Annotated in this window: 53 protein-coding genes (1 of these 53 cut by a window edge); 17 read left to right on the forward strand and 36 right to left on the reverse strand. The window is 71.4% G+C overall.

Features of this window, described 5'->3' with window-relative positions:
* The first annotated feature begins 53 nt into the window (after positions 1-53).
* Positions 54-590, forward strand: coding sequence for an NUDIX hydrolase (locus FS769_RS01200; protein WP_144828318.1), 537 nt, complete (start codon positions 54-56; stop codon positions 588-590).
* Positions 591-624: 34 nt separating this feature from the next.
* Here the strand turns inward: FS769_RS01200 and FS769_RS01205 are convergent, their stop codons facing one another.
* From FS769_RS01205 to FS769_RS01215, 3 genes are read right to left on the reverse strand one after another with little or no spacing between them, the layout of a single operon-like run.
* Positions 625-1,380: an SDR family oxidoreductase gene (locus tag FS769_RS01205; RefSeq protein WP_144828321.1), complete on the reverse strand. Its 756-nt coding sequence runs from the start codon at positions 1,378-1,380 to the stop codon at positions 625-627.
* A 1-nt stretch (position 1,381) separates the two neighbouring features.
* Positions 1,382-1,882, reverse strand: a complete 501-nt coding sequence (locus FS769_RS01210) for a dihydrofolate reductase (protein ID WP_144828324.1) — start codon at positions 1,880-1,882, stop codon at positions 1,382-1,384.
* Positions 1,879-2,688: a thymidylate synthase gene (locus FS769_RS01215; protein WP_144828327.1), complete on the reverse strand. Its 810-nt coding sequence runs from the start codon at positions 2,686-2,688 to the stop codon at positions 1,879-1,881. Before FS769_RS01215 ends, FS769_RS01210 begins: the two co-directional genes overlap by 4 nt.
* A 188-nt stretch (positions 2,689-2,876) precedes the next feature.
* Between FS769_RS01215 and FS769_RS01220 the strand changes: the two genes are divergently transcribed.
* The 4 genes from FS769_RS01220 to FS769_RS01235 all read left to right on the forward strand — a co-directional run bounded on the left by FS769_RS01220 (position 2,877) and on the right by FS769_RS01235 (position 5,328).
* Positions 2,877-3,314 carry a thioredoxin family protein gene (locus FS769_RS01220; RefSeq protein WP_144828330.1) on the forward strand — a complete coding sequence of 146 codons (438 nt, stop codon included), beginning with the start codon at positions 2,877-2,879 and terminating at the stop codon, positions 3,312-3,314.
* Entirely contained in the window at positions 3,307-3,879 is a 573-nt protein-coding gene (locus FS769_RS01225; RefSeq protein WP_144828333.1) for a DUF4395 domain-containing protein, read from the forward strand. Before FS769_RS01220 ends, FS769_RS01225 begins: the two co-directional genes overlap by 8 nt.
* A 110-nt stretch (positions 3,880-3,989) precedes the next feature.
* On the forward strand, positions 3,990-4,415 hold the full coding sequence (locus FS769_RS01230) for an OsmC family peroxiredoxin (protein WP_144828335.1): 426 nt from the start codon (positions 3,990-3,992) through the stop codon (positions 4,413-4,415).
* Positions 4,408-5,328, forward strand: a complete 921-nt coding sequence (locus FS769_RS01235) for a TIGR01777 family oxidoreductase (RefSeq protein WP_144828338.1) — start codon at positions 4,408-4,410, stop codon at positions 5,326-5,328. The genes FS769_RS01230 and FS769_RS01235 overlap by 8 nt, the downstream gene beginning before the upstream one ends.
* Before the next feature lie 196 nt (positions 5,329-5,524).
* Here FS769_RS01235 and FS769_RS01240 read toward each other — a convergent pair whose 3' ends face one another.
* The 5 genes from FS769_RS01240 to FS769_RS01260 form a co-directional block, all read right to left on the reverse strand.
* Complete coding sequence (locus tag FS769_RS01240; protein WP_144828340.1) at positions 5,525-5,977, reverse strand: hypothetical protein; 453 nt, start codon at positions 5,975-5,977, stop codon at positions 5,525-5,527.
* Positions 5,974-6,786, reverse strand: coding sequence for a 4-hydroxy-tetrahydrodipicolinate reductase (gene dapB, locus FS769_RS01245; RefSeq protein WP_144828343.1), 813 nt, complete (start codon positions 6,784-6,786; stop codon positions 5,974-5,976). The genes FS769_RS01240 and dapB overlap by 4 nt, the downstream gene beginning before the upstream one ends.
* Positions 6,787-6,844: 58 nt before the next feature.
* On the reverse strand, positions 6,845-7,447 hold the full coding sequence (locus FS769_RS01250; protein WP_144828344.1) for a histidine phosphatase family protein: 603 nt from the start codon (positions 7,445-7,447) through the stop codon (positions 6,845-6,847).
* Between the two features lie 77 nt (positions 7,448-7,524).
* Entirely contained in the window at positions 7,525-8,550 is a 1,026-nt protein-coding gene (locus tag FS769_RS01255) for an aldo/keto reductase (protein ID WP_144828347.1), read from the reverse strand.
* A 241-nt stretch (positions 8,551-8,791) separates the two neighbouring features.
* On the reverse strand, positions 8,792-11,089 hold the full coding sequence (locus tag FS769_RS01260; RefSeq protein ID WP_144828350.1) for a polyribonucleotide nucleotidyltransferase: 2,298 nt from the start codon (positions 11,087-11,089) through the stop codon (positions 8,792-8,794).
* 307 nt (positions 11,090-11,396) lie between these two features.
* Here FS769_RS01260 and FS769_RS17010 point away from each other — a divergent pair, with 307 nt between their 5' ends.
* Complete coding sequence (locus tag FS769_RS17010) at positions 11,397-12,824, forward strand: hypothetical protein (RefSeq protein WP_260979665.1); 1,428 nt, start codon at positions 11,397-11,399, stop codon at positions 12,822-12,824.
* Between the two features lie 41 nt (positions 12,825-12,865).
* Here the strand turns inward: FS769_RS17010 and FS769_RS01270 are convergent, their stop codons facing one another.
* Positions 12,866-14,833 (reverse strand): GDSL-type esterase/lipase family protein, encoded by a 1,968-nt coding sequence (locus FS769_RS01270; protein ID WP_144828353.1) that lies wholly within the window; start codon positions 14,831-14,833, stop codon positions 12,866-12,868.
* Positions 14,834-14,967: 134 nt separating this feature from the next.
* Between FS769_RS01270 and FS769_RS01275 the strand changes: the two genes are divergently transcribed.
* Positions 14,968-15,579: a DedA family protein gene (locus FS769_RS01275; RefSeq protein WP_144828356.1), complete on the forward strand. Its 612-nt coding sequence runs from the start codon at positions 14,968-14,970 to the stop codon at positions 15,577-15,579.
* A gap of 35 nt (positions 15,580-15,614) precedes the next feature.
* On the opposite strand, the gene FS769_RS01280 is transcribed toward FS769_RS01275, so the two are convergent.
* Entirely contained in the window at positions 15,615-16,376 is a 762-nt protein-coding gene (locus FS769_RS01280; RefSeq protein WP_144828358.1) for a fructosamine kinase family protein, read from the reverse strand.
* Between the two features lie 46 nt (positions 16,377-16,422).
* Between FS769_RS01280 and FS769_RS01285 the strand changes: the two genes are divergently transcribed.
* Complete coding sequence (locus tag FS769_RS01285) at positions 16,423-17,205, forward strand: DNA/RNA non-specific endonuclease (protein WP_260979666.1); 783 nt, start codon at positions 16,423-16,425, stop codon at positions 17,203-17,205.
* 467 nt (positions 17,206-17,672) lie between these two features.
* Here FS769_RS01285 and FS769_RS01290 read toward each other — a convergent pair whose 3' ends face one another.
* From FS769_RS01290 to FS769_RS01300, 3 genes are all read right to left on the reverse strand, one after another.
* Positions 17,673-18,275 (reverse strand): bifunctional 2-polyprenyl-6-hydroxyphenol methylase/3-demethylubiquinol 3-O-methyltransferase UbiG, encoded by a 603-nt coding sequence (locus FS769_RS01290; RefSeq protein ID WP_186325374.1) that lies wholly within the window; start codon positions 18,273-18,275, stop codon positions 17,673-17,675.
* Between the two features lie 395 nt (positions 18,276-18,670).
* A complete protein-coding gene (locus tag FS769_RS01295) occupies positions 18,671-19,315 on the reverse strand; it encodes an FMN reductase (protein WP_144828367.1) in 645 nt (214 codons plus the stop codon).
* A 1-nt stretch (position 19,316) separates the two neighbouring features.
* Positions 19,317-20,549, reverse strand: a complete 1,233-nt coding sequence (locus FS769_RS01300; RefSeq protein ID WP_144828370.1) for an LLM class flavin-dependent oxidoreductase — start codon at positions 20,547-20,549, stop codon at positions 19,317-19,319.
* Positions 20,550-20,685: 136 nt separating this feature from the next.
* Here FS769_RS01300 and FS769_RS01305 point away from each other — a divergent pair, with 136 nt between their 5' ends.
* Positions 20,686-21,777: an acyltransferase family protein gene (locus FS769_RS01305; protein WP_144828373.1), complete on the forward strand. Its 1,092-nt coding sequence runs from the start codon at positions 20,686-20,688 to the stop codon at positions 21,775-21,777.
* 554 nt (positions 21,778-22,331) lie between these two features.
* Here the strand turns inward: FS769_RS01305 and efeB are convergent.
* Genes efeB through efeU form a run of 3 tightly spaced genes read right to left on the reverse strand, consistent with a single transcriptional unit; the run spans position 22,332 to position 25,935 of the window.
* Entirely contained in the window at positions 22,332-23,627 is a 1,296-nt protein-coding gene (gene efeB, locus FS769_RS01310) for an iron uptake transporter deferrochelatase/peroxidase subunit (RefSeq protein WP_144831728.1), read from the reverse strand.
* A 2-nt stretch (positions 23,628-23,629) separates the two neighbouring features.
* A complete protein-coding gene (efeO, locus tag FS769_RS01315; protein WP_144828375.1) occupies positions 23,630-24,859 on the reverse strand; it encodes an iron uptake system protein EfeO in 1,230 nt (409 codons plus the stop codon).
* 59 nt (positions 24,860-24,918) lie between these two features.
* Complete coding sequence (efeU, locus tag FS769_RS01320) at positions 24,919-25,935, reverse strand: iron uptake transporter permease EfeU (RefSeq protein WP_144828378.1); 1,017 nt, start codon at positions 25,933-25,935, stop codon at positions 24,919-24,921.
* Positions 25,936-26,125: 190 nt separating this feature from the next.
* On the opposite strand from efeU, the gene FS769_RS01325 reads away from it, so the two are divergent.
* Positions 26,126-27,142, forward strand: coding sequence for an isopenicillin N synthase family oxygenase (locus FS769_RS01325; RefSeq protein WP_144828381.1), 1,017 nt, complete (start codon positions 26,126-26,128; stop codon positions 27,140-27,142).
* Between the two features lie 324 nt (positions 27,143-27,466).
* Here the strand turns inward: FS769_RS01325 and rpsO are convergent, their stop codons facing one another.
* A complete protein-coding gene (gene rpsO / locus FS769_RS01330) occupies positions 27,467-27,736 on the reverse strand; it encodes a 30S ribosomal protein S15 (RefSeq protein WP_013583433.1) in 270 nt (89 codons plus the stop codon).
* Between the two features lie 238 nt (positions 27,737-27,974).
* On the opposite strand from rpsO, the gene FS769_RS01335 reads away from it, so the two are divergent.
* The 3 genes from FS769_RS01335 to FS769_RS01345 all read left to right on the forward strand — a co-directional run bounded on the left by FS769_RS01335 (position 27,975) and on the right by FS769_RS01345 (position 30,513).
* Complete coding sequence (locus FS769_RS01335) at positions 27,975-28,196, forward strand: DUF167 domain-containing protein (RefSeq protein WP_144828384.1); 222 nt, start codon at positions 27,975-27,977, stop codon at positions 28,194-28,196.
* Entirely contained in the window at positions 28,193-29,497 is a 1,305-nt protein-coding gene (locus FS769_RS01340) for an MFS transporter (RefSeq protein ID WP_144828387.1), read from the forward strand. The genes FS769_RS01335 and FS769_RS01340 overlap by 4 nt, the downstream gene beginning before the upstream one ends.
* A 98-nt stretch (positions 29,498-29,595) precedes the next feature.
* Positions 29,596-30,513 carry a DMT family transporter gene (locus FS769_RS01345; protein ID WP_144828389.1) on the forward strand — a complete coding sequence of 306 codons (918 nt, stop codon included), beginning with the start codon at positions 29,596-29,598 and terminating at the stop codon, positions 30,511-30,513.
* 102 nt (positions 30,514-30,615) lie between these two features.
* On the opposite strand, the gene FS769_RS01350 is transcribed toward FS769_RS01345, so the two are convergent.
* From FS769_RS01350 to FS769_RS01360, 3 genes are all read right to left on the reverse strand, one after another.
* Positions 30,616-31,176: a YceI family protein gene (locus tag FS769_RS01350; protein ID WP_144828392.1), complete on the reverse strand. Its 561-nt coding sequence runs from the start codon at positions 31,174-31,176 to the stop codon at positions 30,616-30,618.
* A gap of 150 nt (positions 31,177-31,326) precedes the next feature.
* Positions 31,327-31,692 (reverse strand): FKBP-type peptidyl-prolyl cis-trans isomerase, encoded by a 366-nt coding sequence (locus FS769_RS01355; protein WP_013583439.1) that lies wholly within the window; start codon positions 31,690-31,692, stop codon positions 31,327-31,329.
* A 177-nt stretch (positions 31,693-31,869) separates the two neighbouring features.
* Positions 31,870-33,030, reverse strand: coding sequence for a PrsW family intramembrane metalloprotease (locus tag FS769_RS01360; RefSeq protein ID WP_144828395.1), 1,161 nt, complete (start codon positions 33,028-33,030; stop codon positions 31,870-31,872).
* A gap of 83 nt (positions 33,031-33,113) precedes the next feature.
* On the opposite strand from FS769_RS01360, the gene FS769_RS01365 reads away from it, so the two are divergent.
* Positions 33,114-33,980 carry a fumarylacetoacetate hydrolase family protein gene (locus FS769_RS01365; protein ID WP_144828397.1) on the forward strand — a complete coding sequence of 289 codons (867 nt, stop codon included), beginning with the start codon at positions 33,114-33,116 and terminating at the stop codon, positions 33,978-33,980.
* Between the two features lie 112 nt (positions 33,981-34,092).
* Here the strand turns inward: FS769_RS01365 and FS769_RS01370 are convergent, their stop codons facing one another.
* From FS769_RS01370 to FS769_RS01385, 4 genes are all read right to left on the reverse strand, one after another.
* Complete coding sequence (locus FS769_RS01370; RefSeq protein WP_144828400.1) at positions 34,093-35,559, reverse strand: aspartate ammonia-lyase; 1,467 nt, start codon at positions 35,557-35,559, stop codon at positions 34,093-34,095.
* A 125-nt stretch (positions 35,560-35,684) separates the two neighbouring features.
* Positions 35,685-36,584, reverse strand: a complete 900-nt coding sequence (locus tag FS769_RS01375) for a phosphodiesterase (protein ID WP_144828403.1) — start codon at positions 36,582-36,584, stop codon at positions 35,685-35,687.
* Between the two features lie 51 nt (positions 36,585-36,635).
* Positions 36,636-36,965, reverse strand: a complete 330-nt coding sequence (locus FS769_RS01380) for a peptidase (protein WP_144828406.1) — start codon at positions 36,963-36,965, stop codon at positions 36,636-36,638.
* Positions 36,965-38,182 (reverse strand): inorganic phosphate transporter, encoded by a 1,218-nt coding sequence (locus FS769_RS01385; RefSeq protein ID WP_144828408.1) that lies wholly within the window; start codon positions 38,180-38,182, stop codon positions 36,965-36,967. The genes FS769_RS01380 and FS769_RS01385 overlap by 1 nt, the downstream gene beginning before the upstream one ends.
* 271 nt (positions 38,183-38,453) lie before the next feature.
* Between FS769_RS01385 and FS769_RS01390 the strand changes: the two genes are divergently transcribed.
* Positions 38,454-40,568 carry a S9 family peptidase gene (locus FS769_RS01390; protein WP_144828411.1) on the forward strand — a complete coding sequence of 705 codons (2,115 nt, stop codon included), beginning with the start codon at positions 38,454-38,456 and terminating at the stop codon, positions 40,566-40,568.
* 195 nt (positions 40,569-40,763) lie between these two features.
* Here FS769_RS01390 and FS769_RS01395 read toward each other — a convergent pair whose 3' ends face one another.
* From FS769_RS01395 to FS769_RS01415, 5 genes are all read right to left on the reverse strand, one after another.
* Positions 40,764-41,213, reverse strand: a complete 450-nt coding sequence (locus FS769_RS01395; RefSeq protein WP_144828414.1) for a hypothetical protein — start codon at positions 41,211-41,213, stop codon at positions 40,764-40,766.
* Between the two features lie 989 nt (positions 41,214-42,202).
* Positions 42,203-43,231, reverse strand: a complete 1,029-nt coding sequence (locus tag FS769_RS01400) for a 6-phosphofructokinase (RefSeq protein ID WP_144828417.1) — start codon at positions 43,229-43,231, stop codon at positions 42,203-42,205.
* Between the two features lie 370 nt (positions 43,232-43,601).
* Entirely contained in the window at positions 43,602-45,761 is a 2,160-nt protein-coding gene (locus FS769_RS01405) for a DEAD/DEAH box helicase (RefSeq protein WP_144828420.1), read from the reverse strand.
* Between the two features lie 198 nt (positions 45,762-45,959).
* Entirely contained in the window at positions 45,960-46,604 is a 645-nt protein-coding gene (locus FS769_RS16710; protein WP_186325377.1) for a hypothetical protein, read from the reverse strand.
* A gap of 55 nt (positions 46,605-46,659) precedes the next feature.
* On the reverse strand, positions 46,660-49,098 hold the full coding sequence (locus FS769_RS01415; protein WP_144828422.1) for a cation-translocating P-type ATPase: 2,439 nt from the start codon (positions 49,096-49,098) through the stop codon (positions 46,660-46,662).
* Between the two features lie 139 nt (positions 49,099-49,237).
* On the opposite strand from FS769_RS01415, the gene FS769_RS01420 reads away from it, so the two are divergent.
* Entirely contained in the window at positions 49,238-50,605 is a 1,368-nt protein-coding gene (locus FS769_RS01420) for an MFS transporter (protein WP_144828425.1), read from the forward strand.
* 262 nt (positions 50,606-50,867) lie between these two features.
* On the opposite strand, the gene FS769_RS01425 is transcribed toward FS769_RS01420, so the two are convergent.
* Genes FS769_RS01425 through FS769_RS01445 form a run of 5 tightly spaced genes read right to left on the reverse strand, consistent with a single transcriptional unit; the run spans position 50,868 to position 54,037 of the window.
* On the reverse strand, positions 50,868-51,812 hold the full coding sequence (locus tag FS769_RS01425) for a bifunctional riboflavin kinase/FAD synthetase (protein WP_144828428.1): 945 nt from the start codon (positions 51,810-51,812) through the stop codon (positions 50,868-50,870).
* Positions 51,809-52,228 (reverse strand): hypothetical protein, encoded by a 420-nt coding sequence (locus FS769_RS01430; protein ID WP_144828431.1) that lies wholly within the window; start codon positions 52,226-52,228, stop codon positions 51,809-51,811. The genes FS769_RS01425 and FS769_RS01430 overlap by 4 nt, the downstream gene beginning before the upstream one ends.
* 47 nt (positions 52,229-52,275) lie before the next feature.
* Positions 52,276-52,644, reverse strand: coding sequence for a hypothetical protein (locus FS769_RS01435; protein WP_144828434.1), 369 nt, complete (start codon positions 52,642-52,644; stop codon positions 52,276-52,278).
* Positions 52,641-53,534, reverse strand: a complete 894-nt coding sequence (truB, locus tag FS769_RS01440) for a tRNA pseudouridine(55) synthase TruB (RefSeq protein ID WP_144828435.1) — start codon at positions 53,532-53,534, stop codon at positions 52,641-52,643. The genes FS769_RS01435 and truB overlap by 4 nt, the downstream gene beginning before the upstream one ends.
* A complete protein-coding gene (locus FS769_RS01445) occupies positions 53,534-54,037 on the reverse strand; it encodes a hypothetical protein (protein WP_144828438.1) in 504 nt (167 codons plus the stop codon). Before FS769_RS01445 ends, truB begins: the two co-directional genes overlap by 1 nt.
* Before the next feature lie 153 nt (positions 54,038-54,190).
* On the opposite strand from FS769_RS01445, the gene FS769_RS01450 reads away from it, so the two are divergent.
* Positions 54,191-55,069 carry an A/G-specific adenine glycosylase gene (locus FS769_RS01450; protein ID WP_144828441.1) on the forward strand — a complete coding sequence of 293 codons (879 nt, stop codon included), beginning with the start codon at positions 54,191-54,193 and terminating at the stop codon, positions 55,067-55,069.
* Positions 55,070-55,561: 492 nt separating this feature from the next.
* Here the strand turns inward: FS769_RS01450 and rbfA are convergent, their stop codons facing one another.
* Entirely contained in the window at positions 55,562-56,059 is a 498-nt protein-coding gene (rbfA, locus tag FS769_RS01455) for a 30S ribosome-binding factor RbfA (protein WP_144828444.1), read from the reverse strand.
* Between the two features lie 220 nt (positions 56,060-56,279).
* A protein-coding gene (infB, locus tag FS769_RS01460) for a translation initiation factor IF-2 (protein WP_186325379.1) crosses the window boundary here: on the reverse strand, positions 56,280-56,918 show its 3' end. It continues 2,175 nt past the right edge of the window; only the last 639 of its 2,814 coding nucleotides appear in the window; the start codon falls outside the window, past its right edge; the stop codon is at positions 56,280-56,282.

A 56,918-nucleotide genomic window follows, 5' to 3' on the forward strand; every position in this document is an offset into this window, starting at 1 on the left:
TCCACAGCGTCGGTGAACAATCCGTGACGCGGGCCGCGTCCTAGGGTGGCGTCATGGCCTGGACCACCCGCGCGTCGCGCACCGTCTACGAGAACCGCTGGATCCACGTGCGCGAAGACGAGGTGACCGGCCCGCACGGCGACGGCATCTACGGCGTGGTGCGGATGCAGCATCCGGCGGTCTTCGTCGTGGCCCTCGACGAGGAGGATCGCGTCTGCCTCGTCGAGCTCGAGCGGTACACGACGGGGCGCTCGCTCGAGGTCCCCGCGGGCGGTTCCGACGGTGAGGACCCGCTGGTGGCCGCGAAGCGCGAGCTGCTCGAAGAGACCGGGGTCACGGCATCCGAATGGATTTCCCTCGGCCGGATGAACGCCCTCAACGGCATCGCCGACGCCCCCGAGCACGTCTTCCTCGCGAGAGGACTGAAGACGATGGATGCCACGCAGTCGCAGTCCGAGGAGGGCATCGACGCGGTCCGCTGGGTGCCGTTCGCCGAGGCGCTCGCCCTCGTGGCCGACGGCACGATCGCCGACGGCGAGACGATCGGCGCGCTCGCCCTGGCCGGAATCCGGCTCGGCCGCTTCCGCTGAGCCGCTCCGGGCCGGGCTCGACGCGACGGCCGCGTCAGCGCCCGCGCGACGCCGCGGCGACCACCACCGCGTCGGGCAGCAGTCGCGATGCGGCGACGAGCACCTTGTAACGCCACGACGGGACCGAGACCGACCGACCGTGGGCCGCGTCGCGCAGCCCCTCGCGCACGACGGTGGCGGCGTCGAGCCACATGCCGTTCGGCACGCCCTCCTGCCCCGGCGGCAGCCCGAGGCGGGCGTGGAAGTCGGTGTGGACGAACCCGGGGCACACCGCGGTGACGGTGACACCGCGCGGCGCGTAGACGACGTTCGCCCACCTGCTGAACGAGATGAGCCAGCTCTTGACCGCACCGTAGGTGCCGCGCGGCACGAACCCGGCCACTGACGCGACGTTGACGACGCGCCCGCTCCCCCGCTCGAGCATCGCGGGCAGGGCGGCGTGCATGAGCCTCATCGCCGCCTCGACGTGCAGACGCAGGTGCTGCACCTCGTCGTCGACGGGGTTCTTCTCGAAGGCCAGGTCGAGGCCGAAGCCCGCGTTGTTGACGAGCACGTCGATCCCTCCGGCCGCCAGGCGCTGCTCGACGGTCGCGAGCGCGTCGGCGTCGAGCAGGTCGGCGGCGAGCACCTCGACGTCGACGCCGTGCGCCGCCCGGATCCCCGCGGCGACCTCGTCGAGCGCGACGCGATCGCGCGCCACGAGCACGAGCCCCGCTCCCCGCGCGGCGAGTTGGCGGGCGAACTCGGCGCCGAGGCCCGAGCTCGCTCCCGTGATGAGCGCGGTGGCCATGTCACTCCCCCGGTCGGCGGTACGTCTCGAAGCGATACCGGATGCCGCTGCGCGAGGTGTGCCAGCCCTCTTCGGGGTCGGCCGCGACCCGGCTCCACCCCTCGGTCGAGGGGGCGCGCGTGTCGCCGTCGACGGCGAGGTCGAGGCGGGTGACCTCGAGCAGGTCGGCGCGACCGATCGCGGCGGCGTAGAGCATACCTCCGCCGATCACCCAGACCTCATCGCCCGTGGTGAGGGCGAGGGCCTCGTCGAGCGACCCGGCGCGTTCGGCGCCCTCTTCCGCCCACTCCGCGGAGCGCGTCACCACGATGTTGCGCCGACCGGGCAGGGGGCGGAATCGCGGCGGGAGCGACTCCCAGGTGCGACGCCCCATGACGACCTCGGCCGATCCGGTGACCTCGCGGAAGTGGGCCATGTCTTCGGGCACGTGCCACGGCATCGCGCCGTCTGCACCGATCACGCCGTCGTGGGCTTCCGCCCAGACGAGGCCGACGGTGGTCATACCGCGACGGCTCCGCGAATCGCCGGGTGGTGCTGGTAGTCCTCGACGACGATGTCGTCGTAGGTGTAGTCGAAGATCGACGCGGGCGTGCGGGCGAAGCGCAGCGTCGGGTACGGGTAGGGGTCGCGCGTGAGCTGCTCGGCGACCTGCTCGCGGTGGTTGTCGTAGACGTGGCAGTCGCCGCCGGTCCAGACGAACTCGCCGGGCTCGAGCCCGGTCTGCTGCGCCACCATGAGGGTCAGCAGGGCGTACGAGGCGATGTTGAACGGCACGCCGAGGAACATGTCGGCGCTGCGCTGGTAGAGCTGGCACGACAGCTTGCCGTCGGCGACGTAGAACTGGAACAGCGCGTGGCAGGGTGCCAGCGCCATGTCGGGGATGTCGGCCGGGTTCCACGCCGACACGATGAGCCGACGCGAGTCGGGATCGCGACGGATCTGCTCGACGACCTGCGAGATCTGGTCGATCGTGCCGCCGTCGGAGGTGGGCCACGAGCGCCACTGCACGCCGTATACGGGGCCGAGTTCGCCGTCGGCATCCGCCCACTCGTCCCAGATGGTGACGCCGTTGTCCTTCAGCCACGACACGTTCGACTCACCGCGCAGGAACCACAGCAGTTCGTAGACGATCGACTTCAGGTGCACGCGCTTGGTGGTGATGAGGGGGAACCCCTCGGCGAGATCGAAGCGGATCTGTCGACCGAACACGCTCGTCGTGCCGGTTCCGGTGCGATCGGACTTGTGCACGCCGGTGGCGAGCACGTCGCGGAGCAGGTCTTCGTAGGGCGTCGGGATCTCGGCGGTCACGGCCCTCACGATACCCGGGCGGAGCGTGAAGACGGGGCCCACGGCTCGATCCGTGGAGAGTGCGCCGCGGGTCGCCGCTGGGGAGGACGGGCGCGGCTGCGGCCCTCGGCCGAGAGGACGCCGAGCAACGCCGTCATGGAGGGACTCATCGGCCCCTCCCCCGCCGACGCGCATTAGCGTTGTCGCTCGTGGAACCGATCGTCGCCCTCCTCCTGCTCGTCGCGCTCGTCGCCGTGACGACGGTCGTCGGTCTGGTCGTGCGCCGTCGTCAGGGCCGCGCCCGCGCCGTCGACTCCGTCGAGATCGTCGACCCGCAGCGACTGGGCGTCGACGCGCTCGGGGGCGAGGCCACCCTGCTGCAGTTCAGCACCGAGATGTGCTCGCGCTGCCCCGGGGTGCACCGGATACTGTCCGACGTCGCCGGCACCCGCGATGGCGTCCGCCACCTCGACGTCGACCTCACCCATCGGCCCGACATCGCCCAGCACTTCCGCGTGCTGCAGACGCCCACGACCCTCGTGCTCGACCGCCGCGGAATCGTGCGCACGCGCTTCGGCGGCGTTCCCGCCCGCGACGTCGTCGAACGCGAACTCGACACCCTGCAGAAGGAGTCCACCCGTGCCTGACGTGTCGCGCATCGACGCCCGCGGCCCCCGCTTCGCGGCATCCATCACCGCCGTCCTCCTACTCGTGGCCACCGCCCTCGCCCTCCTCGGAGTCTCGACCCAGCGCGGCGCCATCGGGTGGTTCGCCTACCAGCCACTCGCGCAGGAGCGATTCGCGCCCGAGAGCTGGATCGTGCAGCAGGTCTCTCCGCTCGACCGCGCCGCCGACCCCGGCTTCCTGCTCATGCTCGTGATCGCCGCGCTGTTCGTGTGGGGCGTCGCCTCTCCCCGCACCGCGCCGTGGGGCGTGCTGTACCGCCGCGTGGTGCAGCCCCGGCTGGCCCCTCCCACCGAGTTCGAAGACCCGCGCCCGCCGCGCTTCGCCCAGGGCGTCGGCCTGTTCGTCACCGCGGTGGGACTGCTTTTGCACCTCGCCGGGGTCCCCTGGGCGCTGCCGATCGCCACGGCGATGGCCTTCGCCGCAGCGTTCCTGAACGCGGTGTTCGGATTGTGCCTCGGATGCCAGTTGTACCTCGTGCTGCAGCGAGCGGGCCTCGTCGGTCGGCGCGGTCCGGCCGCCGCCTGACCGGCGAGCTTACGAAGGGGCTGTCAAGTCCCGCCGGGTGTCGGATGCCCTCGTTAGGCTGGCCGCGTCGCGGTCGCCCCTGACCGTCGCGGACACTATCGGAGGTTCCCATGGCCGTCACGAGCGAAGCCACCACCGCCTGGAAGGGCAGCCTGTTCGAGGGATCGGGTGAGGTCACCTTCACCTCGTCGGGCATCGGCACGTTCGACGTGAACTGGAAGGCCCGCAGCGAAGGGTCGAGCTCGGTCACGACGCCCGAAGAGCTCCTCGCTGGCGCGCACTCGTCGTGCTTCAGCATGGCTCTCTCCAACGCCCTCGCCGACAACGGCACCCCGCCCGAGTCGGTCGACGCCACCGCGTCGGTGACCTTCAAGCCCGGCACCGGCATCACCGGCAGCCACCTGAACGTCAACGCCGTCGTGCCCGGACTCGACGACGAGACCTTCCAGAAGATCGCCGCCGATGCCAAGGCCAACTGCCCCGTCTCGCAGGCGCTGACAGGCATCGAGATCACCCTCGAGGCCACGCTTGCCTGAGACTCCCGCCCGACGCGTCGTCCTCGCCGGCGCGTCGGGCCTCATCGGCTCGGCCCTCGCCGACTCGCTGCGCGCGGACGGCGTCGAGGTCACCTCTCTCGTGCGTCACACCCCCACCGGGTCGCATGAAGTGCAGTGGATGAAAGACGCGGCGCCTCTCGACCCGGAGGTCTTGGCGGGGGCGGATGCCGTGGTGTGCCTCAACGGCGCATCGATCGGGCGCTTCCCGTGGACGCCGTCGTACAAGAGCACGCTGCTGTGGTCGCGCATCACGCCGACCCGCACGCTCGCCGCCGCCGTCCGGGCGCTCGGCGCCGACGCCCCCGCGCTGATCAACGCCAGCGCGACGGGCTACTACGGATCCCAGCCCGGCGCGGTGCTCACCGAGACCTCGAAGCGCGGCTCGGGCCTGCTCGCCGACATCTGCGTCGACTGGGAGGCCGCCGCCCGCGAGGCCGGCGACCACGCCCGCGTGGCCATGCTGCGCACGGCCCCGGTCGTCCACGAGCAGGGAGTGCTCAAGCCCCTGCTGCTGCTCACCAAGCTCGGTGTCTCCGGTCCCATCGGTCGCGGCACGCAGGTGTGGCCGTGGATCTCGCTCGACGACGAGGTGCGCGCCATCCGCCACGTCATCGATTCCGACATCGTCGGTCCCGTGAACCTCACCGGACCGACGCGGGCGACGGCGAACGACCTGGGCTTCGCGCTCGCCCGACGCATGAACAGGCCCTACGCCCTGCGTGCCCCGGTCTTCGCGGTCAAGCTCGCGCTCGGAAAAGACGCCACCGAGGCCCTTCTCACCTCCGACGCCGACGTCAAGCCGTCGGTCCTCGAGGAGAGCGGCTTCACCTTCACCCACCGCACCGTCGAAGAGGCCGTGGCCTCGGCGGTTCCGGCGCACGACGCCGCGTGACGGCGGCGAGGGCGGCCCGAATCGGGTCGCCCTCGCTGCAGCGGGGCTGACCTCCGCGTCGGGGCCGACCTCGAGCTCCGTCTCGCCGACGGCTGCCCGGCGCGACGAGACCCGGAGATCTCCGCACTCCGCACGCGCGTGCTGCACGGCACGTCCACCGCGCTGAGCCCCGGCGCGGCCAGGGCGTCGTGTCGCGTCAGGCCGCGCGGCGCTCGGCGGTCTCGAGCCGCACCGCGGTGCGCACGGCCTCGCGCGCGCGCCGGCGGTCGCCCGCCGCGTCGTACGCCAGGGCCAGTCGATAACGGGCACGCCAGTCGTCGGGGTGCGCCTCCACGTCGGCCCGGTACCGCGGGAAGAGGGCGTCGCCGTCGGCACGCTCGATCCGACCGCTCGGACGCACGGGCAGGTCTTCGTCGGGAAGCCCTCCCTCGGCGTCGAGCCGTTCGCCCAGCTGCTGCGCCCGCACGCCGAACCAGAGCTCGCGGCCGATCGCCCAGAGCGCCAGCAAGGGCAGCACGAGAAGCGCCACGCCCATGACCACGCCGATGGTCTGCCCGCTGCCGAGCAGCACGACGGCGCGCTGTCCGGCGAGCACGATGTACATCAGCAGCAGCACCGTCATCACGGCGACGGCGACGCGGACCTTCATGCGCTCGTGACGCTCGCGACCTGACCCGACACGTCGCCGTCGGCGACGGGCGCCTCCGCCTTCGCGGGGCGGGTGCGCACGCCGATGTCGATGAAGCTGTCCAAGCCGACGACGACGCCGCGCGCCTCACGTGCCGCCGCCAGGGCGATGCGGATGCCGGGGGCGTACGCCGCCTTCGGGTCGATGGTGTCGTGGACGATCGTGAGCGACTCCCCCGCTCCCGAGAGCACGGTCTCCTGCCGGGCGACGACGCCCGGCCGCCGCAGCGAGTGGATGGGCACCGAGGCCACGCGCTGCCCGCGGGCGCGCTGGTCGACGTGAGGAGACTCCACCGGGCCGACCTCGGCGCGGGCGGCGGAGATGAGCTCCGCGGTGCGCACGGCGGTCCCGCTGGGCGAATCCACCTTCGTCTCGCGGTGCGCCTCGATGATCTCGATCGAGGGGAAGAAGGGCGCCGCGGCGGCCGCGAGAGCGGTGCCGATCACCGAGCCGAGGGAGAAGTTGGGGATGAAGACGACCCCCGTGCCGCTGGCCTCCACGAGCGGACGCACGAGGGCGATGCGCTCGTTCGACCACCCCGAGGTGCCCACCAGCACGTTGATCTTGCGCTCGACGGCCGCGCGCACGATGTCGATCGACACGGCGGGCGTCGAGGCGTCCACGACGAGGTCGGCCCCGTCGAGCTCGCTCATCGCCGACTTCGAGGTGAGGACCGCGACGACCTCGTACCCTTCTTCGGCATCGACCACCTCGCGGATCACCCCGCCGAGCTTGCCGGTCCCGCCCACGATGGCCACGCGTGTCGTCATGCCTCCAGCCTAGGCGCGGTGGGGCACGCGGACTCCGCCCGATCGGCGGACGCGCCGCTCAGACCGGCAGCGGGTCGGGAAGCCCCGTGCGCAGCTCGACCGGCAGGTGGGCCAGGTCGTTGTGCGACAGCAGCGTCCAGGGGCGGCCCTTCTTCTGCGCGATGACGGTGAGGCCGCAGTAGGCCTGGTTGATCGTCATCCACCGCCAGTCGGGGGCCTGCAGCACCTCCCGGACGAACCACGAGATGACGAAGTTGTGCGTGATGACCAGCTCGTGCACCTCGCCGGCCTTGCGCGCGAGGAACTCCGCCGTGGCGTCGGCCATCTGCGCGCGTCCGGCCTCGATCTCGGCATCCGTCACCGAACCGAAGAAGGGCTCGTAGGCCGCGGGCGTCTCGGGCGTCATGCCCGTCGGGATGCAGTCGAACAGCAGGGCCGACGACTCCGGCGCCACCGACGGCAGGCGTTCGGCGACGGCCCGCGCGGTCTGCGCGGCGCGTTCGAGGGGCGAGTGCCAGACGGCGTCGAGGGGAAGACCCGACAGGCGGTCGGCCAGCAGAGCGGCCTGTCGCTGGCCCCGCGGAGAGAGGGGGCCGTCGGTGAGTCCGTGCTCTGCGTCTTGGTGCTCGCCATGGCGCACCAGGTAGATGTAGTGCGTCACGTCAGCTCACTTCGTCGTCGATCTGCCGTCCCCCGGCCGGTCCGTCCAGCCTACGTCACACCCCGACGAGGGGGCGGTCACTCGGCGGCGCGGGCGATATCCGACAGCTGAGCGCGGCTCAGGCGCACCCCGACGGCGCGCATGCACTCGACCACGTGCCGCGGTGCGAAGGCGTTGACGATCGGGGCGGTGACGACCTTCTGCGCGAGCAGCCAGGCGACCGCCACGGCGGCATCCGGGATTCCGAGCTCGCTGCCCACCGCGTCGAGGGCGCGCAGCACGCGCGAGCCCCGACGGTTCAGGTGCGCGGCGACCTGCGTTCCGCGCACCGATTGCGTCGACTGACCGCGGGTGCGCGTCTCGCCGGCGAGGAACCCGTGCGCGAGGGGGTGGGACGGCGTCACCGCCATGTTCTGGGCCTGGGCGATCAGCCGCACGTCGCCGTCGAACTCCGCGCGCCGCAGCACGTTGTACGGCACGTCGAGCACGGTGATGCGGGGGTAGCCGGCCGACGAGAGGATGCGGGCCTCGACGAGCTGAGCGGCCGAGTAGCCGTGGGCGCCGATCGCCCGCACCTTGCCGGATTCGACGAGCCACTCGCTCGTGGCGAGGGTGTCTTCGAGCATCGCGGCGTCGCCGCGCACGGCGTCGAGCGACAGCACGTCGATGCGGTCGGTGCCCAGACGCGTCAGCGAAGCCTCGACCGCGCGCACCAGGTTGACCGAGTCGAGGCCGGGGTTGTCGGGGTGGCTGCCCACGCGCACGGTCAGCACGACCTCGTCGCGCGCCCGACGGCTGCGCAGCCATTCGCCGATGATGAACTCGCTGCGTCCCGCGGCGTAGCTGTCGGCGGTGTGCAGGGCGTTGCCGCCGAGCTCGGCGTAGGTGTCGAGGATCTCGTGGCTCGCGCGCGCGTCGACGTTCCAGCCGAACTCGCCGCCCCCGAGGAACATCGGGAAGACCTCGAAGCCGCTCTCGCCCAGGGGCACGCGGACGTGCGAGCCGAGGCCGGGGCCCTGCAGGGTGATGGGGGTCGACGGATGCGGGGCTCGATCGCGTCGCAGGCGCGGCGTGGCCGTCTCATCGACGCCTGAGCCGCTCATGGCGAGATCCCCTCTCCGCGGCGCCGGGTCGACGGTACGGATGACCCGTATCACCACGCCCCCCGACGTACTTCCGAGGGTAGGCGGTCCCCGTGACCGGCCCGTCGTTTCGCCCGGCTCGGCGGTAAATATTGCGTAACGCTTGACGGGCGTCGTCACGCCTCCCCCACGCGTCACTCGCGTCACACGACGGATGCCCGCCCCGCACGAGGCGGGACGGGCATCCGATCGACGCGAAGGATCAGCCTTCGGCGGGAGCCTCGGGGCCCTCGCTCGCGGCGGCCGAGCTCTGCGTGTCGGCAGGCTCGGTCGCGGCGGCGTCCTCGTCGAGCACGGGCTCGAGCGACAGCTTGCCGCGGTCATCGATCTTCGTGATGCGCACGAGGATCTTGCGACCGACCGAGAGCACGTCTTCGACGTTCTCGACGCGCTTGCCACCGGCGAGCTTGCGGACCTCGCTGACGTGCAGCAGGCCGTCCTTGCCGGGGAGCAGCGAGACGAACGCACCGAAGGTCGCGATCTTGACGACGGTTCCGAGGAACTGCTCGCCCACCTCGGGGTTGGTCGGGTTCGCGATCGCGTTCACCTGGGCGCGGGCCGCCTCGGCCGAGGGGCCGTCGGTCGCACCGATGTACACGGTGCCGTCGTCCTCGATCGAGATCTGGGCGCCGGTCTCGTCCTGGATGGAGTTGATCGTCTTGCCCTTGGGTCCGATGAGCTCACCGATCTTGTCGACCGGGATCTGCACGCTGATGACGCGGGGCGCGGTGGGCGCCATCTCGTCGGGAGCGTCGATCGCGGCGTTCAGGACGTTGAGGATCGTGAGGCGAGCCTCCTTCGCCTGGGTGAGGGCTGCGGCCAGCACCGACGACGGGATGCCGTCGAGCTTGGTGTCGAGCTGGATCGCGGTGATGAACTCGCTGGTGCCTGCGACCTTGAAGTCCATGTCGCCGAGGGCGTCTTCGGCGCCGAGGATGTCGGTCAGGGCGGCGTAGCGCGTCTGGCCGTCGACCTCGTCGGTGACGAGGCCCATCGCGATGCCGGCGACGGGGGCGCGAAGGGGCACACCCGCGTTCAGCAGCGACAGGGTCGAGGCGCAGACCGAGCCCATCGACGTCGAGCCGTTGGAGCCGAGAGCCTCGGACACCTGGCGGATCGCGTAGGGGAACTCCTCGCGGCTGGGCAGCACCGGAACGAGGGCGCGCTCGGCCAGGAAGCCGTGACCGATCTCGCGACGCTTCGGCGAACCCACGCGACCGGTCTCACCGGTCGAGTACGGCGGGAAGTTGTAGTGGTGCAGGTAGCGCTTGCTGGTGATGGGCGACAGCGAGTCGATCTGCTGCTCCATCTTGAGCATGTTCAGCGTGGTGACGCCCAGGATCTGGGTCTCACCGCGCTGGAAGATCGCCGAGCCGTGGACGCGCGGGATGACCTGCACCTCGGCGTCGAGCGGGCGGATGTCGGCGACGCCACGGCCGTCCATGCGGACGCCCTCGGCGAGGATGCGACCGCGGACGATCGTCTTGGTGACCGACTTGTACGCGGCGTTGAACTCGAGCGTCGCGACGGCGGGCAGCTCGCCCGACTCGACGGCGGCGAGGAGCTGCTCCTTGACCGAGGTCTTGACCTCGTCATCGGCGTTCTGGCGCTCCTGCTTGTCGGCGATCTGATACACGGGCACCAGACGGTCGTAGGCACGGCCGGCGACGAAGTCGTACGTCTGCTGGCTGTAGGCCGGGAAGACGGGGAACGACTGGATCTCCTTGGCCGCGGTGCGCGCGACCTCGTTCTGCGCGTCGACGAGCTGACGCAGGAAGGGCTTGGCGGCCTCGAGGCCCTCGGCGACGACCTGCTCGTTGGGCTTGGTCGCGCCGCCCTTGATCATGTTCCAGCTGCCCTCGGTGGCCTCGGCCTCCACCATCATGATGGCGACGTCGCCGTCGTCGAGCACGCGGCCCGCGACGATGAGGTCGAAGACGGCGTCTTCGAGCTGGGTGACGGTCGGGAAGGCGACCCACTGGTCAGCGGTCTCGCCCTGGCCGGGGATGAGTGCCAGGCGCACACCCGCGATGGGGCCCGAGAACGGCAGACCCGAGATCTGGGTCGACAGCGACGCGGCGTTGATCGCCAGCGCGTCGTAGAACTCGCCGGGGGCGATCGAGAGCACGGTGACGACGATCTGCACCTCGTTGCGCAGGCCGTCGACGAACGACGGGCGCAGCGGGCGGTCGATGAGGCGGCACACGAGGATGGCCTCGGTGGAGGGGCGACCCTCGCGGCGGAAGAACGAGCCGGGGATCTTGCCGGCGGCGTACGAACGCTCTTCGACGTCGACGGTCAGCGGGAAAAAGTCGAAGCCTTCACGCGGGTGCTTGCCGGCGCTGGTGGCCGACAGGAGCATGGTCTCCTCGTCGAGGTAGGCGGCGACAGCGCCATGAGCCTGCTGAGCGAGGCGTCCGGTCTCGAACCGGACGGTGCGGGTGCCGAAACGGCCGTTGTCGAGAACGGCTTCAGCGGCGGTGATTTCTGGACCTTCCAAGAGGTCCCTCCTTCTTTGTTTAGGCTCGCCGCCCCGTGTGGGCGACGAGCTGACATGCGAAGGAGCAGGAACAGGCAGAAAGGGCACGCCGATGCGATCGGCGAGGGAATCCCGGCGACTGGCCACCAGTGCTCGACCACCCGGCGCTGACGACGGGGAGTCCACCACAGGGGACCAGCGTCTGCCGGCCTGCTCCGTGAGCTCGTATTTATTTGAGCGGATGCCAAGACGGCATTCGGTCCTCACCCTACCAGCGACCGCCCATGCGGGGTGGGCACGGCACGGCGAAGTGCTCTACCGTGACCTCATGGGCCTCATTCGTCGCAGTAGTCACACGCTTCTCGCGTGCGTGCTCCTGGGCGCGGTGATCGCCCCGTCGCCGGCGAGCGCGACATCCCTCTCCGCCTCGACCCTCGCCCCCGTCGCGGCGGTCGACCAGGCCGCCGTGGACCGTGTTTTGGCCGAGCTCGACGCCGCGGAGACCTCGGCGGCCGAGGCCTCGCGCCGCGCCCTCGATGCGTCCGCCCTCGCGGAACGCACGCGCCTGCAGGCCGAGACGACCGCGCAGCGCGCCGAGGGTCTCACCGCCCAGAGCGAGGCGGCCGACGCCGCGCTCTCCGCCGCGAGCACGCGCGCCGGAGCGAGCGCCTCCCGCCTCATGCGCACCGTGGGCGGTGGCCCGCTGGTGGCGCAGCTGCTGACGAACGCAGATCCCGACTCGCTGCTGCAGCGCCTCGGCATCCTCGACCGCGTCACCACGCTGGCCGCGCGCACCGCCGGCGAGGCCCGCAGCGCCTCCGACGTCGCCGCCTCCCTGCGAGAGCAGGCCGAGCAGGCCCGCGACGAAGCGGCACGCCTGGCGGCCGACGCGCAGTCGACCGCGGCGACGGCGCAGAGCGATGCGGATGCCGAGGCGGCCACCGTCGCGTCGGCGCAGGCCCGGCTCAACGACCTCTACGCGCAGCTCGCCGCTCTGCGGAAGACGACCGCCGACGCCGAACGCGCCGCGCGCGAACGCGAGAAGGCGCAGCGCGACGCCGCCGCACCCGGCGGCGCGACGGGCGGGCCCGGCGCGGGCTCCGGCTCGAGCGGCGGCGGGGCGAACGCGGGCGGGTCGGGCTCCGGCGGGTCGGGATCGACCCCGGGCGGCGGAGCGGGCGGCAGCGGCTCGGGAGGTAGCGGCTCGGGCGGCAGCGGCTCGGGCGGCTCCTCCTCCGGCGGCGGGGGCTCCAGCGGCGGCAGTGGCTCGGGCGGCGGATCGAGCAGCGGCGGGTCCAGCTCCGGCGGCGGATCCAGCTCCGGCGGCGGCTCCAGCTCCGGTGGCGGCTCCGGCTCCGGCGGCGGGTCCAGCTCCGGTGGCGGCTCTCACCCCGGCGGCGGATCGAACGCGGGAGGCGGCGGGTCCACGGCCCCGGCGGGTCCGACCATGAGCCCGTCCCAGGCCCGCGACTACGCGCGCGGCGCGATCCGCAGCTACGGCTGGGGCGACGACCAGTTCTCGTGCCTCGTATCGCTGTGGAACCGCGAGTCGGGCTGGCGCGCCGACGCCCTCAATCCCTGGAGCGGCGCTTACGGCATCCCCCAGGCGCTGCCGGGCGAGAAGATGGCATCCGCTGGTCTGGACTGGCGCACCAACGCGGCGACCCAGATCTCGTGGGGGCTGACCTACATCAGCGGCCGCTACGGCTCACCGTGCGGGGCGTGGGCGCACTCGGAGCAGACCGGCTGGTACTGACGCATCCGCACGGCTAAGCGACCGAGCCGGCCCGCAGCGGATCACACCGCGTCGGCACGCTCGCGATCGCCGCGAGTGGGCAGCTCGACGTACCCGGTGTGCTTGGCCAGCACGCCGTCGCCGGCCGTGCGCCCTCGCACGCGCCGCCACACCCAGGGCAGTGCGTCGCGCGTGAGCCAGGTTCCGCCCGGCCGGTCGCCATCGTCGGCGTGCAGGGCCTCGTCGAGCCCCAGCAGTGCGCGCGCGTCGGGCACTCCGAGCGCTTCGGCCGCGCGATAGGCGACGAGACGGTGACCGGCCGAGCTGAGGTGCACGAGGTCGTCGGCCCACATCGACGTCTCGCCGATCTCGCCCACCGCTTCGAGGTCGAGCAGGATCGCCCCCTGCTCCGCGGCGATGCGCCGCAGGTGCACGTTGTAGGCGGCGAAGCGACGGGCGAAGATGCGGGCCGCGGGCCGACGCGGCAAGAAGGTCGTGACCAGCAGCACGTCGGCTCCCGTGCGCCGCACCGCGCGCACGGCCGACTCGACCTCGGCGACCAGCGCGGACAGCACCGGGGCGGGGCCCACCAGATCGTTCGCCCCGATGAGGATCGACACGAGGTCGGGCTCGAGCGTGAGGGCCGCGGGAATCTGCTCGTCGATCAGGTGGCGCACGCGACGACTGCGCACGGCCAGGTTGGCGTAGTGGAACGGTCCGGCGTCGCTCGTGTGGGCCAAGAGCTCCGCGAGACGGTCGGCCCACCCGCGGTACTGCCCGCTCGGCATGCGCGAGGCGTCGCACAGTCCCTCGGTCAGGCTGTCGCCGAGGGCGACGAAACGGGTCCTCCGCCCTCGGGTTCCGGATGCCGCCGGCGCGGCCGGCCGCGCGGCCCCGCGTCGCAGCATCACGTCGTCGACGCGGCGCAGGGCCACGGCATCCGCGTAGTGCCCGACGAGATCGCGGGTGAGCGCCTCCCACGTTCGGCCCTGCACGGCGTCGCGCGCGGCGCGAGAGAACGCGCGGCGCTTGGACTCGTCACCGACGAGGTCGGCGACGCGGGCGCGCATGTCGTCGAGGTCGCCGGGCTTGTACAACCACCCGTCGACGCTGGAGCGCACCAGGTCGAGGGGTCCGCCGACGCCCGTGGCGACCACCGGCACCCCGCTGGCCAGGGCCTCCTGGATCGTCTGACCGAACGTCTCGCTCTCCCCCGGGTGCACGAACACGTCGAAACCCGCCATGACCCGCGCGAGCTCCGACCCCGACAGGTGGCCCGTGAACACGGCATCCGGAATCGCCTTCTCGAGGGCGGGGCGCGAGGGCCCGTCTCCCACGATGACCAGCCGGGTGTCGGCGACCTCGGCGAGCGCGCGCAGGTCGTCGACCTGCTTCTCGGGCGCCAGGCGACCGACGTAGCCCACGATGCGCTGACCAGCCGGGGCCACCTCCGCGCGCCACGACTCGTCGCGGTGCTCGGGGGCGAAGCACACGGCATCCACTCCCCGCCCCCACCGGCGGATGCGGTCGACGCCCAGTTGCTCGAGCTGCCGCAGCGACGACGACGACGGAGCCAGGGTGAGAGTCGCTCGGCGGTGCAGGCGGGCGACGTGACCGGCGACGAGGGCGGTCGCGTGGGGCAGGCCGTACTTCTGGGCGTAGGCGACGACGTCGGTCTGGTACACCGCGACCGAGGGGATCTTGAGCGCGTCGGCGGCGGCGAGCCCCTGCCACCCCAGCACGAACGGCGAGGCAAGGTGCACGACGTCGGGGTCGAAGTCGCGCAGCAGCGCTCCCAGACGCGCCGCCCGGGCGAACACCACGCGCACCTCGGGGTACGAGGGCAGCGGCACCGAGCGCAGCAGTTCGGTGCGGGCTCCGTGCAGGTCGGCGGTCACGTCGCCGGATTTGGGGGCGATCACGAGCGTCTCGTGGCCCGCCTCCGCCAGATGGCGCAGGACATGGAGAACGGAACCGGTGACCCCGTTCATGTGCGGGAGGAAGGATTCGGCCAGCAGCGCGACTCTCACGACACCAGGGTGAGGCGTGCCGGGGCCCGCGGGGCGCCGTTCGGCCCCGACGTTCGCGATGTTCACCGGATGCTCCGCCGGGCGTCACCGGCGCGTGGGCGGGGCGTCTCGATCCACGGCGGAGAGTGACCCGAATGGACGGTGTCGACGCGTGGCTGCAGGCGATCGCGGCGAGTCCGTGGGCGCTTCCCGCGATGGCGTTGCTGGTGTTCGCCGACGCGTTCCTCGTCGTGATCCCCGGCGAGGCCGCGGTCACGGCGTTCGGCGCCCTCGCCGTCGCCCACGGCACTCCCCCGCTCGCCGCGGTGATCGTCGTCGCCGGGGCCGCGGCCTTCGCCGGCGACCTCGGCTGCTATCTGGTGGGGCGCCTCGTGGGCGTGGAGCGTTGGGCGTGGATGCGCGGACCCCGCGTCTCCGCCGCGCTCGACTGGGCGCGGGCGCGCCTCGAGCGCAACGCCGCGGTCGTGCTCTTCACCGCGCGGTTCGTGCCCTTCGCGCGGCTCGCGGTGAACCTCGCGGCGGGTGCAGCACGGGTGAATCCGGCGCGGTACCTCGGCGTCGCAGCCCTCGCCGCCCTCGCGTGGGCGGCGTACCAAGCGGTGATCGGCGCGGTCGTCGCGGCGCTCGTACCGGGCGGCCCGGTGGTGGCGGTGGTGGTGTCGATCGTCGTGGCCGTGGGGATCGGCGTCGGCATCGACCTCGTGCTCGCTCGGCGGGCGAAGCGGCGGGCGGCCGCGCGCTCCTGACCGTTCGGAGATCCCGGATGCCGGCGCCCGGCGCCTCAGCCCAGGGCGAGGGTCTGCTCGGCGGCGTCGACGAGAGCGCGCCCGTACGACGGCCCGTGGCCGGCGGCGTGCACGGCGAGCGGATGCAGCTGATGCACCGGCACGCGCTCGCTCCAGCCGTCGCGCAACGGATGCGTCCGGTCGTAGGCATCGAGGATCCGCTCGAGGAACGGGCAGCCGAACAGCGCGAGCATCGCAAGATCGGTCTCGCGGTGACCGCCGTGGGCCGCGGGATCGATCAGCACGACCCCCTCGTGGCCCCACAGCACGTTGCCCGCCCACAGGTCCCCGTGCAGGCGCGCGGGCGGTTCGTCGTCGTCGAAGGCTCCCGCCGCGATCAACGCGCACGCGCGCCCGACGACCTCGGCTCCGGATGCCGACAGGTTGCCGGCCGCGACCGCGATCGGCACGAACGGCTCGACGCGCTGCGCCGCGTAGAAGACGCCCCACGACGGCTTCGGTCGCGCCGGTTGCGAGCGGCTGCCGATGAAGATGTCGCCCGTCCACCCGGGCGGGGGTGAGCCGAACGCCTCGGCCCCGGCATCGTGCGTCGCGGCGAGGGCGGCACCGAACGCGTCGGCGGCCTCGGCGGAGGGACGCGTCTCGGCGATGCGCTCCAGCACGATCCGCTGGTCGGCGACCTCGAACACCTCGGCGATGCGCGCGCCAGCCGCCTCGGCGAGCCAGCGGAGCCCGGCGGCCTCGGCGGTGAAGAACCCCGCGGGGGCGTCGCGGCGGGTCTTCACGTGCTGTTCCATTCATCCAGTCTGTCGCGATGTCGGGAGTCACCGGCACGATGGAAGCATGAGCGACGGTTACGACCCGGACTTCCTCGGCATCCCCCTGCCCCTCCCCTCTCCCGCGCAGCCCACCACGCGGCTCGACTACCCGCGCTTCAGCGTGCTGCTCGACGAGCAGCGGCGTTTCGCGGCGGTCACCGCCGTGGTGATCGACGGAGCGAGCCTTTTGGATCTGCCGCGCACGGGTGAGTGGCGTCTCGACTCGCGTGCTCCCGCCGAGGCGCAGGCCGGGCCCGAGGTCTATAGCCGCAACGACCTCGACCGCGGGCATCTCGTGCGCCGCCGCGATCCCGGCTGGGGCGCCACCAATGAGGCGCGCGAGGCCACCGAGGCGACGTTCTTCTACACGAACGCCGCTCCGCAGGCCGCCGGCTTCAACCAGTCGAAAGAGCTCTGGCTCGGACTCGAAGACCACGTGCTGGCCTACGCCGAGGCGACCGACCAGCGCATCGCCGTGTTCACCGCGCCGGTGCTCGCCGACGACGACCCGCCCTACCGCGGCATCCGGGTGCCGCTGCGGTTCTGGAAGATCGCCGCGTGGCGTCAGGGCGACACGCTCGCGGCGGCCGGGTTTGTGCTCGATCAGAGCGAGCTGGTCGACACCCGGCAGGGCCTCGTCGTGCCGCCCCTCGGCGCGTTCCGCACCTTCCAGGTGCCGATCGCCGACATCGCGGCCGAAGCGGGCGTCGACGTCGGCCCGCTCGTCGACGCCGACACCTTCGTGCGTCGCGGGCTGCGCCCGGTCGCCGCACGCGAGCTGCGGAGCGCCGACGACATCGTGCTGTGAGGTGCACCCCAGTCACGCGCGGACCGGCCGCCCCGTCGCACCCCAGGTGGCTGAGCCCGTCGAAGCCCCCGGTCACGCGCGGACCGACCGCCCCGTCGCAACCCAGGTGACTGAGCCCGTCGAAGCCCCCGGTCACGCGCGGACCGACCGACCCGTCGCAACCCAGGTGACTGAGCCCGTCGAAGCCCCCGGTCACGCGCGGACCGACCGACCCGTCGCACCCCAGGTGACTGAGCCCGTCAAAGCCCCCCGGTCACGCGCGGACCGACCGACCCGTCGCACCCCAGGTGGCTGAGCCCGTCGAAGCGCCCGGTCACGCGCGGACCGACCGACCCGTCGCACCCCAGGTGGCTGAGCCCGTCGAAGCCCCCGGTCACGCGCGGATCGACCGCCCCGTCGCACCCCAGGTGGCGGAGCCTGTCGAAGCCCCCGGTCACCGGCGGGTCGGCAGCGCCGGCCGCCGCTTCTCAGCGCACCCGCACCGCGTGCAGCACCGTGTCGATCGCGGGGTGCGCGTGCCCGTCGCGCAGCTCGGAATCGGCGGTCCCTCGCGTCACCTGCTCGCAGCGCTCGATGCGGAAGCGGTCGTCGAGCGCGCCGCTCAACAGCTTGGGCGTGTAGAGGATCGCTGGGTCGGAGGGTCCGTGTCCGCCCGCGGCGATGTTGTCGACGTCGTGGCCGATCACCACGAGCGTCCCGCCGACGGCGACCCACTCCGCGATCCGCGCAATGGCCGCGGCGTTGTCGCGCAGATGCAGGTAGCACGACACCACCAGATCGACGGATGCCGCGGGCTCGAACTCGTGCACATCGGCACGCACCCACGAGACCGCGTCGCCGCCCGGGCGGGCAGCGGCGAGCGCGAGACCCGCACTCGAGAAGTCGATGCCCGTCGTCGTCCAGCCGCGCTGCGCCAGCCAGAGGGCGGTGCGTCCGTCGCCGGTTGCGACGTCGATCGCGGAACCCGGTGCGAGCGCGCCGGCGATCTCACGGACGACGGCGGGAGGCTGGGTTGCCCATACTCCCCCGGCGGAAGCGCGGTAGCGCTCGTCCCACTGCGTGGCATCCATTCGGTCTCCTCCGGCTCGCTCCCACCCTAGATCCGCGTGCGAGCGCCCCGGCGCCCGCGTCGCCGTCGAACCGAGGCGGCAGAACGGATGCCGTCGCCTCACCGCTCCGCATCCGCTGCCCCGACTGCGTCCCACGGAGCGCGATCCGCGCACCCTCAGCGATCCGCACATCCTCAGCCCGAAACCCCCGATGACGACTGAAGCTGCGCGAATCGCTCACCCTGCGCCGCCACGCCCGCACACCGCGATCCGCGCACCCTCAGCGATCCGCACATCCTCAGCCCGAAACCCCCGATGACAACTGAACCTGCGCGAATCGCTCACTCTGCGCCGCCGCGCGCACAGCACGAAGCCCCGCCACCCGAACGAACGGGCGACGGGGCTCCGTCACAGGGTCACTCCCCCGACAGACCACCCAGCAGGTGGCCGAACGAGCGGCCTTCGCCGAGGTACGACGAGGGGTCGAACGGGTCGGCGTCGCGCACGGGTTCGCGGGCGGCGATGGCATCCGCGAGCTCACGGGCGCCGCGGTCGACGCGGGATCCGAGCGGGGCGACCTCGTCGGCGTTGGCACCCCAGTCGCTCGAGGCGGCGAACACACCGGTCGGCACGGGGTTGGCGTGCAGGTAGGTGAACAGCGGACGGATCGCGTAGTCGATCGCGAGCGAGTGCCGGGCGGTGCCGGCGTTCGCTCCGATGAGCACGGGGGTTCCGGTGAGCGCCTGCGGGTCGAGCACATCGATGAACGACTTGAACAGACCCGAGTAGCTGGTCGAGAAGATCGGCGTCACCGCGATGATCCCGTCGGCCGAGACGACCGTGTTGATCATCTGCTCGAGGGCGGGCGGGGCGAAGCCGGTGAGCAGGTTGTCGGTCAGCTCGTGGGCGTAGTCGCGCAGCTCGAAGACGTCGGCGGTGGCCTCGATCCCGCGCTCGCGCAGCTCCGCGAGCACGGCGTGGCTGAGCCGGTCGCCGAGCATGCGAGTCGACGAGGGAGTCGAGAGTCCGGCGGTGATGACCGCGATGCGACGGGCCGCCATCTCAGGCACCGACCTTCGACGCGGCCGCACCGAACGCGCTGCCCGAGCGGGGCGCGGCATCCTGGTAGGGGCTGCCCGACACCATGTTGTCGCCGCGGTTCGCACCGGGAACCGCCTGACGCGGAGCCGCGCCGGCGTAGATCTTCTCGATCTGGTTGGCGTGCGTGGGAGCGTCGGGCACCTCGGCCGGGCGGTTCTTCTGCAGCTCCTTGCGCAGCACCGGCACGACCTCGCCGCCCAGGATGTCGAGCTGCTCGAGCACGGTCTTGGTGGGAAGACCGGCGTGGTCGATGAGGAAGAGCTGGCGCTGGTAGTCGCCGAACGTCTCGCGCATCGCGGCGTAGCGGTCGATGATCTGCTGCGGCGAGCCGACGGTCAGCGGGGTCATCTCGCTGAAGTCCTCGAGGCTCGGGCCGTGGCCGTAGACGGGCGCGTTGTCGAAGTACGGGCGGAACTCGCGCACGGCGTCCTGGGAGTTGGCGCGCATGAACACCTGTCCACCGAGGCCGACGATCGCCTGCTGCGGCGTGCCGTGGCCGTAGTGCGCGAAGCGCTCGCGGTACAGCGTGATGAGGCGCTGGTAGTGCTCCTTGGGCCAGAAGATGTTGTTCGCGAAGAAGCCGTTGCCGTAGTAGGCGGCCTGCTCGGCGATCTCGGGCGTGCGGATCGAGCCGTGCCAGACGAACGGGGGCACCCCGTCGAGGGGACGCGGGGTCGAGGTGAAGCCCTGCAGCGGGGTGCGGAACTTGCCCTCCCAGTCGACGACGTCTTCACGCCACAGCTTGTGCAGCAGGTCGTAGTTCTCGATGGTCAGCGGCAGACCCTGACGGATGTCCTTGCCGAACCAGGGGTAGACCGGACCGGTGTTGCCGCGGCCGAGCATAAGGTCGGCGCGACCGTTCGAGACGTGCTGCAGCATCGCGAAGTCTTCGGCGATCTTCACCGGGTCGTTCGTGGTGATGAGCGTCGTGGAGGTCGTGAGGATGAGGCGCTCGGTCTGGGCCGCGATGTACGCGAGCGTCGTCGTGGGCGACGACGACCAGAACGGCGGGTTGTGGTGCTCGCCGAGGGCGAAGACGTCGAGGCCGACCTCTTCGGTGTGCTTGGCGATCGTGAGGGTGTCCTTGATGCGCTGGGCTTCGCTCGGCGTCGTGCCGGTGGTCGGGTCCTGGGTGATGTCGCTCACCGTCATGACACCGAACTGCATTCCGGGCCAGGTGTTCGTCTCGTTCATGATGCGACCTCCGTTTGTATGCATCTGAATATACATGGTGGAACGCACCACGCCCAGCTTTATTCCGCTTACCTCATCGGCATCCCGAAACCGCCCCCGTCGACCCGTCGCCGCCTCGCGACTAGCGTCGCCCGAGATGACGGATGCCGCGACCCCCACCCCCGCGACCTCGCGCGTGCCCTTCTGGGACAACGCCCGCTTCGCCGCGATCGTGCTCGTCGTGCTCGGACACGCGATCCAGCGTCTGACCTCCGACTCGGATGCCGCGGAGGCACTGTACCTGCTCGTCTACGCGTTCCACATGCCGCTGTTCGCCCTCGTCTCGGGCTACTTCTCGTCGGCGGCCGAGCCCACGCGGTGGCGCATGGCGCGCGTGTTCACCGATCTCATCGCGCCGTACGTGATCTTCGAGACCCTCTGGACGATCGTGCAGTTCGCCGTCACCGGCCGCACGAACCTCGACCCTGCCCAGCCGTCGTGGACCCTGTGGTTCCTGCTCGCTCTCGCGCTGTTCCGCGTCGCCCTGCCGTATCTGGCCCTGCTGCGCGCGCCCGTCGTCTGGGCACTGGCGATCTCGATCGCGGCGGGATACCTGCCGAGCATCGACTCGACCTTCTCGGTCTCGCGCTTCCTCGGTCTGCTGCCGTTCTTCACCCTCGGGTGGTGGCTGCGCGAGCACGACGTCGTCGCGCGCCTCGGCCTGCTCGCCAGCCGCCCGGTATGGATGCGGGTCACCGCCGCGGGCATCCTCGCGGGAGCCGGCGTGCTCGCCTTCGTGTTCGTCGACACGTGGCAGGACCTGCGCTTGGGGACGTGGTTCTTCTTCGTCGACGCCTACGTCGATCTCGACGCCCCGCAGTGGTGGGCGGGCGCCGTGCGCCTGGCGATCATCGCGCTCGCGCTCGTGCTGATGGTGGCGTTCCTCGTGCTGATCCCGCGCCACGAGACCCGGTGGACGCACCTCGGCCGCTCCACGATGTACGTCTACCTGCTGCACACGTTCGTGCTCTACCCGTTCCGCCAGTCGGGGGTGCTGCGCGGGCTCGAGCCGATGTGGGTGTGGATCCCGGTCGTCGTCGTCGCGAGCGTCGCCATCGCCGTGGCGCTGTCGAGCCGCCCGGTGCGGCGCGTCTTCCGCCCGCTCGTCGAGCCCCGGATGCCGTGGCTCTTCCGCGATCGCGCGCTCGGCGCAGGCCGCGAGCCCGCAGCTGCCCGGCGAGGTCCCTGAGCCTGTCGAAGGGACCCGGTGGCTTCGACAAGCTCAGCCACCTACCCAGCGAGGTCCCTGAGCCTGTCGAAGGGACCGGAACCCCGCGCGCGCCCGGTGACTTCGACAAGCTCAGCCACCTCCCTACCCAGGTCCCTGAGCCTGTCGAAGGGACCGGAACCCGCGCGCGCCCGGTGGCTTAGACACGCTCAGCCACCTGCCGACCGGAACCCGCAGACGCCCGGTGGCTTCGTAGCGAGGCCCCTGAGCCTGTCGAAGGGACCGGAACCCGCGCGCGCCCGGTGACTTCGACAAGCTCAGCCACCTACCTACCCAGGTCCCTGAGCCTGTCGAAGGGACCGGAACCCGCGCGCGCCCGGTGACTTCGACAAGCTCAGCCACCTGCCGACCGGAACCCGCAGACGCCCGGTGGCTTCGTAGCGAGGTCCCTGAGCCTGTCGAAGGGACCGGAACCCGCGCGCGCCCGGTGACTTCGACAAGCTCAGCCACCTGCCGACCGGAACCCGCGCGCGCCCGGTGGCTTCGACACGCTCAGCCACCTGCCGACCGGAAGCCTACGCCCCGAGCAGGCCCGCGCCGATCGAGGTGCCGGCCGGGGCGGCGGGCGGCACGGCCCACAGTCCCGAGCCCACGTGGCGCAGGTATTCGCCCATGGCATCCGTCGCCAGGGCCTTCTGCAGGGTGATGAAGCGGTCGGGGCTCTTCTGGAACGACAGGAAGAACAGCCCCGCGTTGAGGCGTCCGAGATCGGTCGTGCCGTCGACGAAGTTGTAGCCGCGGCGGAGGATGCGGATGCCGCCGTTCATGTCGGGATGCGCGAGCCGCACGTGACTGCGCGCGTCGATCGCGGGCTTGCCCGTCGCCCCCACGGCCGAGAAGTCGGGCGCGGCGAACTCGTCGCCGCCCGAGAGCGGGGCGCCGTTCGCCTTGTCGCGCCCGACGACGCGATCCTGCTCGGCGAGGCGCGTGCGGTCCCACGTCTCGATGAGCATCGCGATGCGACGCGCGACGAGGTACGACCCGCCCGCGAGCCAGGCCGGACCCTCGGATGCCGACACCCACACGTTCTCGTCGAGAGCGGCCGTGTCGTCGGCGAGGATGTTGGCCGTTCCGTCCTTGTAGCCGAACAGGTTGCGCGGCGTGGACTGGTCGGCCGTGGTCTTCGACGTGCGGCCGAATCCGAGCTGCGACCACCGGATGGTCGCCCGCCCGAAGGCGATGCGACTGAGGTTGCGGATCGCGTGCACGGCGACCTGGGGGTCGTCGGCGCACGCCTGGATGCACAGGTCGCCGTCGGAGCGGAGCGGGTCGAGGTCGTCGCCGAGGAAGGCCGGGAGCCTCTCGAGCCCCGCGGGCTTCTGCGCCTCGAGACCGAAGCGCTGGTCGAACAGCGAGGGACCGAAGCCGAAGGTGATCGTGAGGTTGCTGGCGGGCAGGCCGAGCGCCTCGCCGGTGTCGTCGGGCGGGGCTTCGGGCGAGCCGTTGACGGCGCCGCTCGCGCTCACCTCAAGCCCCTGCATCATGCGGGTGGCTGCGTACGTCCAGTCCGACAGCAGCTCGGCCAGGTCGTCGCGGGTGGTGCGCGCCATCATGTCGTACGACGCGAAGTGCAGGTGCTCCTGCACCTCCGTCGTGATCCCGGGCTGATGGATGCCGCTGGCCGGCGCCGCGGCATCCATCACCGCCTTCTGCTGCTCACGCGCGAACGCCTGCCCGCCGACGAGGCCACCGCCCGCGCCCACGACGAGTCCCGTGGCGCCGGCGCCCAGCGCCAGCCCCATCAGTCCGCGGCGGGACAGGCCGCCGGCATCCGGAGTCTTCTCGTCGGCAGCGTTCTCGGCGTCGCTCATGCTCACTCCAGGATCGTGACCGTCAGCTGCGACAGCGGCTCGGCGAGGGCGTTGATGAGGTCGGTGAGCTGGCGCTTGTCGGCCTCCGTGACCTGGCTGTAGGGAACGAAGCCGGCGTCGAGCGAGCCGTAGGTCGCCAGTGCCGCCTCGAGGTCGGCGTACCCGGCGTCGATGCGGGTGACGAGCTCGGCACCCTTGTCGCCCTTCGACTCGGCGAAGTCGCGCACGAGCGAGAAGGCCATCTTCGAGCCCTCGACGTTCGCGGCGAAGTCGTTGAGGTCGGTTCCCGACCACCAGTCCTCTTCACCGCTGATCTTGCCGGTCGCGACCTCGTCGAGCAGCGCGATCGCGCCGTTCGAGATGCCCGCCACGCCCTGGTCCTCGAGGGTCTGCGTGAAGGTGTCGGAGTGCACGTAGTCGTACAGCTCCTGCGTGTCGGCGATCAGCTTGTCGCCGTAGGTCGCGCGCTCGGCGGGCGTCGAGGGCGCCCAGTCCTTCCACGCGGGCGTCTCGCCGTCGGCATTGAGTGCATCCTGCGCGGGGACCCACAGATCCTTCTCGATGCGGTGGAAACCGGTCCACTCCAGGCCCTCGGCGACCGCGTCGACCTCGCGGTAGTCGATGCGCGGGTCGAGGTCGCCCAGCGCCTCCGCGATCGGCTCGATGCGCTCGTAGAACGCCCGCACGCGCGGGAACTGCTCGCGGGCGGTGGCGTCGTCGCCCGACTCGTAGGCGGCGGTGAAGCTCTGCACGGCGGGGAGGAGCTGGCCCGTCTGGTCCTTCACGAACGCGGCGTAGAGGTCGACGGCCTGCTGCTTCTGCTCGGCATCCGGACCCTCGACCGCCACGGCGTCACCCGTGACGGTGAAGCTCTTCTTGCCGACGCCGTCGCCGACCATGCCGGGCTTGCAGAGGGTGAAGTAGTCGCCGGGCTGGGCGACGACCGTGAGGGTGCGCGAGGCTCCCGGGGCGATGTTCTCGACCTCGCCGACGATGCGCAGGCCGTCGGAGGCCAGCAGGTAGAACTCGGTGACCTGGTCGCTCTTGTTCGCGATGTCGAACGCGACGGTGCCACTGGGCGCGGTGCTCGCCGACACCGCGCAGTCGTCCGCGGTCGAGGTGACCGCGAGCGCTCCCCCGGCGGCCGCGTCGGCCTTGGCGACGCAGCCCGAGAGGGCGAGGACGGCCGCGCCGGCCACGGCCGTGGCCGCGAGAAGGCGTGTCGAATTCATGGGTGCTCCGTTCGGATGTGGGGCGGATGCCGCGGCGCCCAGCGCACGCGGAAGAGGGGTCAGGACGTGGCGGGGGTCGCGGTCGAGGTGGTCCGCGCGACAGGGGTGGTCGGCGAGGCCGGGGCGGGCGAGGGTGCGGCCGCGGGGGCGGCCGGGACCGACGCGGCTGCAGCGGCCTGCGCGGCGCGCGGCCGACGGTTGCCGCGGACGCCGCGGATGAACAACGGCACGACCACGGCGATGTAGACCACCCACGCGATCACCTGCAGCCACGTCATCTTCGGCATGAAGCCGACGGTGGCCTGCAGCAGCGCGGCGAGCGCGCTGTCGGGCGCGATCACGGCGGAGACGTCGAAGGCCCAGCCGAAGGGCAGACCCGCCCAGCCGATCGCGACGAGTCCGGTCGCGGGATCGACGGGAGCGCCGGCCCCGAACGGACCGGGCAGGGCACCGGCCTCCTGCAGGTCGTGGAAGGCGTAGGCCAACACGCCCGCGGCCACGACGACGAGGAAGCCCCCACTCCAGGTGAAGAAGCGGCCGAGGTTGAGGCGCAGCATGCCGCGCGCGATGAACCATCCGAGCACCGCGGCGACGCCGAGGCCGATGACGGCGCCGATCAACGCGATCGCCTGGTCCTGGAACGACTGCACCATGGCCCACAGGAACAGCGTCGTCTCGACGCCTTCGCGGGCGACCGAGACGAACCCGATCGCGACGAGCGCCCAGACGCCCCCGCGCAGCGCCTTGTCGACGCCGCCTTCGAGGCCCGACTTCATCGTGCGGCCGGCCTTCTGCATCCAGAAGATCATCCAGGTGACCATCGCCACCGCGAGCAGCGACAGTCCGCCGCCGAGCAGCTCCTGCGCCTCGAAGGTGAGCATGTAGGCGCTGAAGGTGAACGCGGCGCCGATGGCGAGCGCGAGCGCGATCGCCAGGCCCACTCCGGTCCACAGCTTCGGCAGCGCGTCGCGCCGGCCGACGCGCGTGAGGTAGGCCACGAGGATGCCGACGACGAGCGCGGCCTCGAGGCCTTCGCGGAGGCCGATGAGGAAGGTGGCGAAGAAGCTGGCAAGCACGGGCGGGTGTTCCGACTTTCGTGAGAGGACGGGGCCGCGACGGTGCGGATCAGGTAAGGACAGCCTCACCTGACTGTGACAGATTACGCACATTCGTCGATTCGCGCACCTCGAAGTCGCCCTCAGAACCTCCGAAGTAACCCGCGGCAACATTCGCGCGCGTCATCTCGCACCGATCTAGCCTCTAGCCATGTCCGAGCTGAATCTCCCCGTCCTCGACCTCTCGCTCCTCGATCAGGGGCCGGATGCCGCCGCCCGGTTCCGCGACGAGCTGCGCGCCGCGACGCACGACGTCGGATTCTTCTACCTCACCGGCACGGGCGTGAGCCCCGCCCTCGAGGAGCGCCTGCTGCAGGCCGCGAAGGACTTCTTCGCCCTGCCCGAGGCCGAGAAGCTGTCGATCGAGAACGTCACGAGCCCGCACTTCCGCGGCTACACCCGCGTCGGCGGCGAGCTGACGCAGGGCCGCGTCGACTGGCGCGAGCAGATCGACATCGGCCCCGAGCGCGAGCCCGTGACCGACCCCGACGGCCCCGGCTACAACCGTCTCGTCGGACCCAACCTCTGGCCCGCCGCTCAGCCCGAGCTGCAGGAGGTCGTGGCCGAGTGGCACGATCACCTCACCGGCATCGCCCGTAAGCTCCTGCGCGCCTGGGCCCTCGCGCTCGGCGCCGAGGAGCAGTACTTCGACCGCCACTTCGGCGACCCGCAGACCCTCATCAAGATCGTCCGCTACCCCGGCAAGGACGACCCGACTCCCCAGCAAGGGGTCGGCGCCCACAAGGACTCGGGCGTGCTCACCCTGCTGTGGGTCGAGCCCGGAAAGGGCGGCCTGCAGGTCGAGCGCGACGGCGAGTGGGTCGACGCTCCCCCGGTCTCAGGGGCCTTCGTCGTCAACATCGGCGAACTGCTCGAGTACGCCACGCAGGGCTACCTCACGGCGACCAACCACCGGGTGATCTCGCCGCGCTTCCCCGACGAGCGCATCTCGGTGCCGTTCTTCTTCAACCCGGCCCTCGACGCGCGCCTGCCGATCATCGAGCTTCCCGCCGAGCTCGCCGCCGATGCCCGCGGCGTCTCGCAGGACCCGTCGAACCCCATCCACGCGACCTACGGCGAGAACGCGCTCAAGTCACGGCTGCGCGCCCACCCCGACGTGGCCGAGCGCTGGCACCCCGACCTGGTCGCCGCCCGCGCGGCATCCTGAACCCTGTTTGCAATCCAGGTGGCTGAGCCTGTCGAAGTCACCGGTCCTTTCGCGACCGAGGTGGCTGAGCCTGTCGACGCCACCCACCCCTTCGCGACGGAGGTGGCTGAGCCTGTCGAAGTCACCGGTCCCTTCGCGACCCAGGTGGCTGAGCCTGTCGAAGCCACCGGCCCCTGCGCGACCCAGGTGGCTGAGCCTGTCGAAGCCGCCGGCCCCGTCAACAGGCTCAGCGACCTCTCTCCCCGCATCCGGGAATGACGAAGGCCGCCCCACACCGTGGGGCGGCCTTCCAAGAATGTTTTGCGCGATAGAACGCTGGTGCGATTAGCGACGCAGACCGAGACGCTCGATGAGCGAGCGGTAACGGTTGATGTCGACATCCTGCAGGTAACCCAGCAGGCGACGGCGCTGACCGACGAGCAGGAAGAGTCCACGGCGCGAGTGGTGGTCATGCTTGTGGATCTTGAGGTGCTCGGTGAGGTCCTTGATGCGCTGCGTCATCATCGCGACCTGCACCTCGGGGGATCCGGTGTCACCGGGGTGCGTCGCGTACTCTTCGATGATCGCCTTCTTGACGTCTGCTTCGAGTGCCATAGATGGGATCCCCTTCCTTCTCATTGCGCGGCGCCCGTCACACGATGTGCGAGCTCTCTTTATCCGCGGCCGATCGAACGGCAACCGCATGAGTCTACCAGCATCCGGATGCCGGGACCGCACCGGTCGGCGACGCTCGAGCCCGGCCCCGCAGCGTGCTCTTCGAGGGGATCCGGATGCCGCGAATCCGACGCCGCACGCGACCGACGGTGTCTGAGGCCTGGCGTAACCTCGATCCGTGCAGCTCACCGTCCGCGTCAAACCCGGAAGCCGGCGCGGCCCCCTCGTGGAAGACACCGCCGACGGGCTCGTGATCCACGTCCGCGAGCGCGCGGTCGACGGCGCGGCCAACAACGGCGTCGTGAGGGCCCTCGCCGCCCACTTCGCGGTGGCCCCGCGCGACGTCGAGATCGTGCGCGGCCACTCCGCGCGCATCAAGCGGATCGAGGTCGACGCATGAGCGTGCGCCAGAGCGCCTTCATCGACATCCGCCCCCTGACAACTTCTCCCGCGTTCGCGCGCCTGTGGGTCGGGTCGACGCTCGCCGGCCTCGGCGGTCAGCTCACGGTCGTCGCCGTCATGCTGCACGTGTTCGAGCTCACCCAGAGCACCCTCGCCGTGTCGATGATCGCCGTGGCGGGGCTGCTGCCCATGATCGTCGCGGGCCTGTACGGCGGGATGCTCGCCGACGCGTTCGATCGACGCACCGTGGCGCTGCTCGCGGCCGTGGTCACCTTCGTCTCGACGGCGTTGCTGGCGGTGCTCGCGTGGACCGGCCTCGAGACCGTGGCGTGGCTGTTCGTGCTGAGCGTGGTGAACTCCGCGGCGAACTCGATCGTCATGGCGACCAAGTCGGCGATCACCCCGCGCCTGATCTCGCGCGACCTGCTGCCCGCGGCCGCGGCGCTGCAGGGCGTGACGGTGGGGATCATGGTCATGGCGGGCCCGGCCCTCGCCGGCGTCCTGGTCGCGTTCGCGGGGTACGCGTGGACCTACTCGCTCGACGTGCTGCTCATGACGTCGCTGTTCCTCGGGCTGTGGTCGCTTCCCAAGCTCCGCCCCGAGGGCGAGATCGTGCGGCCCGGTCTCGAGTCGCTCCGCGACGGCATGCGCTTCCTGCGCCGCGCGCCGAACATCCGCCTGCAGTACGTGCTCGACATCATCGCGATGACCTTCGGCCAGCCCGTGGCGCTGTTCCCGGCGATCGGCGCGGTCCTCCTCGGCGGTGGGGCGATCACCACGGGTGTCCTCACCGCGGCGGTCGCGGCAGGGGCGTTCTTTTCGAGCCTGTTCTCGGGCCCGATCGGTCGCGTGCGTCGCCAGGGGCTCGGCATCGAACGCGCGATCCAGGTGTACGGGCTGTCGATCGCCGCGTTCGGCGTCGTGCTCCTGGCCGCGACCCTGGGCTGGGCGCGCCCCGCCGACACCGGCGAAGAGAACGGGGCGGTGCTGCTGATCGTGCTCGCGGCGCTCGTGCTCGCGGTCTCGGGAGCGGCCGACAACGTCAGCGCGATCTATCGATCGACCATGATGCAGGCGGCGGTCCCGGATGCCATGCGGGGGCGCCTGCAAGGCATCTTCGTCGTCGTGGTCGCGGGCGGCCCCCGCATCGGAGCCCTCTACGCCGGCACGCTGGCGACGCTGACGGCACTATGGGTTCCGCCCCTGTTCGGCGGGATCGTCATCCTCGGTCTCGTCGGCACGCTGGTGCGGTTCACGCCGCGGTTCCGCGCGTACGACGCGCTCGACCCTCAGCCCTGACGCGCCGCGCGACACGCGCCTGCCGATCGTCGGCGGATTTCGGCCGTCGCAGCCGACCGGCCCGCGCGATGTCGGTGGTCGGCCGTAGTGTCGGCTCCGTGGCATCCACCCCCGCTCCCTCCCCCGTCTCGATCACCGTGCAGTTCGTGCTCACGGGCATCGTGTGGGGGTCGAGCTTCCTCTTCATCGCCGTCGCGCTCACCGGCATGACCCCGGCGCAGGTCGCGGGCGGCCGACTGCTGTTCGGAGCCCTCGCCCTCGCGGCGATCGTGGCGATCCGACGCGAGCGACTCCCCCGCACCCTGCGCGTCTGGGCGCACCTGTGCGTCTTGTCGGTGTCGTTCTGCGTCGTACCGTTCCTGCTGTTCGCGTGGGCCGAGCAGCACGTGTCGTCGGGCCTGGCGAGCATCTTCAACGCCACCACGCCGATCATGACGGCGGTGATGGCCTGGGCGGTGTTCCGCGTCGAGAAGCTCCGCGTCGGTCAGCTCGTCGGCATCGGCGTCGGCATCGCGGGCGTGGCGATCATCATCGCCCCCGGGGCCGTCGGCGAGGTCGGCGACAGCACCATCGCCCAGCTCGCGCTGCTCGGCGCGACCGCCTGCTACGGCTTCAGCCTCGCCTACATGCGGCGCTTCCTCGGCGACAGCGGCCTCTCGGGCGTGGCCTTCGCCTTCGGCTACATCGGCCCCGCCGCCGCCCTCATGGTGCTGCTGTCGCCGTTCATCCTGGCCGAGCCGCCACGCCTCGACCTGCCCGTCGTGGCGAGCATCGTCGCCCTCGGCGTGCTCGGCACCGGCGTCGCCTACGTCTGGAACCAGAACACGCTGCGCGCCTGGGGTCCCACGCGTGCGTCGACCGTCACCTACATCACGCCCGTCGTCGGCGTCGCCCTGGGCATCGTCGTGCTGGGCGAGACCATCAGCTGGAACGAACCGGTCGGCGCCGCCGTCGTCTTCCTCGGCATCCTGTTGGTGCAGCAGCGGATCCGACTCCCCCGCCGAGCGCACGCCTGACGCATCGCCCCGAAAACACGACAGTCCCGGATGCCATGGCATCCGGGACCGCACGGAAACGACGAGGGCCCGGATGCCGCGGCATCCGGACCCTCGTGAAGATCACGCCTGGAGCGAGAGCTGCAGGTCGAGCTCGATGGTGACGTCCTTGCCGACGAGAACGCCGCCCTTCTCGAGGGCCGCGTTCCAGGTGAGGCCGAAGTCCTCGCGGTTGATGACCGTCTTGGCGGTCGCGCCGGCCTTGTAGTTGCCCCACGGGTCGGTGCCGAAGCCACCGAAGTCGAGCGAGAAGGTGGCGGGCTTGGTGACGCCGCGGATGGTCAGGTCGCCGTCGACGAGGAAGTCGCCGTCTTCGAGGCGAACGCCGGTGGAGCGGAAGTCCATCGTCGGGTAGGTCTCGATGTCGAAGAACTCGGCCGAACGGAGGTGCTGGTCGCGACCCTCGTCCTTGGTGTCGACCGAGGTGACGTCGACCGACGCCTCGACGGTGGCCTCGAGGGGGTTCTCGGGGGCGACGATGGTGGCGCTCTTGACGCCGAAGGTGCCGCGCACCTTCGAGATCATCATGTGGCGCACCGAGAAGGTGACCTCGCTGTGGCTCGGGTCGAGGACCCAGGTGCCGGTCTTGTAGCCGGGGATGTCGAGGGCGGTGGTGTCGGTCATGTCACTCCTTGAGATCTGGGGAGCCGTTTCGGCGTCCTGACGAGGGCCAACTCCCATTCACACGAATGTATTCCACGATCGTGGAAAATGACGAACCCGAGAAGGCCGCAGCCCCCTCGGGTTCGTGAACGTCCGGTGACGAACGGAAGGTCAGCCGACCTTGAGCAGGTCGATGATGAAGATGAGGGTCTTGCCGCCGAGGAAGTGTCCTCCGGCCGGACCGTAGGCGAGGTGCGGCGGGATGACCAGCTCACGGCGTCCGCCGACCTTCATACCCGGGATGCCGTCCTGCCAGCCCTGGATCAGTCCGCGCAGGGGGAACTGGATGCTCTCGCCACGGCCCCACGACGAGTCGAACTCTTCGCCCGACTCGTACTCGACACCGGCGTAGTGCACGGTGACGGTGTCACCGGGCTTGGCCTCGTCGCCGTCGCCGACGATGATGTCGCGGATGACGAGGTCGGAGGGGGCGGGGCCGCTGGGAGCGTCGAACTCCGGCTTGGTGCGATCAGTCATGCATCCATCCAAGCACGCCGAACCGATCGGCGAAGCCCCTGGACAAAGACTCAGCGCCCGGTGCCGCGGCGATGCCTGCGTGTCTCCCGGGCGCTGAGTTGGCCTGACACGATGGTGCTCCCGACCTCGGACGGTGTCAAGACCCCCGGCGGGTGACATCGGCCACGTCGGTCGGCGTCAGCGCGAGAGCAGGGTCGCACGCGCCGCCGTGGTGCGCTCGAGAAGATAGCGTTCGGCCGCGGTCGCGTGCGGGTCTCGACCCGAGATCGCCCGTTGGCGAGCGGCGGCGAGCGCCGTGGCATCCGCGATGAACGACTTCATCACCGGCGACCGGTCGCCCGGCAGCGTGCGCGCCCACGCGAGCGCCGACCTGCGCCCCGGACCGGTCGCGAGCATGTCGACCTCTTGGGGGGTGAACCACCCAGCGGCTGCGTATTCGCCGAGGCGGGCGCGGGTGAGTCGCGACTCCTCCCGGCGCAGCGCCAGGACGCCCAGGATGAACAGCACGAACAGCGGCACCTGCAGGGCGGCGTAGATCTCGAAGAAGTCGAAGAAGGTGGCCGAGCCGTTCCACAGGGCGTGCAGCACGATCGCCCCGATCAGACCCGGGATGCCGTAGCCCAGCGCCGCGCCGGTGCGCAGCCCGCGGCGCGCGGCGAGTCCGAACGCGAATCCGGTCAGGCTGGTGAACATGACGTGCGCGAACGGCGAGAGCACCGCGCGCAGGAAGAACGTCGTGGCGACCTGCCCGGGCCCGCCCTCGAGGTAGCTGATGGCGAAGTACTGCACGTTCTCGGTGAGCGCGAAGCCCGCACCGATCAGCGCGCCGTAGACGATGCCGTCGACGGGTCCGTCGAACGCGCGGCGCGCGAACGCGAAGATGAGCAGCACGCCCAGGCCCTTCGCGACCTCCTCGACGATCGGAGCCTGCACGACGGCGCTGAACGCCTCGGGCAGTCGGCCCACCAGGAGCGTGATCACGAGGTCGACGCCGAGGGCGATGGTGACGGCGGCGATCGCCCCCCAGGCCACCGCGAAGACGAGCAGGCGCCGCGGTTCGGGCTCCCACCGGTCGATGTAGCGCACGGCGAACCACACGATCACGAACGGGATCGCTGCCAGGATCAACCCGATGAAGGTCGCGGCGGTGCCGAGGAAGCCGGTGAAGTACCGCACCAGGAGCGCCAGCAGGGGCACGAGGAGCACCGCGACGATCCACAGCGCCACTCCCCCGCGTCGCGTGCGGGGCGGGGCGGCGGACACGGCGGGCTGCGGCGCGGTCGAGATGCGCGAAGCCTCCGCCGACCCGGGACGCGACAGCGGCGAGGGGGTGCTCATGCGCACAGCCTAGAGGCGGCCTCCGACAGGGCATCCGGGGCTTGCGGCCCTCGCCACCGCGCAAGGCCCGGTAGCGTGGAGGCATGCGCTTCGCCCACGTCCGTTCACAGGAAGGGGCGGAAGCCCCCCGTCTCGTCAGCGTCCACGGCGAGGAGTTCTCGTTCGTCGACGACTTCTTCGCGGGCGCCCCGAGCACTCTCGAGCAGCTCATCGCGGGAGGCGACGACTTGCTCGCGCGGGTGAAGGACGCCGCAGCGTCGGCTCCGCGGCATCCGCTGCAGGGGATCCGGTACGCCTCCGCCGTCCTCGCTCCGCCCTCGATCCTCGCCGTGGGGCTCAACTACGCCGCGCACTCCGGCGAGCTGGGGCTCAAGACCGACGCCGGTCCCACCGTCTTCGTGCTGTGGCCGAACTCCCTGACCGCGCACGGCGAGACCACCTCGTGGCCCCGCTCGCTCAGCGAGGCCGTCGACTACGAGGCCGAGCTGGGCGTCATCATCGGCCGACCGGGACGCGACATCCCCGAGGCCGAGGCGCTCGACCACGTCTGGGGCTACACCGTGGTCAACGACGTGACCGCGCGCAACATCCAGTTCTCCGAGGCCCAGTGGTCGCGTTGCAAGTCGTTCGACGGCTTCACCCCGACCGGACCGTTCGTCGTGACCGCCGACGAGATCCCCGACCCGCAGGACCTGCACATCTGGACCGTCGTCGACGGCCACACCGTGCAGGACGCCAGCACCGGCCAGATGGTGCGCTCGGTCGCCACGCTCATCAACAAGCTGTCGGAGTCGGTGACGCTGCTCCCCGGCACCCTCATCTCCACCGGCAGCCCGGGCGGCGCCGGCTACTCGCGCGATCCGCAGATCTTCCTGCGCGACCGCTCCACCGTGACCGTCGGGATCGACGGCATCGGCGAGCTGACCACGCACTGCCGCATCCTCGACTGACGCGGCATCCGGGGTCTGTTCCGGATGCCGGAGCCCCGGCGCCGCGCAGACGGCGACGCCGCACGACGAAGGGCGGGGACGATCACGCCCCGGCCCTTCGCGATGAGCGGGCTCAGTCCTCTTCGACGACGCTGTCGGCCGCACGGACGATCGGGATCGCCGCCGTCACGGCCTGCAGGCCCGACAGGCGCGCGGGCGAGATCTGCTTCATGACCTCGTCGCGGGTCATCAGCCCGGCCTCGACGACCAGGTCGGCGACGTTGCGGTGCGTCAGCAGCGCGGTCTTGGCGAGGGCCGCCGCGGCCGCGTAGCCGATGAACGGCGTCAGCGCCGTCACGACGCCGACCGACGAACCGACCATCGCGCCCAGACGCTCGCGGTTGGCGGTGATGCCGTCGACGCAGTTGACGCGGAGCGTCCACATGGCCTGGCGCATCCAGGTGATCGACTGGAAGATCGAGTGCGCGATGACCGGCTCGAACGCGTTGAGCTGGAGCTGGCCGCCCTCGACCGCCATGGTGACGGTCATGTCGGCGCCGACGACCGAGAACGCGACCTGGTTGACGACCTCGGGGATCACCGGGTTGACCTTGCCGGGCATGATGCTCGACCCGGCCTGACGCGGGGGCAGGTTGATCTCGCCGAGACCGGCCTGGGGGCCCGACGACAGCAGACGCAGGTCGTTGCAGATCTTCGACAGCTTGATGGCGTTGCGCTTGAGCGAGGCCGAGAACGACATGAAGGCGCCGGTGTCGCTCGTGGACTCGACGAGGTCGGTCGCCGTCTCGAGGTCGAGGCCGGTGATCGCGCGCAGGTGGCGCAGCACGGCACTGGCGTAGCCGGCGTGCGCGGTGATGCCGGTGCCGATGGCGGTCGCGCCCATGTTGATCTCGTAGAGCAGGTACGCATTCTCGGTGAGGCGGTTGTAGTCCTCGCCGAGGGTGGTCGCGAAGCCGTGGAACTCCTGGCCGAGGGTCATCGGCACGGCATCCTGCAACTGCGTGCGCCCGACCTTGAGCACGTCGTGGAACTCCTCCGACTTGCTCAGGAACGCCTGCCGCAGCAGCGCGAGCTCTTCGAGAAGGCTGCGCAGCGTCAGCGCGAGGCCGATCTTGATCGCCGTCGGGTACACGTCGTTGGTCGACTGGCTGCGGTTGGTGTCGTCGATGGGCGACAGGAAGGCGTAATCGCCCTTCTCACGACCTGCCATCTCGAGGGCGATGTTGGTGATGACCTCGTTGGCGTTCATGTTCGTCGACGTGCCGGCGCCGCCCTGGATGACGCCCACCGTGAACTCGTCGTGGAACTCCCCGTCGATCACGCGCTGCGCAGCGCGGTCGATGAGGTCGGCCTTCGCCTCGTCGAGCACGCCGATCTCGCGGTTGGCGCGAGCCGACGCCTGCTTCACCATCGCGAGGGCCCGCACGAGGTCGGGGTAGACCGAGATCGGTCGCTTCGCGATCGGGAAGTTCTCCTGCGCACGGGCGGTGTGGATGCCCCAGTACGCCTCGGAGGGGATGTCGAGCGAGCCGAGCGAATCGGTCTCGGTGCGGGTGCGCGTCATTGCGTCCAAAGCCATGTGGGAATCCTCGTGGGTGTCACGGCGAGCAGGGATGGTCCGAGCCTAACGACCCCGTGCGATGGGCTCGCTGGACACGGCGGCATGTGACGATATCGTCACCGTCCGTTGCGTCTATTGCACGCTCACCTCTTTCGCGAGAACGCCTCGAGCCGCTCCTGCGGGCTGAGGGCGGCCATGCGCTGCGTCCATTCCGGGGTGAAGAAACCGGAGGCCTCGTCGTCGACCACGGGCACGACGGCGTGGGTGACGGTGCCGTCCCACACGTGCACCAGGTGGAACGACCTGCCACCGTCCATGCCGTTCACCGCGTCGCCCGGTCGGGCCAGGTCCATCGTGTAGCAGGAGGCCGCCGCCACGCTCACGGGGACGCCGGCGAAGGTGCCCGACGTCGAGTAGTGCAGGTGACCGGCGAGGATCGCGCGCACGTCGCTGCCCGCGATGGCCGCCGCGAGACCCGGCTGGTCGCGCAGCTCGAGGATGTCGAAGAACGGGATGTGCGTCGGCAGCGGCGGATGGTGCAGCGCCAGGATCGTGCCGAGCGGCGCCGGGGTCGACAGCTCGGCGCGCAGCCACTCCAGCTGGGCGGCGTCGAGGTCGCCGTGGTGCCACCCGGGCACCGTGGAGTCGAGCGCGACGAGGCGGAGCCCCCCGAGGTCCCACACGCCGGTCACCGGCTCCTGCGTCGGCTCCCCGTCGAGGAGTCCCTCGCGCAGCGCCGGACGCTCGTCGTGGTTCCCCGCGACCCACACCACGGGAGCCCCGAGGCGTTCCGCCCACGGCTCGACCTCCGCGCGCAGCGCCCGATAGGCCTCGGGCTCGCCGAGGTCCGTCAGATCGCCGGTGAACACCACGGCATCCGGTCTCACCCCCGTCGCCTCGGCGGCCTCGAGCGTGCGCCGCAGGTGCCGCGCGGTGTCGTAGCGATCGCCGAGCAGCCGGTCGCCGGCGAGCAGATGCGTGTCGCTGAGGTGGAGGATCACGCGCGCCGCGGGCGCGTGCTGACCGAACTGCACGGATGCCATGAGCTCAGCCTAGGAGGGGCCTGCGACATCCGATGCAGCGGCGTCGACGGCTCAGTGGTTGAAGAGGATGAGCAGCAGCGCGCCCAGCACCGCCGCGGCGCACACCGCGAAGCACGCGTAGGCGGCCACGAGCGCCAGCCGCTTCTGGCCGTCGCTGAGCGGGTTCTTCTTGGCGGCCTTGGCCACCGCCTTCTCGGCGCGGCGCTTCTGCTTGTCGGAGATCACGGTGATGGCATCCGTGAACTCCGCCGGAGAGACCAGGGGCGGGCGCCCGCCGGTCACGAGCAGACGCAGACCCAGCGCGTAGAAGGTCACGACGATCGAGGCGCCCACGATGGCCGCGACGAAGACCTGGAGGAAGGCTTCCCAGTTGATCAGCATCAGGCGTCCTTTCCGGCCTTGTCGCGCTCGAGACGACGCTGGCGGCGCGTCGGGCCGGGCTTGCGGGGCACTTTGACGGCGGCGCCCGAGTCGGCGACCTCGCTCATCGCGTTGGCCGAGGTGACCGAGTCGCGACGCGAGCGCAGGAACAAGCCGAGCACGATGACGACCGCGATCACCGCGTCGACCGCGACGCCCCATCCACCCAGCCAGACGACGATCAGCGCAGCGGCGGCACCGACGGCACCGGCGGCGGGGAGCGTGAGCACCCAGCCGATCATGATGCGGCCGACGGTGTTCCACCGCACGGTCGATCCGCGGCGGCCCAGGCCCGATCCGATGACGGATCCGGATGCCACCTGCGTGGTCGACAGCGCGAAGCCGAGGGCACTGGAGGCGAGGATCGTCGCCGCGGTCGAGGTCTCGGCCGAGAAGCCCTGCGCCGGCTTGACGTCGGTCAGGCCCTTGCCGAGCGTGCGGATGATGCGCCAGCCGCCCATGTAGGTGCCGAGCGCGATGGTGATCGCGCACGCGAAGACGACCCAGATCTGCGGGTCGGGGTTCGCCGACGACTGCCAGCCGACCGTGATGAGCGCGAGGGTGATGACGCCCATGGTCTTCTGCGCGTCGTTCGTGCCGTGCGCCAGGGCGACCAGCGACGAGGTGAAGATCTGCCCCCAACGGAAGCCGTCCCGACCGTCCGCCTTCATGTCGTACCGCCGGGTGATGCCGTACGCGATCTTGGTGACGACGAACGCGATGATCCCGGCCGTGAGCGGCGCGATGAGCGCCGGGAGGATGACCTTGCTCAGCACCACGCCGGTGTCGATCGCCGAGGCGCCGACGCCCACGAGGGTCGCACCGATCAGGCCGCCGAAGAGGGCGTGCGACGAGCTCGACGGCAGGCCGAGCAGCCACGTGAGCATGTTCCACGTGATCGCGCCGATGAGGCCCGCGAAGATGATCGGCGGGAAGATGTCGGGACTGAGCTGGTCCTCGCGGATCATGCCGCCCGAGATGGTCTTGGCCACCTCGGTCGACAGGAACGCCCCGACCAGGTTCAGGCTGGCCGCCAGCAGGACCGCGACCTTCGGCTTCAGCGCACCGGTGGCGATGGGCGTGGCCATCGCGTTCGCGGTGTCGTGGAATCCGTTGGTGAAATCGAAGAACAGTGCCAGCGCGATGACCAGCACGATGATGAGGGCTGCGCTCTCCACCGTTCGCTTTCCGTGAGAAGGAAGAAGGGATGCCGACGGGATCGGCGCGACGAACGAAGAGTTCACCTGGAGTTCGACACCTGTTCATCGGTGTCGCCTCGTCATCATTTCATCGGTGGGGGCGGCGGTCAAACGCGCGCGGGCGGGGGCGGGCACCCGCCCGGGGCGTCGGCCCCCGCGGCGCGCGGACGGCCCACGACGGAAACGCCCGACACGGCGGCATCCGGTGCCGTCGGAGACCGATGTCGGAGGGGCGCACTACCGTGGAACGGTGACCGATCACGCCTCGCAGCCCACGCCTCCCGTCGCCGCCCGCCGCCCCGCGCTGCGCACGCACCACGGCGACACGTTCGACGACCCCTACGAGTGGTTGCGCGCCAAAGACGACGCCGAGGTCATCTCGCACCTCGAGGCCGAGAACGCCTACACCTCCGCGCGCACCGCGCACCTGGGGCCGCTGCGCGACGCCATCTTCGGCGAGATCAAGGGCCGCACGCTCGAGACCGACCTCTCTGTCCCCGCTCGTCGCGGCGACTGGTGGTACTACGGCCGCACCGTCGCGGGCGCGCAGTACGGCATCCAGTGCCGCGCCCCGCTCGACTCCCCCGACGACTGGACGCCGCCGACCCTGTCGCCCGACCGGCCCGTCCCGGGCGAGCAGGTGCTGTTCGACGGCAACGTCGAGGCTGAGGGCACCGAGTTCTTCTCGCTCGGCAGCTTCGAGATCTCGAACGACGGCACGCGCATGCTGTACGGCATCGACGTCGCCGGCGACGAGCGCTACACCGTGCGCGTGCGCGACCTGGTGACGGGCGAGACCCTGCCCGACGAGATCCCCGGTACGTTCTCGGGCGCAACCTTCTCGCCCGACGGCAGCTTCATCGTCTACACCACCGTCGACGACGCCTGGCGCCCCGACACCGTGTGGCTGCATGAGATCGGCACGGCGACGGATGCCGACGTGAAGCTCTTCCACGAGCCCGACGACCGGTACTGGGTCGGCGCCGACTTCACGCGCAGCGACCGCTACCTGATGATCGAGATGGGCTCGTCGATCACGAGCGAGGAGTGGATCCTCGACGCCGACGACCTCCGGGGCGAGCCCCGGGTGGTGTGGCCGCGGCGCGAGGGCGTCGAATACTCCTCCTCGCACGCCGTGGTAGACGGCGAAGACGTGCTCTACGTCCTGCACAACGACGGGGCGCTCGACTTCGAGCTCGTCAAGGTCTCGGCATCCGACCCCCAGGGTGCCCGCGAGACCGTGATCGCGCACCACCCCGGCCACCGGCTGCTGGGCGTCGACACCTTCCGCGACTGGGGCGTGGTCGGCTACCGCCGCGACGGCCTCGCCCGCCTGGGCATGCTGTCGTACGCCGACGGCGCCGTGACCGAGATCGCCTTCGACGAGCCGCTGTACAGCGTGGGCACGGGCGGCAATCCCGAGTACGCTCCCCCGGTCCTGCGTCTGGGCTACGGTTCGTTCGTCACCCCGGGCACCGTGTACGACTACGTCATCGAGACCGGCGAGCTGCTGCTGCGCAAGCGCCAGCCCGTGCTCGGGGGCTTCGACCCCGCCGACTACGGACAGGCGCGCGTGTGGGCGCCCGCCGACGACGGCACGCAGGTTCCGGTGTCGCTGGTGTGGAAGCGCTCGTTCGGCGAACCGGGCGACACCCCCCGGCCCGTGCACCTGTACGGCTACGGCTCGTACGAGCACTCGATCGAGCCCGGGTTCTCGGTCCCCCGCCTGTCGCTGCTCGACCGCGGTGTCGTCTTCGCCGTCGCGCACGTGCGCGGTGGCGGCGAGATGGGCCGGCAATGGTACGAAGACGGCAAGCTGCGTGCGAAGCGCAACACCTTCACCGACTTCGTCGCCGCGGGGCGTCACCTGGTCGACGCCGGCTACACGACGCCCGACCGCATCGTCGCCGAGGGCGGCAGCGCGGGCGGCCTGCTGATGGGCGCCGTCGCCAACCTCGCGCCCGAGCTGTTCGCCGGCATCCTGGCCGACGTGCCGTTCGTCGACGCCCTCACGACCATCCTCGACCCCTCGCTCCCGCTCACGGTGATCGAGTGGGACGAGTGGGGCGACCCCCTGCACGACGCCGACGTGTACGCCTACATGAAGTCGTACTCGCCGTACGAGAACGTGCGCGAGGGCGTCGAGTACCCCCGCATCCTCGCGGTCACCTCGCTCAACGACACCCGCGTGCTGTACGTCGAGCCCGCCAAGTGGGTGGCGCGCCTGCGCGAGGTCGGCGCCGACGCGATGCTCAAGTGCGAGATGGTCGCCGGCCACGGCGGCGTGAGCGGTCGCTACAACGCCTGGCGCGAGCGCGCCTTCGAGCTGGCATGGCTGCTCGACGTGCTGGGCCTCACCGACTGACCCGCGCCCTCCGCGCCGAACGCCCCGTCGCCTCGCGCGGCGGGGCGTTCGGCGTGCGGGGCTTTCGGTGCCGCCCCCGCAGTGACGCACGCCGCGATCAGCCTTGCGTTGACAACCCATGTCCCGATTTGTGCAGACCGTGTCCCACTTTTGGCTGTCTGCGCACGGCTCAGACAACCATTTTCGGGACATGGATCAACACACATGGGCTGAGAGCCCCGGCCTCCAACCGGCTCTGACGAGCGCATCGCGAGCGAGAGCGACGGCCGGAGCGCCTCCATCTCGAAGGTGATGTTTCAGCACGCGCACGTGATCCCATCCCGCCGCCCGGATGGCGGCCCACCGATCGGCATCCCGCGCGAACTGTCGCTCGTCCTCGGCGTGGACGCGTCCGTCGTATTCAACGGCGACCATCCATCGGGCAAAGGCGAGGTCGATCTCCGCGACGAACACGCCTCTCGAGTCGAAGATGTCGGCGTTGACCTCGGGCGTCGGGAGCCCGTTCCGGGCCAGCAGGAGGCGCAGACGTGTCTCTCTCGGCGACCGGACGCCGGGTCGGGCGAGGTCGACCGCCGTACGGAGAACACCGCCCCGAACGTCGCCCATCTCACTGACCTCAGACCTCAGCTGCTCTGCGTCGGCCATCGGCGGCCGCCCGCCCAGGAGCGCGTCGGCCGCAGCGACCAGGTCATCAAGGGGCCAGAGCCGCCCGCATTGTCTCCATGCCCGCACGGGGTCCTCGACCGGCAGGTCGAGTGGGCCCGCAGAGAACGCTGGTGCGCGCGCTTGCAGACGGTGGCCGATGACTCCTTGCGTCCGCGGCTCCCTCGCCGGCCGGTGTGCGGAAACATGGATCCGCGGCACGTACGGCCACTCCGGAGTGCATACTCCCCGCAGAGCAAGCGCCGTCTCGTGACTGAAGAACTGCCAGGGCATCAGGCGCGGCGCGTATGTGAGGCACTGCTCGATCAAAGACGAAGGCAGAGCGGTCGTCGACGACCGGATGCCATGGAATGGCGACGCCAAATCTGCGGCTCGCAGCCGAGCACGCGTCACTCCCAGCTCAGCGGCGGCGCCGACGGAGAAATGCTCGGGAAGCTGCCCGGGAAGAGGTCGAGGACGCGGCATCCCTCAGCTTCTCGCCTCCGCCGACCCCGTCCCCAGTTATCCACAGGGCGCCCGCCACGACAAGTCGCGCCGAGGTCGCCACCATGTCCCGATTTTGGCTGCCTGGAGGGCGCCTGGGCAGCCAAAAGTGGGACATGGACCGACACAAAGTGGGACAAGGTACCTGGCCCGCCCCACAGAAGGCCGCGCCCGCATGGCGGGTCGCCCCGGCGCGCGCAAGGCCGAGCTTCACCCAGCAGAACGCCCCGCCTGCATGGCAGGACGCCCCGGCGCGCGCAACGCCTGCCCCGCCCCGCAGAACGCCCACACCGCACAGCGCGACGCCCCGCCCCGCACACAGCGCGACACCCCCGCACACAGCACGACGCCCCGCCCCGCACACAGCGCGACGCCCCGCCCCGCACACAGCACGACGCCCCGCCCCGCACACAGCACGACGCCCCGCCCCGCACACAGCGCGACGCCCCGCCCCACACACAGCAGGACGGGGCGTCGACGCAGCAGGCTCAGCCGAACAGCGCGGCGGCCTCTTCGTAGCGGTACAGGGGCACGCTGTTGAGCTCGCCGAGGGCGTCGGCGAAGGGCACGCGCACGATGTCGGTGCCGCGCATGGCGACCATCTGGCCCCACGCGCCCTCGTGCAGCGCGTCGGCGGCGTGCAGGCCCAGGCGCGTCGCGAGCACGCGGTCGAAGCCCGAGGGCGAACCGCCGCGCTGGATGTGACCGAGCACGGTCGAGCGGGTCTCGATGCCGGTGAGACGCTCGATCTCGGGGGCGAGCTGCTCGCCGATACCGCCCAGGCGCGGGCGGTTGAAGGCGTCGAGACCCTTGTCGCTGAACGCCTCGTCCATGCCCTTGAGCTTGAAGCCCTCCGACACGACGACCAGGGGCGCGCGACCGCGGTCGTGCGCGCGCGTGACCTGCTCGGTGATCTCCTCGATCGACATCGGCACCTCGGGGATGCAGATGACGTGCGCACCCGCGGCGATACCGGCGTGCAGGGCGATCCAGCCGACGTGGCGGCCCATGACCTCGGCCACCATGCAGCGCTGGTGGGAGTCACCGGTGGTGCGCAGGCGGTCCATGGCATCCGTCGCGATGTTCACGGCGGTGTCGAACCCGAACGAGTAGTCGGTCGCCCGCAGGTCGTTGTCGATCGTCTTCGGCACGCCGAGCACGTTGATGCCGTCCTTCGACAGGCGATCGGCCGCGGCCAGGGTTCCTTCGCCACCGATGGCGAGGATGCCGTCGATCCGGTGACCGTACAGGGTCTTCGAGATGTTCTCGGCCCCGCCGCGCGCTCCCTCGTAGGGGTTGGTGCGGCTCGTGCCGAGGATGGTGCCGCCGACCTTGGACAGACCCTTCACCTCGTGGCGGGTGAGGGGGAAGAAGTCGCCGTCGACCACGCCGCGCCAGCCGTCGCGGATGCCGACGAACTCGATGTCGTAGTTGGTCGTGCCCTTGAGCACGACGCCACGGATCACCGCGTTGAGCCCGGGGCAGTCGCCGCCGCTGGTCAGGATGCCGATCTTCATGGGCAGAGTCCTCAAGTGCTGTGGTTCGGGTGGAGGTCGGCGCCGTTGCCGTCTTCGACCTTATCGCCGCGGGCGGGACGGCTGCCACACGGCGAAGAAGAGCGGGCGGATGCCGTGGCCCCGGCGCCCCGCGCACGCCGCACCACCGCCGTCGTGCGGACGCCACCCGCGACACGCCGTTCCTCGGGCGTCCGGCCCCGGCGGGTCGTCCCCGACGTCCGCACGACGGCACCAGGCACGACGGCCCGAGGCACGACGGCCCGAGCCAACGACGGCGCGAGCCACGAGGCCGCGAGGCACGACGGCACCCCGGCCGGAACGCACGAACGCCCCGGCGCCGAAGCGACCGGGGCGTTCGTGACGAACGGGATCAGGCCTTGCCGAGCGCCTGACGCAGCAGGTGCATGAGCGCCGACAGCTGCACCGAGTCGCTGGACCCGGGCTCGACCGCCAGCCCGTCGAGGGCGCGCTGGGCGAGGCCCTCCTTGGAGTCGATGAGCTCGGCGATCTTGGTGTCGATCGTGTGCGCGGCGATGATGCGCCACGCGGTCACGGGCTCGTCCTGGCCGATGCGGTGCACGCGGTCGATCGCCTGCGTCTGCTCGGCGGCCGTCCACGACAGCTCGGCGAGCACGACGTTCGACGCGGCCTGCATGTTGAGGCCGACGCCGGCGGCGGTGAGCGAACAGACGGCGATGCCCACGTCGGGGTCGCTGTTGAACGCGTCGATCGCGGCCTGGCGCGCGGTCGAGGTCTGCTCTCCGCGCACCGAGACGGCCTTCAGGCCCGAGGCCTTGAAGTGCGCCTCGGCGGCGTCCATGACGTCGATGTGCTTGGCGAAGAACACGACCTTGCCCACCGAGCGCTGCAGCTGCACGGCGTAGTCGGCCGCGAGGTGCGCCTTGGCCTGGCCGATGCGGCGCACCATCGTGAACACGTTCTCGCTGCCGGAGCCGGCGGCCTTGGACTCCTCGAGCTCGCCGTGGGCGACGAGACGCACGATGTCCTCGTCGATCTCGCCGCGGGCGAGACCGCGGTCTCCGCGCGCCTCGATGATGCGACGGTACTTCGCTGCGAGGCGGGCACCGAGCTCGCGCTCGGCCTGGCGGATGGAGCGGCCGTATTCGTCGTCGAGCTCGACGGGCAGGTCGGCGACCAGCTTGTCGGGCAGGTCGGCGGCGACGTCCTTCTTCTTGCGCCGCACGATGCCCATCGAGATGACGGCCTCACGCGCCTCGGGGTAGAACGACTTGTCGGCGGGGGTCAGGCCCGTGGCATCCAGCTTCTCCATGAGCTCGGGACCGGGCTTCTCGCCGTTGGTCCAGCCGAGGAAGCGCCAGATCGCGTCGAAGTCCTCGACGTCGTTGATCAGCGGGGTGCCCGTGAGCGCCAGCATGAGCGGGTCGCGGGTCTGCTGACGGACGCGGGATGCCAGAGCCAGCACGTTCTGCGAGCGCTGCGAGGTGAGGTTCTTGATGAAGTGCGCCTCGTCGACCACGACGCCCTTGAGGCCGATCGACGACAGCCACGACAGGTGCCGGTCGAGGATCTCGTAGTTGACGATGAAGACGTCGGCGAAGGCGTCGATGTCGGCGCCGCCGCCCGAGATGACGGTCGCCCGGCGCTGCGGCGTCCACCGCTGCACCTCGCGGGCCCAGTTCATCTTGACCACGTTGGGGACGACGACCAGCAGCGGGTAGGCATCGGCGACGGATGCCGCGAGCACCGACTCCGCGGTCTTGCCCAGGCCCGGCTCGTCGGCGAGCAGGAACGAGCGGTGCCCGAGGCGCACGGCCTCGAGGAAGCGCGACTGGTGCGGCATGACCTCGAGCCCGCGCGGCGAGAGCCGGTCGAACTCGGGGACGGGAGGCAGCTCCATGCTCGCGGCCGACCCGCCGGCGCCGGTCTCGAACGCCTTGTACAGCGGGCCCATGAGCTCCCAGCCGTCGAGGCGGCGGCGCGGCGCGTCACCGCTCGTGCGCGGGGTGAGGTCGGGGGCGAGGAAGGGGTTGGCCATCTGACGCGCCTCGATCGACGCGGGGATGACCTGCTTCTCGGCCAGCGCCGCCGGCACCACGGGGGTGATCTTGGGCGCGTTGTCGGTGATGATCAGCTCGTCCGGCGGCAGTTCGGCGCCGGATTCCAGCAGCCAGTCGCGGCGCATGCGACGAGCGACCGGCGAGGTGGCCGCGTCGACCTCGAGCAGCTGGATCAGCGAGGTGTCGCGCGCGGCGGTCTTGGCGAGGATCGTCGCGACCCCGTCGAGGCGCTTCAGCAGCTCGGCGCGGGCGGCGTCGGTGATCTCGGGGTCGGCCTTGACGCGTGCGCGCTCTTCGCGCACGAGGAAGGCGATCACCTGGAACTTGACGCGGTTGGTCGGCCCGAGCTTGCCGCGCTGAGCCTTCGCTTCGACCTCGCGCACCTTGCGGGCGAGGATCGGGATGACGGGGGCTTCGTCGTCTCGTCGGGATGACGTGGTCTTCCTGCGCCGCTGGCTCGAGCTACGGGCGGCGGTTGCCGTGGTCGGCATGCTCCTCCTGAGCGTTCGTCCGGAACCGGGTCCGGAACGTTCCGGCGCGAGGCCGGTGGATCAGTGACCCCGCAGATCGTCGCGGACGACGCACACGAAAAGGGGCGGGTCTGCGACCCGACCGCGGGTTTCAGCCGGAAGCGGCTCACACGGACACGGTGACGGGGTCGCGACCATTCTACCCGCTCGGCGAGCCGATCAGCGAGTCAGCGTGGCGAGAATGTCTTCGGTGTACCCGTCGGGGTTGACGTTGATCCACGAAGTGCTGATCCACAGGCCCGTCGACGGCGACACGGCCTGCGTCTCACCGCGCTCGTAGGGCTTGTCGTCGAGCGAGACCCCGCGCTGGTCGATGCGGCAGATCGTGGCGTCGCCGGAGCTCTCGCACCCGAAGCCCGCGTCGGTGAGGGCACCGGTCACGGTCGCCGCCTGCGCGGCGTCGATGACCGAGACGTTGGTCGCCATTCCGGTGTCGCCCGGGGCGCCCCACGTGCAGCGCAGGGTCGGCACCGCGGCGAGCAGTTCGAGCAGCGGCGCCTGATCCGTCGACAGCAGGGTGATGCCGGGGTCGTTCAGCGGCGGCACCTGGGCCTCGAGCGTGGAGCGCATCGTGGGCGAATAGATGTCGTCGCACGAGGCGGGAAGGGCCGTCGTCGGCGTCGCTGTCGGCGTCGGCGTGGGCGTGGGGGTCGACGAGGCGACGGGGGCCGGGGTCGTGGCATCCGCGCTCGGGGTCGACGTGCTCGCGGTGCCGGTCTCGGCCTCGGGCACGCACGCGGTCAGGGCGAGGGCGACGACGGCTGCTGCGGCGCCGAGGGCTCCGACGCGGGCGAGGGGGGACATGCAACCTCCAGGGATCGCCTCGACCCTAACCCGCGCCCGCGACGGCGCCCCGCTCTCACGCCGCGCGTCGCAGGCGCAGGCTGTTGAGCACGACGAACACGCTCGAGAACGCCATCGCCGCCCCCGCGAGCATGGGGTTCAGCAGTCCGAGCGCCGCCAGCGGCAGGGCCGCGACGTTGTAGGCGAAGGCCCAGAACAGGTTGCCGCGGATGATCCGCATCGTCCGGCGACTCAGCGACACGGCGGTGACGATGCCGCGCGGATCATCGCGCATGAGGGCGAGATCGCTGGCGTGCAGCGCGGCATCCGTCCCCCCGCCCATGGCGATCCCCAGATCGGCGGATGCCAGGGCGGCGGCGTCGTTGACCCCGTCGCCGACCATGGCCACGGTTCGCCCCTCTGCGCGCAGGGCCGCGATCTCGTCGACCTTTCCCTCGGGCAGCACGCCGGCGCGCACGCGCGAGATGCCGAGCTCGTCGGCGACCACGCGGGCGATGCGGGGGTTGTCGCCGGTGAGCAGCACCGGTTCGAGTCCGAGCGCGCGCAAGCTGTCGACCGCCGCACGACTCTCGGGCCGCACGGTGTCGGCGACCTCGATCACCGCGCGGGCGGTCGCGGTGCCGTCGGCGTCGGCCCAGCCGGCGACGATCACGGTGCCACGCTCCTCCCCCGCGGCCACGGCGTCCGCCAGCTCAGAGGGGAGCGCGGCGCCCAGGTCGGCGGCGAGCGACGGCCGCCCGGCGAAGACGCGCACGCCGTCGACCAGCCCGGTGATCCCGCGGCCGGGCAGGGCCTGAAGGCCGGTGGCGACCTCGCCGTCACCCGCGGCCTCGACGATCGCGTGGGCGACGGGGTGCTCCGACCCGCGCTCGAGGGCGGCGACGCGCTGCAGGGCGGCGGCGGCATCCTGCCCCTCGACGACGGTGACGGATGCCACGCTCATGCGCCCCGACGTGAGAGTGCCGGTCTTGTCGAGCACGATCGTGTCGATGCGTTCGGCCGACTCGAGTGCCGCCGGTCCCGTGACGAGGATGCCCAGCTGCGCCCCCCGACCGGTACCGACGAGGATCGCGATCGGGGTGGCGAGACCGAGCGCGCAGGGGCAGGCGATGATGAGCACCGCGACGGCCGCGGTGAACCCCGCAGCGACGGGTTGGCCTGCGACCAGCCACGCGACGAGGGTCAGCACCGCGAGAACGATCACGACGGGCACGAACACCCCCGAGATGCGGTCGGCGAGGCGCTGCACGCGGCTCTTGCCGAGCTGGGCGTCTTCGACCAGGCGCGCGATGCGGGCGAGGCGGGTCTGCTCCCCCACGCCGGTCGCGCGCACGACGAGACGGCCGCCCGAGGCGATCGTGCCGCCGGTGACGCTCGAGCCGGGCCCCGCGTCGACGGGCAGCGACTCGCCCGTCAGCATGCTCTCGTCGACCGCGGCGCGCCCCTCGAGCACTTCGCCGTCGGTGGCGATCGTGGCCCCCGGCCGTACGACGAACACATCGCCCACGGCGAGCGCGTCGACGTCGATGCGCCGACCGTCCGCCAGCTCGGCCTCGCGGGCGCCGAGGTCGAGCAGCGAGCGCAGGGCGGCCCCGGCCCGGCGGGTCGAGCGCTGCTCGATGACGCGGCCGAGCAGCAGGAACACCGTCACCGCGGCCGCGACCTCGAAGTAGATCACCGAGGTCGCGTCGTGCACCGGACCGAAGAGCATGACCTCGTGGCGGATGCCGATGACCCCGGCGGTGCCGAACACCAGCGCCCACACGCTCCACAGGTAGGCCGCGAAGGTGCCCAGGGTGATCAGCGTGTCCATGGTGGCCGCGCCGTGGCGGGCGTTGCGCAGGGTCGCGCGGTGGAACGGCCACCCGCCCCACAGCACGATCGGCGTCGCGAGCACGAGCGAGACCCACTGCCAGCCCGGGAATTGCCACGCGGGCACCATGCCGAGCGCGACGACGGGCACGGCGAGGGCGAGCGAGACCCACAGCCGCACGCGCAGCGGCGTGGAGCCGGGCGCGTCGGCGGTGTCGTGCACGTGCCCACCAGAGTGGTCGGTGGTGTCGTCGTGGGCGTCACCGTGCGCCGGGACCGCGGCATCCGGCGCCGGGTGCGGTTCGGCGTCGGGCGCCAAGGCCCGGCCGGTGACGGCGTCGATCGGGCCGCCGGGGGCCGGAACGGGTGCGAGCACCGGGTCAGCGGCATCCGGGATCACGGATGCCGACGCAGCCGCCGTCACCGCTCGCGGGGCGTTCCGCGTCCGGACGGTGGCGTCGTACCCGGCGGAGCGCACCGCGTCGACGAGTCTCGAGGTGTCGAGCGACGCGGGGTAGCGCACGCGCGCGGTCTCGGTCGCGAGGTTCACGGCCGCGTCGACGCCCTCGACGCGGCCCAGTCGCTTCTCGACGCGGGCGACGCAGCTCGCACAGGTCATGCCCTCGATGTCGAGCACGGCCTCGGCGGTGTCGTTCGCCGCGGCATCGGTGTTCTCGCCCATGGCTGCTCCTCCGGTCATGCCCTTCACAACAGCATACCCCCTAGGGGTATTTCCATCTCGGGGATCCGGATGCCGCGTCCTCCACCCCCGCGCCTGTCCACCCCGCGCGCGGGGGCGACGGCGGACGTACGCTGAGGCCATGGCCGAGACGATGACGCGAGAGCAGCGCGTCGTGCTCGCCATCGCCGTACTGGCGTCTTTCGTGTCGTTCCTCGACGGCACCGTCGTCAACGTGGCCCTTCCCGCGATCGCGCGCGACCTCGGCGGCGGACTCACCACCCAGCAGTGGGTCGTCGACGCGTACCTCGTGACGCTGGGCGCGTTCATCCTCGTCGCGGGTTCGCTGAGCGACGTGTTGGGCCGCGTCGTGGTGCTGCGCATCGGTCTCATCGGATTCGCCGTGACCTCGGTCGCGATCGCCGCCGCGCCCACCGCGGAGTTCCTCATCGTCGCGCGCGCCCTGCAAGGGGTCGCGGGGGCGCTGCTCGTCCCCAGCTCGCTCGCGCTGATCACCTCGACCTTCCGCGGACCCGCGCAGGCTCGCGCGATCGGCATCTGGACCGGCGCGACCACCGTCGCGATGATCGCCGGTCCCCTCATCGGCGGGATCTTCGTCGACACCCTCTCGTGGCGCCTCGTCTTCCTCGTCAACGTGCTGCCGATCGGGGTGACGATGTGGCTGCTCGCCCGCCTCGGCCACCGCGACCACCGCCGACCCGGTGCCCGCGTCGACGTCATCGGGGCGATCCTGTGCGCGGTGGGCCTCGGCGGCATCGTGTTCGCCCTCATCGAGCAGCCGAACCTCGGCTGGGGATCCCCCGTGATCTGGGCTCCGGGGATCATCGGCGCCCTCGCCTTCGCCGGATTCCTCTGGCGCCAGCGCGTCACGCCCGACCCGATGATGCCCCTCGACCTCTTCCGCTCGCGCAACTTCTGGGCGGGCAACCTCGTCACCGTCTTCGTCTACGCCGCGCTGTCGCTGAACGGCTTCGTCGTCGGCGTGTACCTGCAGCAGGGGGCCGGGCTGTCGGCCACCCTCGCGGGGCTCGCCTCGCTGCCCAGCACTCTGTTGATGATCGGGCTCAGCTCCCGCATGGGCGCGCTCGCCGGTCGGTTCGGCCCGCGCCTGTTCATGACCCTCGGCCCGCTCGTGATGGCCATGGGCGCCGTGCTCCTGCTGAACGTGCGCGCCGACTTCGACTACTGGACGCAGGTGCTGCCGGGCATCGTGGTGTTCGGCCTGGGCCTGACGGCCACCGTCTCGCCGCTCACCGCTGCCGTGCTCGGCGCCATCGAGACCGAACGGTCGGGCATCGCCTCCGCGGTCAACAACGCCGTCTCCCGCGTGGCGGGCCTGCTGGCCATTGCCGCGGTCTCGGCCGTGGTGGGCGGATCGCTCGACCTCGACGGCTTCCACCGGGCCGCGGTGTTCACCGCCGCGCTGATGGTGCTCGGCGGCGCGGCGGCGTTCTTCGGCATCCGGAATCATCTGTCGCGCCAGGACTGACGCGAGGCGCGGGGACTGACCCGGGGCGCCGGGTGTTCCGCGGCCGGTCGGGCGCGGTGGTCTCGGGGCGGCTCGGCTCGCGCGCGGTGCCGGGAGCACGCCGCAACCGTCGGTTGCAGATGGCCCCGGGGCCACGGCCAACGCCCCGGGGCCACGTTGCGCGCCCCGAAGCCGTTCCAGCCCGACCGGCGCCCCAGCCCGGCCCGCCGCCCAGCCCGGCCCGCTGGCCCGGCCCGGCCCGCGCCCCAGCCCGCTCCGCCCTTCAGGCGAGGATCGCGCGCGAGCGCTCGACGTCGTCGGCCATCTGCACGAGCAGCGCGTCGATGCCGTCGAACGCGGTCATCCCGCGCACCCGCTCGACGAAGCGCACCTCGACGTGGTGGCCGTACAGATCGAGCCCGGTCTCGTCGATGACGTACGCCTCGACCTGGCGGGAGTGCACGTCGTCGAACGTGGGGTTGGTGCCGACGCTGATCGCGGCGGGGTAGCTCGTGCGGCGGCCGCCGTCGACGTCGACCAGCCAGCCGGCGTAGACGCCGTCGGCCGGCACGAAGCCCTCGAGCTCGGGCGACAGGTTGGCCGTGGGGTAGCCGAGTTCGCGGCCTCGTTTGAGTCCGTGCACGACCTCGCCCCAGACCGAGGGGGCGCGTCCGAGCAGGCGGGCGGCAGTGGTGACGTCGCCCGCGGACAGCGCTTCGCGGATCCAGGTAGACGACACGCGTCGGTCGGCGTGCACCGCGCGGACGTCGTCGACCACGTCGACGCGGAACCCGTGCTCTTCACCCATGCGCACGAGCAGGTCGGGGTCGCCCATCCCTCCCGCGCCGAAGCGGAAGTCGCGTCCTACGAGCACCGTGCGGGCCTCGAGCGCGTCGACGAGCACGCGCGTGACGAAGTCCTCGGCGGGGATGGATGCCAGCTGTTCGTCGAACGTGAGCAGCAGCGTGGCGTCGACTCCGGCGCGCTCGAGAAGGTCGAGCTTCTGGTGCGGTCCGATCACATCGGGCGGGCACCTCTCCGGACGCAGCACGCTGAGCGGATTGCGGTCGAAGGTGACGGCGACGACCTTCGCTCCCCCCGCCGCGTCGACGCGCGCCCGGTCGATGACCGCGCGGTGGCCGGTGTGCACCCCGTCGAACTTGCCGATCGCCACGACCGACGGCCCGAATCCGGCGGGGACCTCGGCGGGGTCGCGGAAGACGATCACGACGCGGTCCGTCGGTGCCGGATCAGCCACCACAGACCGAGGAACGGCAGAACGAGCGGGATGAAGAGGTAGCCGTACCCGTAGACCGACCACACCGTGGGGTGCTGGAACAGCGCCGGGTCGACGAGGCTCAGGGTGCCCACGACGAGGACGCCGACGAGTTCGAAGCAGATCGCGATCCACGCGACGCGGTACCAGGCGGGGCGCGCCGAGAAGATCAGCGCGAGGGTGGCCAAGATGTACACGACCGCGGCGAGGGCCGACAGCGTGTACGCGACGGGGGCGTCGTCGAACTCGCGGACGATCTGCACGAACGAGCGACCGGTGGCGGCGAGGGCCATGATGCCGTAGACGACGACGAGGACACGGCCGATGCCGGTCATCCCCCGGGAACGGGTGGGAGCTGTGGATGCCATGACCTGTCGATTCTAGTTCGCTCGGGCCCGCACCGATCCGCCCGCGCTCAGGCGAGCTGCACCGTCCAGATGACGTGCATGCGCCACACCATCACCGCGACGGCCAGCGCCGCCACGCCCATGATCACCGTGCTCCACCGACTGCGCTCGATGAGCGCCCACGCGGCTCCCGCGACGGGCACGAGCGCGGCCGACACCAGGTAGGTCCAGAACTCCAGCAGGCTGCCCGAGGGCGGGTTGCCCGCGAACGGCGAGATGATCGCCACGACGATCTGCACGATGAGCAGCAGTTCGATGAGCGCGAGCGAGCCCACGGTGACGTCGCCGGGGCGCCGGCCGAGGAGTCCGGCGACCATCGCGACGACTCCCGCGAGCACGGCGATGCCCACCTGCACGAGGGTGAACCACAGGATCATCGGGCGGCCTCCACGGGCATGTTCATGACGCTCTTCACCTGCGTACCGCGTTTCTCGACGACGCCGATCAGGAGCCCGTCGGGGTCGATCGCGGCGGCGACGGCTCCGGTCAGGCGACCGCCGCCGTCGATGCGCTTGCCGTGCCGCAGGTCGCGTGCGTCGTCGGCGCCCACCGCGAGGACGCCCATGACGACGGCCGCGGCGGTCGCCGGCTCGACGAGGGCGTCCTCGGCGATGTCGTCGACGGAGGCTGCGGCGGAGACGTCGAACGCCCCGATGCGCGTGCGGCGCAGCGCCGTCAGGTGTCCCCCGATCCTCACCGCGCGCCCGAGGTCGCGAGCCAGGGCGCGGATGTACGTGCCGCTCGTGCAGTCGACGACCACGTCGAGCTCGATCGTGCCCTCACCGCGGCGCATCTCACGCACCTCGAACCGCGACACCGTGACGCTCCGCGCCTTCAGCTCGACCTCTTCGCCGGCGCGAGCGAGGTCGTAGGCGCGGCGACCGGCGACCTTGATGGCCGAGACGGTGCTGGGCACCTGTTCGATCGCACCGGTGAGGGCGGCGATGCCGGCGGCGATGGCCTCATCGGTCACGGCGACGACGTCAGCGGCATCCGCCCGTGCCGTTTCGACGCCGTCGGCGTCGTCACTGTCGGTGGCGACTCCGAGCAGGATGGTCGCCTCGTAGGTCTTGTCGGCGCCGACGATGTAGGTCAGAAGGCGCGTCGCCCCCTCGACGCCGAGCACGAGGAGGCCCGTCGCCATCGGGTCGAGCGTGCCGGCGTGCCCGATCTTGCGGGTGCCGAGCGCGCGCCGCGCCCGCGACACGACGTCATGGCTCGTGATCCCTCCGGGCTTGTCGACCAGGAGGATTCCGGGACGCACCATCAGCAGAAGTCTCCGAACACCTGCACCGGGTGCGCGGGGTCGGAGTTCTCGACGATGACGGATGCCGCGACGCGCGGCCGCGACTCGCTGAGGTAGTGCTTCTCGGCATCCGGAAGCTCGGGGCGCGCAGCGCCGACGGGCGGGTTGCTCTCGAGCCAGACGGAGAAGTTCCAGAGCTTGCGCAGCTCGACGGTGTGGAGGAAGCGGCCCGACACGACGAGCACGGCGTCGGCCGGCGCGGCCGACGCCCCGCTGAACGGCTCGCCCGACCGGAACGGCGCGACGAGGCGGTCGCGCACGTCGTCCGCGTGGTCGGCAAGGCTCTCACGGAACACCGCGGTGCCCTCGACCTCGATGGCGGCGGCGAACGCATCGGCGAAGGTCGAGGCGGCGTCGGCATCGAGCGCGTCGACCGCCACGACGACGCGGCCCGCGCGGGCGTTCTGCCGCATCAGGTCGCGCAGGTTCCGCTGCAGGGTCTCGACGGGGTTCTCACTCGACATGCCTCCAGCCTACGGTCGACCACCGACACTCGACCCCTCCCGCCGCCCCGCGACGGCCAGGGCGCAGTGCTCCCCGTCGCGCAGGAACGGGATCGGCGCGGACAGCGTTCATGCGCGAAGTCCGGCCCCCTCCGGCGACCGTAGGCTGGACGGATGCCAGGACTCGCCGCCCCGCTCATCGCGTGGTATCGCGACGCGGCCCGCGACCTCCCCTGGCGTCGCGAGGGGTTCGGCGCGTGGGGCACGCTCGTCAGCGAGTTCATGCTGCAGCAGACGCCGGTGAACCGCGTCGTTCCGCACCTCGAGGCGTGGCTGACGCGCTGGCCGACGCCCGCCGACCTCGCTGCCTCTCCCCCGGGCGACGCCGTGACCCAGTGGGCGAACCTCGGCTATCCGCGCCGCGCGCTGTGGCTGCACCGCGCCGCCGTCGAGATCCGCGACCGCCATGACGGCGTGGTCCCCCGCGACGTCGACGCCCTGCTGGCCCTGACCGGCATCGGCGACTACACCGCGCGGGCCGTCGCGGTCTTCGCCTACGGCGATCGGCATCCGGTCGTCGACACGAACACCCGACGTGTGCTCGCTCGCGCGATCGGCGGCCGCGCGCAGCCGGGTCCGCCCCACCGCCGCGACCTCGAGGCGATGGAGGCCGAACTCCCCGCCGACATAGCCGAGGCCGCGATCGTCAACGCCGCCGCGATGGAACTCGGCGCGATCGTCTGCACCGCCCGCGCGCCGAAGTGCGAGGCGTGCCCCCTCGCGGCGCAGTGCGCGTGGCGGGTGGCCGGGTACCCGGCATCCGAAGACCGACGACGAAAGCAGGCCACGTACGAGGGAAGCGATCGCCAGACCCGCGGGGCGGTGCTCAAGACCCTGCGCGAGGCGGCGCCCGCGGCGGTTCCGGTGTTCGCGGTGATCCCCGAGTGGCCGGATGCCGCGCAGCGCGACCGCGCGATCGACTCGCTCATCGCCGACGGCCTCGTCGAAGCCGACGACGACCACCTGCGCCTGCCCGGCCACCCGGCATCCTGACCCGGCCCCCGTCCGGCGCCCCCCCCGTCCTGCGGACCCGACCCCCGACACACCGCCTCAGCCCCCGCCCGGACCGGCCTGTCACACCCCCGATCCGCACGACGGTCCCGCCCCCGCCCCGCACCCACCCCCCGTCCTGCGGACCCGACCTCCGACACACCGCCTCAGCCCCCGCCCGGACCGGCGTGTCACACCCCCGGTCCGCACGACGGTCCCGACCCCGCACCCCACCCCCCGTCCTGCGGACCCGACCTCCGACACACCGCCTCAGCCCTCGCCCGGACCGGCGTGGCACACCCCCGATCCGCACGACGGTCCCGCCCCGCACCCCACCCGCCGTCCTGCGGACCCGACCTCCGACACACCGCCCCGCCCGCGCCCCGAACCGGCGTGTCACTCCTGGCATCCGCAGGACGGAAGTCCGGATGCCGCCGAGACGACGAACGGCCGGACTCCGCCGATGAGGCGGGGTCCGGCCGTGTCGTACCGAGGTCAGGCGCGCGGGGCGTCGTCCTCGTCAAGGTCGTCGTTGTCTTCGTCGGCGCTGTCGTCTTCTTCGGCGCTCTCGTCTTCGTCGCGCGGCTTGACGTACGGGTCGGCGTCGCCGGCGTACGCGGCCGTGGCGGCGAGACCGGCGACCGACTGGTCGCGCTCGCGCGCTTCGCGCAGGAGGGCCGAGATGTGGTCGGCGTTCTCGGGGATGCCGTCGAGGATGAACTCCAACGACGGGGTCAGGCGCGTGTTGAGGTTCTTGCCGACCTCGCTGCGCAGCATGCCCGTCGCCGACTTCAGCGCGGCGGCGGTGTCGGCGCGGTGCGCTTCGTCACCCATGACGGTGTAGAACACCGATGCGTGCTGGAGGTCACCCGTGACCCGCACGTCGGTGATGGTGACGAATCCGAGCCGCGGGTCGCGCAGCCCTTTCTCGAGGCGCTCGGCGAGCACCACGCGAATCCGGTCCGCCACTCGGGCCTGTCGTTCCCCTGCCACTGCCTTCTCCTTCTCGTTCTTTCATACCGCCGCGAGTCGAGTGCCCCCGTGGCTCATTGCCGGGCGGGAGTCCCGTCACGGGCAGCCGCACCAGCGTAGGCCGGAGGGGTGTGCATTCCCGAGAGCATCGGGGTAGGGGCCCCGCTCTGCTCTCGGGAATGCACACCCCGCAGGCCGAAGCGGGAGCCGCGTCCGCAGACGCGACTCCCGCCAGGTGTGATCAGCCTCGCGGCTTCTCGACCATTTCGGTGGTCTCGATCTCGTCACCGATCTGGATGTCGTTGAACTTGCCGAGACCGATACCGGCCTCGAAGTCCGTACGAACCTCGGTGACGTCGTCCTTGAAGCGGCGCAGCGACTCGATGGCCAGGCCGTCGGCCAGCACGACACCGTCGCGGATGACGCGAGCCTTGGCGTTTCGCGTGATCGTTCCCGATCGCACGATGACACCGGCGATGTTGCCGAACTTCGAGGAGCGGAACACCTCGCGGATCTCGGCGACACCCGACTGCACCTCTTCGAACTCCGGCTTGAGCAGGCCCTTGAGCGACTGCTCGACGTCGTCGATCGCGTTGTAGATGACCGAGTAGAACCGCACGTCGACACCCTCGCGGGCGGCACGCTCACGGGCCTTCGTGTCGGGACGGACGTTGAAGCCGATCACGATCGCGTTGTCGATCGTGGCCAGGTTGATGTCCGACTCGGTGATCGCACCCACACCGCGGTGGATGATGCGCAGCTGGACGCTGTCGTCGACCTCGATCTTGAGCAGCGACTCCTCGAGCGCCTCGACGGCACCCGACACGTCACCCTTGATGATGAGGTTGAGCGACTCGACCTTGCCCTCTTCGAGAGCGCG

Origin of the sequence: Microbacterium sp. BH-3-3-3 (genome assembly GCF_007679045.1) — a bacterium.
Lineage (GTDB): Bacteria > Actinomycetota > Actinomycetes > Actinomycetales > Microbacteriaceae > Microbacterium > Microbacterium algihabitans.

Bases quoted from the DNA above. Each gene is read 5' to 3' on its own strand.
- FS769_RS01340 (WP_144828387.1), top strand. From the start codon at position 28,193: ATGAGCGTGCGCCAGAGCGCCTTCATCGACATCCGCCCCCTGACAACT.
- FS769_RS01375 (WP_144828403.1), bottom strand. From the start codon at position 36,584: ATGGCATCCGTGCAGTTCGGTCAGCACGCGCCCGCGGCGCGCGTGATC.
- FS769_RS01280 (WP_144828358.1), bottom strand. From the start codon at position 16,376: ATGGAACAGCACGTGAAGACCCGCCGCGACGCCCCCGCGGGGTTCTTC.
- FS769_RS01325 (WP_144828381.1), top strand. From the start codon at position 26,126: ATGTCCGAGCTGAATCTCCCCGTCCTCGACCTCTCGCTCCTCGATCAG.
- FS769_RS01295 (WP_144828367.1), bottom strand. From the start codon at position 19,315: ATGGCGGCCCGTCGCATCGCGGTCATCACCGCCGGACTCTCGACTCCC.
- FS769_RS01300 (WP_144828370.1), bottom strand. From the start codon at position 20,549: ATGAACGAGACGAACACCTGGCCCGGAATGCAGTTCGGTGTCATGACG.
- rpsO (WP_013583433.1), bottom strand. From the start codon at position 27,736: ATGGCACTCGAAGCAGACGTCAAGAAGGCGATCATCGAAGAGTACGCG.
- FS769_RS01230 (WP_144828335.1), top strand. From the start codon at position 3,990: ATGGCCGTCACGAGCGAAGCCACCACCGCCTGGAAGGGCAGCCTGTTC.
- FS769_RS01405 (WP_144828420.1), bottom strand. From the start codon at position 45,761: ATGCCGACCACGGCAACCGCCGCCCGTAGCTCGAGCCAGCGGCGCAGG.
- FS769_RS01285 (WP_260979666.1), top strand. From the start codon at position 16,423: ATGAGCGACGGTTACGACCCGGACTTCCTCGGCATCCCCCTGCCCCTC.
- FS769_RS01450 (WP_144828441.1), top strand. From the start codon at position 54,191: ATGCCAGGACTCGCCGCCCCGCTCATCGCGTGGTATCGCGACGCGGCC.
- FS769_RS01420 (WP_144828425.1), top strand. From the start codon at position 49,238: ATGGCCGAGACGATGACGCGAGAGCAGCGCGTCGTGCTCGCCATCGCC.
- FS769_RS01350 (WP_144828392.1), bottom strand. From the start codon at position 31,176: ATGACCGACACCACCGCCCTCGACATCCCCGGCTACAAGACCGGCACC.
- dapB (WP_144828343.1), bottom strand. From the start codon at position 6,786: ATGACGACACGCGTGGCCATCGTGGGCGGGACCGGCAAGCTCGGCGGG.
- FS769_RS01395 (WP_144828414.1), bottom strand. From the start codon at position 41,213: ATGGCCGACGCAGAGCAGCTGAGGTCTGAGGTCAGTGAGATGGGCGAC.
- FS769_RS01370 (WP_144828400.1), bottom strand. From the start codon at position 35,559: ATGGCTTTGGACGCAATGACGCGCACCCGCACCGAGACCGATTCGCTC.
- FS769_RS01210 (WP_144828324.1), bottom strand. From the start codon at position 1,882: ATGACCACCGTCGGCCTCGTCTGGGCGGAAGCCCACGACGGCGTGATC.
- FS769_RS01290 (WP_186325374.1), bottom strand. From the start codon at position 18,275: ATGGATGCCACGCAGTGGGACGAGCGCTACCGCGCTTCCGCCGGGGGA.
- FS769_RS01430 (WP_144828431.1), bottom strand. From the start codon at position 52,228: ATGGCATCCACAGCTCCCACCCGTTCCCGGGGGATGACCGGCATCGGC.
- FS769_RS01355 (WP_013583439.1), bottom strand. From the start codon at position 31,692: ATGACTGATCGCACCAAGCCGGAGTTCGACGCTCCCAGCGGCCCCGCC.
- FS769_RS01360 (WP_144828395.1), bottom strand. From the start codon at position 33,030: ATGAGCACCCCCTCGCCGCTGTCGCGTCCCGGGTCGGCGGAGGCTTCG.
- FS769_RS01255 (WP_144828347.1), bottom strand. From the start codon at position 8,550: ATGAGCGGCTCAGGCGTCGATGAGACGGCCACGCCGCGCCTGCGACGC.
- FS769_RS01305 (WP_144828373.1), top strand. From the start codon at position 20,686: ATGACGGATGCCGCGACCCCCACCCCCGCGACCTCGCGCGTGCCCTTC.
- truB (WP_144828435.1), bottom strand. From the start codon at position 53,534: ATGGTGCGTCCCGGAATCCTCCTGGTCGACAAGCCCGGAGGGATCACG.
- FS769_RS01205 (WP_144828321.1), bottom strand. From the start codon at position 1,380: ATGGCCACCGCGCTCATCACGGGAGCGAGCTCGGGCCTCGGCGCCGAG.
- FS769_RS01380 (WP_144828406.1), bottom strand. From the start codon at position 36,965: ATGCTGATCAACTGGGAAGCCTTCCTCCAGGTCTTCGTCGCGGCCATC.
- FS769_RS01365 (WP_144828397.1), top strand. From the start codon at position 33,114: ATGCGCTTCGCCCACGTCCGTTCACAGGAAGGGGCGGAAGCCCCCCGT.
- efeB (WP_144831728.1), bottom strand. From the start codon at position 23,627: ATGAGCGACGCCGAGAACGCTGCCGACGAGAAGACTCCGGATGCCGGC.
- FS769_RS01415 (WP_144828422.1), bottom strand. From the start codon at position 49,098: ATGGGCGAGAACACCGATGCCGCGGCGAACGACACCGCCGAGGCCGTG.
- FS769_RS01240 (WP_144828340.1), bottom strand. From the start codon at position 5,977: ATGAAGGTCCGCGTCGCCGTCGCCGTGATGACGGTGCTGCTGCTGATG.
- FS769_RS01435 (WP_144828434.1), bottom strand. From the start codon at position 52,644: ATGATCCTGTGGTTCACCCTCGTGCAGGTGGGCATCGCCGTGCTCGCG.
- FS769_RS01445 (WP_144828438.1), bottom strand. From the start codon at position 54,037: ATGTCGAGTGAGAACCCCGTCGAGACCCTGCAGCGGAACCTGCGCGAC.
- FS769_RS01275 (WP_144828356.1), top strand. From the start codon at position 14,968: ATGGACGGTGTCGACGCGTGGCTGCAGGCGATCGCGGCGAGTCCGTGG.
- FS769_RS01400 (WP_144828417.1), bottom strand. From the start codon at position 43,231: ATGAAGATCGGCATCCTGACCAGCGGCGGCGACTGCCCCGGGCTCAAC.
- FS769_RS01200 (WP_144828318.1), top strand. From the start codon at position 54: ATGGCCTGGACCACCCGCGCGTCGCGCACCGTCTACGAGAACCGCTGG.
- efeO (WP_144828375.1), bottom strand. From the start codon at position 24,859: ATGAATTCGACACGCCTTCTCGCGGCCACGGCCGTGGCCGGCGCGGCC.
- FS769_RS17010 (WP_260979665.1), top strand. From the start codon at position 11,397: ATGGGCCTCATTCGTCGCAGTAGTCACACGCTTCTCGCGTGCGTGCTC.
- FS769_RS16710 (WP_186325377.1), bottom strand. From the start codon at position 46,604: ATGTCCCCCCTCGCCCGCGTCGGAGCCCTCGGCGCCGCAGCAGCCGTC.